Source organism: Caballeronia sp. LZ043, from assembly GCF_031451075.1.
Taxonomy (GTDB): Bacteria; Pseudomonadota; Gammaproteobacteria; order Burkholderiales; family Burkholderiaceae; genus Caballeronia.
Genome location: NZ_JARUXT010000001.1, coordinates 1,528,576 through 1,585,253 on the forward strand (window position 1 = coordinate 1,528,576; position 56,678 = coordinate 1,585,253).

At 65.4% G+C, this 56,678-nt stretch carries 49 protein-coding genes and 3 pseudogenes (2 of these 52 only partly in view); 19 read left to right on the forward strand and 33 right to left on the reverse strand.

The genetic code is table 11. From position 1 onward, the window contains the following. The 3 genes and pseudogenes from QCE64_RS06910 to QCE64_RS06920 all read right to left on the reverse strand — a co-directional run. A protein-coding gene (locus QCE64_RS06910) for a GAF domain-containing protein (RefSeq protein WP_309916185.1) crosses the window boundary here: on the reverse strand, positions 1 to 312 show its 5' portion. The gene continues 207 nt to the left of window position 1, outside the view; the window shows 312 of its 519 coding nt (coding positions 1-312); it begins with the start codon at positions 310 to 312; its stop codon lies off the left edge, out of view. Positions 313 to 339: 27 nt separating this feature from the next. Further along, the gene (locus QCE64_RS06915; RefSeq protein WP_309930064.1) at positions 340 to 1,737 is read right to left on the reverse strand and encodes an MFS transporter; all 1,398 of its coding nucleotides are present in this window, start codon (positions 1,735 to 1,737) and stop codon (positions 340 to 342) included. Between the two features lie 22 nt (positions 1,738 to 1,759). Beyond that, positions 1,760 to 3,544, reverse strand: a pseudogene (locus QCE64_RS06920) (gamma-glutamyltransferase family protein). A 163-nt stretch (positions 3,545 to 3,707) separates the two neighbouring features. Between QCE64_RS06920 and QCE64_RS06925 the strand changes: the two are divergent. Then, positions 3,708 to 4,355: an FCD domain-containing protein gene (locus QCE64_RS06925; RefSeq protein WP_309808334.1), complete on the forward strand. Its 648-nt coding sequence runs from the start codon at positions 3,708 to 3,710 to the stop codon at positions 4,353 to 4,355. A 172-nt stretch (positions 4,356 to 4,527) separates the two neighbouring features. Here the strand turns inward: QCE64_RS06925 and QCE64_RS06930 are convergent. The 8 genes and pseudogenes from QCE64_RS06930 to QCE64_RS06965 form a co-directional block, all read right to left on the reverse strand. After that, positions 4,528 to 4,770: pseudogene (locus QCE64_RS06930) on the reverse strand (ATP-binding protein); the annotation flags it as partial. 2 nt (positions 4,771 to 4,772) lie between these two features. Beyond that, positions 4,773 to 5,036, reverse strand: a pseudogene (locus QCE64_RS06935) (response regulator); the annotation flags it as partial. A gap of 91 nt (positions 5,037 to 5,127) precedes the next feature. Next, entirely contained in the window at positions 5,128 to 6,336 is a 1,209-nt protein-coding gene (zigA, locus tag QCE64_RS06940; RefSeq protein WP_309916194.1) for a zinc metallochaperone GTPase ZigA, read from the reverse strand. 34 nt (positions 6,337 to 6,370) lie between these two features. Continuing rightward, positions 6,371 to 8,458: a TonB-dependent receptor gene (locus QCE64_RS06945; RefSeq protein WP_310003187.1), complete on the reverse strand. Its 2,088-nt coding sequence runs from the start codon at positions 8,456 to 8,458 to the stop codon at positions 6,371 to 6,373. Between the two features lie 219 nt (positions 8,459 to 8,677). After that, a complete protein-coding gene (locus QCE64_RS06950) occupies positions 8,678 to 9,694 on the reverse strand; it encodes an amidohydrolase family protein (RefSeq protein WP_309916199.1) in 1,017 nt (338 codons plus the stop codon). 14 nt (positions 9,695 to 9,708) lie between these two features. Further along, positions 9,709 to 11,016 carry an MFS transporter gene (locus QCE64_RS06955; RefSeq protein ID WP_310003189.1) on the reverse strand — a complete coding sequence of 436 codons (1,308 nt, stop codon included), beginning with the start codon at positions 11,014 to 11,016 and terminating at the stop codon, positions 9,709 to 9,711. Between the two features lie 62 nt (positions 11,017 to 11,078). Next, positions 11,079 to 12,308, reverse strand: a complete 1,230-nt coding sequence (locus tag QCE64_RS06960) for a CaiB/BaiF CoA-transferase family protein (protein WP_310003191.1) — start codon at positions 12,306 to 12,308, stop codon at positions 11,079 to 11,081. Beyond that, positions 12,305 to 13,288, reverse strand: a complete 984-nt coding sequence (locus QCE64_RS06965) for a hydroxymethylglutaryl-CoA lyase (RefSeq protein ID WP_310003193.1) — start codon at positions 13,286 to 13,288, stop codon at positions 12,305 to 12,307. The genes QCE64_RS06960 and QCE64_RS06965 overlap by 4 nt, the downstream gene beginning before the upstream one ends. Before the next feature lie 168 nt (positions 13,289 to 13,456). Here QCE64_RS06965 and QCE64_RS06970 point away from each other — a divergent pair, with 168 nt between their 5' ends. From QCE64_RS06970 to QCE64_RS06985, 4 genes are all read left to right on the forward strand, one after another. Beyond that, positions 13,457 to 14,254: an IclR family transcriptional regulator gene (locus QCE64_RS06970; RefSeq protein ID WP_309916211.1), complete on the forward strand. Its 798-nt coding sequence runs from the start codon at positions 13,457 to 13,459 to the stop codon at positions 14,252 to 14,254. 161 nt (positions 14,255 to 14,415) lie between these two features. After that, positions 14,416 to 15,855 (forward strand): MFS transporter, encoded by a 1,440-nt coding sequence (locus tag QCE64_RS06975; protein ID WP_309930078.1) that lies wholly within the window; start codon positions 14,416 to 14,418, stop codon positions 15,853 to 15,855. Positions 15,856 to 16,017: 162 nt separating this feature from the next. After that, positions 16,018 to 16,215 carry a hypothetical protein gene (locus QCE64_RS06980; protein ID WP_310003194.1) on the forward strand — a complete coding sequence of 66 codons (198 nt, stop codon included), beginning with the start codon at positions 16,018 to 16,020 and terminating at the stop codon, positions 16,213 to 16,215. A 129-nt stretch (positions 16,216 to 16,344) separates the two neighbouring features. Beyond that, positions 16,345 to 17,829: an esterase-like activity of phytase family protein gene (locus tag QCE64_RS06985; protein WP_310003196.1), complete on the forward strand. Its 1,485-nt coding sequence runs from the start codon at positions 16,345 to 16,347 to the stop codon at positions 17,827 to 17,829. Positions 17,830 to 17,880: 51 nt separating this feature from the next. Here the strand turns inward: QCE64_RS06985 and QCE64_RS06990 are convergent, their stop codons facing one another. The 3 genes from QCE64_RS06990 to QCE64_RS07000 all read right to left on the reverse strand — a co-directional run bounded on the left by QCE64_RS06990 (position 17,881) and on the right by QCE64_RS07000 (position 20,754). Then, positions 17,881 to 18,543, reverse strand: a complete 663-nt coding sequence (locus tag QCE64_RS06990; RefSeq protein WP_309916223.1) for a response regulator transcription factor — start codon at positions 18,541 to 18,543, stop codon at positions 17,881 to 17,883. Between the two features lie 166 nt (positions 18,544 to 18,709). Beyond that, positions 18,710 to 20,095 (reverse strand): ATP-binding protein, encoded by a 1,386-nt coding sequence (locus tag QCE64_RS06995; protein WP_310003198.1) that lies wholly within the window; start codon positions 20,093 to 20,095, stop codon positions 18,710 to 18,712. Next, positions 20,092 to 20,754: a response regulator gene (locus tag QCE64_RS07000; RefSeq protein ID WP_309916229.1), complete on the reverse strand. Its 663-nt coding sequence runs from the start codon at positions 20,752 to 20,754 to the stop codon at positions 20,092 to 20,094. The genes QCE64_RS06995 and QCE64_RS07000 overlap by 4 nt, the downstream gene beginning before the upstream one ends. Before the next feature lie 240 nt (positions 20,755 to 20,994). Here QCE64_RS07000 and QCE64_RS07005 point away from each other — a divergent pair, with 240 nt between their 5' ends. Beyond that, positions 20,995 to 21,654 carry a hypothetical protein gene (locus QCE64_RS07005; protein ID WP_309916231.1) on the forward strand — a complete coding sequence of 220 codons (660 nt, stop codon included), beginning with the start codon at positions 20,995 to 20,997 and terminating at the stop codon, positions 21,652 to 21,654. Between the two features lie 30 nt (positions 21,655 to 21,684). On the opposite strand, the gene QCE64_RS07010 is transcribed toward QCE64_RS07005, so the two are convergent. Both QCE64_RS07010 and QCE64_RS07015 read right to left on the reverse strand, forming a co-directional pair. Then, positions 21,685 to 23,910, reverse strand: coding sequence for a TonB-dependent siderophore receptor (locus QCE64_RS07010; protein ID WP_309916234.1), 2,226 nt, complete (start codon positions 23,908 to 23,910; stop codon positions 21,685 to 21,687). 397 nt (positions 23,911 to 24,307) lie between these two features. Beyond that, entirely contained in the window at positions 24,308 to 24,670 is a 363-nt protein-coding gene (locus QCE64_RS07015) for a hypothetical protein (RefSeq protein ID WP_309916237.1), read from the reverse strand. 284 nt (positions 24,671 to 24,954) lie between these two features. On the opposite strand from QCE64_RS07015, the gene QCE64_RS07020 reads away from it, so the two are divergent. Both QCE64_RS07020 and QCE64_RS07025 read left to right on the forward strand, forming a co-directional pair. After that, positions 24,955 to 25,710, forward strand: coding sequence for a hypothetical protein (locus QCE64_RS07020; protein ID WP_310003200.1), 756 nt, complete (start codon positions 24,955 to 24,957; stop codon positions 25,708 to 25,710). A 320-nt stretch (positions 25,711 to 26,030) separates the two neighbouring features. Next, positions 26,031 to 28,418: a phosphocholine-specific phospholipase C gene (locus tag QCE64_RS07025; RefSeq protein WP_310003202.1), complete on the forward strand. Its 2,388-nt coding sequence runs from the start codon at positions 26,031 to 26,033 to the stop codon at positions 28,416 to 28,418. 44 nt (positions 28,419 to 28,462) lie between these two features. Here the strand turns inward: QCE64_RS07025 and QCE64_RS07030 are convergent, their stop codons facing one another. The 3 genes from QCE64_RS07030 to QCE64_RS07040 are packed head-to-tail and all read right to left on the reverse strand — an operon-like array spanning position 28,463 to position 31,979. Continuing rightward, positions 28,463 to 28,636, reverse strand: coding sequence for a hypothetical protein (locus tag QCE64_RS07030; protein WP_309930085.1), 174 nt, complete (start codon positions 28,634 to 28,636; stop codon positions 28,463 to 28,465). Next, positions 28,629 to 29,837, reverse strand: a complete 1,209-nt coding sequence (locus QCE64_RS07035) for a PepSY-associated TM helix domain-containing protein (protein WP_310003204.1) — start codon at positions 29,835 to 29,837, stop codon at positions 28,629 to 28,631. Before QCE64_RS07035 ends, QCE64_RS07030 begins: the two co-directional genes overlap by 8 nt. 30 nt (positions 29,838 to 29,867) lie before the next feature. Next, on the reverse strand, positions 29,868 to 31,979 hold the full coding sequence (locus tag QCE64_RS07040) for a TonB-dependent siderophore receptor (protein WP_310003206.1): 2,112 nt from the start codon (positions 31,977 to 31,979) through the stop codon (positions 29,868 to 29,870). A 329-nt stretch (positions 31,980 to 32,308) separates the two neighbouring features. Between QCE64_RS07040 and bfr the strand changes: the two genes are divergently transcribed. After that, a complete protein-coding gene (bfr, locus tag QCE64_RS07045) occupies positions 32,309 to 32,785 on the forward strand; it encodes a bacterioferritin (protein WP_309930091.1) in 477 nt (158 codons plus the stop codon). Between the two features lie 19 nt (positions 32,786 to 32,804). Here the strand turns inward: bfr and QCE64_RS07050 are convergent, their stop codons facing one another. From QCE64_RS07050 to QCE64_RS07060, 3 genes are all read right to left on the reverse strand, one after another. Further along, positions 32,805 to 33,275: a ribonuclease gene (locus tag QCE64_RS07050; protein ID WP_310003208.1), complete on the reverse strand. Its 471-nt coding sequence runs from the start codon at positions 33,273 to 33,275 to the stop codon at positions 32,805 to 32,807. A gap of 146 nt (positions 33,276 to 33,421) precedes the next feature. Then, complete coding sequence (locus tag QCE64_RS07055) at positions 33,422 to 34,252, reverse strand: sulfite exporter TauE/SafE family protein (RefSeq protein ID WP_309930093.1); 831 nt, start codon at positions 34,250 to 34,252, stop codon at positions 33,422 to 33,424. A gap of 305 nt (positions 34,253 to 34,557) precedes the next feature. Then, positions 34,558 to 34,758 carry a hypothetical protein gene (locus tag QCE64_RS07060; RefSeq protein ID WP_309916264.1) on the reverse strand — a complete coding sequence of 67 codons (201 nt, stop codon included), beginning with the start codon at positions 34,756 to 34,758 and terminating at the stop codon, positions 34,558 to 34,560. Between the two features lie 70 nt (positions 34,759 to 34,828). On the opposite strand from QCE64_RS07060, the gene QCE64_RS07065 reads away from it, so the two are divergent. Both QCE64_RS07065 and QCE64_RS07070 read left to right on the forward strand, forming a co-directional pair. After that, the gene (locus tag QCE64_RS07065; protein ID WP_310003210.1) at positions 34,829 to 36,655 is read left to right on the forward strand and encodes an alkaline phosphatase family protein; all 1,827 of its coding nucleotides are present in this window, start codon (positions 34,829 to 34,831) and stop codon (positions 36,653 to 36,655) included. Between the two features lie 145 nt (positions 36,656 to 36,800). After that, positions 36,801 to 38,225 (forward strand): cytochrome c peroxidase, encoded by a 1,425-nt coding sequence (locus QCE64_RS07070; protein WP_309916268.1) that lies wholly within the window; start codon positions 36,801 to 36,803, stop codon positions 38,223 to 38,225. 127 nt (positions 38,226 to 38,352) lie between these two features. Here the strand turns inward: QCE64_RS07070 and QCE64_RS07075 are convergent, their stop codons facing one another. The 3 genes from QCE64_RS07075 to QCE64_RS07085 form a co-directional block, all read right to left on the reverse strand. Beyond that, positions 38,353 to 40,698, reverse strand: a complete 2,346-nt coding sequence (locus QCE64_RS07075) for a polysaccharide biosynthesis tyrosine autokinase (RefSeq protein ID WP_310003212.1) — start codon at positions 40,696 to 40,698, stop codon at positions 38,353 to 38,355. A gap of 234 nt (positions 40,699 to 40,932) precedes the next feature. Continuing rightward, positions 40,933 to 42,252 carry a cellulase family glycosylhydrolase gene (locus QCE64_RS07080; RefSeq protein WP_310003214.1) on the reverse strand — a complete coding sequence of 440 codons (1,320 nt, stop codon included), beginning with the start codon at positions 42,250 to 42,252 and terminating at the stop codon, positions 40,933 to 40,935. Further along, positions 42,249 to 43,607, reverse strand: coding sequence for a hypothetical protein (locus QCE64_RS07085; protein ID WP_309916277.1), 1,359 nt, complete (start codon positions 43,605 to 43,607; stop codon positions 42,249 to 42,251). The genes QCE64_RS07080 and QCE64_RS07085 overlap by 4 nt, the downstream gene beginning before the upstream one ends. 750 nt (positions 43,608 to 44,357) lie before the next feature. Here QCE64_RS07085 and QCE64_RS07090 point away from each other — a divergent pair. Beyond that, positions 44,358 to 45,131: a hypothetical protein gene (locus QCE64_RS07090; RefSeq protein WP_309916280.1), complete on the forward strand. Its 774-nt coding sequence runs from the start codon at positions 44,358 to 44,360 to the stop codon at positions 45,129 to 45,131. A gap of 21 nt (positions 45,132 to 45,152) precedes the next feature. On the opposite strand, the gene QCE64_RS07095 is transcribed toward QCE64_RS07090, so the two are convergent. After that, positions 45,153 to 45,659 carry a CBS domain-containing protein gene (locus QCE64_RS07095; RefSeq protein ID WP_309916283.1) on the reverse strand — a complete coding sequence of 169 codons (507 nt, stop codon included), beginning with the start codon at positions 45,657 to 45,659 and terminating at the stop codon, positions 45,153 to 45,155. A 54-nt stretch (positions 45,660 to 45,713) separates the two neighbouring features. After that, a complete protein-coding gene (locus QCE64_RS07100; protein ID WP_309916285.1) occupies positions 45,714 to 46,040 on the reverse strand; it encodes a zf-TFIIB domain-containing protein in 327 nt (108 codons plus the stop codon). A gap of 253 nt (positions 46,041 to 46,293) precedes the next feature. Here QCE64_RS07100 and QCE64_RS07105 point away from each other — a divergent pair, with 253 nt between their 5' ends. Then, positions 46,294 to 46,995, forward strand: a complete 702-nt coding sequence (locus tag QCE64_RS07105; RefSeq protein ID WP_309916287.1) for a carbonic anhydrase — start codon at positions 46,294 to 46,296, stop codon at positions 46,993 to 46,995. Positions 46,996 to 47,038: 43 nt separating this feature from the next. Here QCE64_RS07105 and QCE64_RS07110 read toward each other — a convergent pair whose 3' ends face one another. Beyond that, positions 47,039 to 47,587, reverse strand: coding sequence for a DUF4142 domain-containing protein (locus QCE64_RS07110; RefSeq protein ID WP_310003216.1), 549 nt, complete (start codon positions 47,585 to 47,587; stop codon positions 47,039 to 47,041). 155 nt (positions 47,588 to 47,742) lie between these two features. Between QCE64_RS07110 and QCE64_RS07115 the strand changes: the two genes are divergently transcribed. Both QCE64_RS07115 and QCE64_RS07120 read left to right on the forward strand, forming a co-directional pair. Then, complete coding sequence (locus QCE64_RS07115; protein WP_309916291.1) at positions 47,743 to 47,964, forward strand: zinc ribbon domain-containing protein; 222 nt, start codon at positions 47,743 to 47,745, stop codon at positions 47,962 to 47,964. Between the two features lie 198 nt (positions 47,965 to 48,162). Next, the gene (locus QCE64_RS07120) at positions 48,163 to 48,438 is read left to right on the forward strand and encodes a DUF1488 domain-containing protein (RefSeq protein WP_309916294.1); all 276 of its coding nucleotides are present in this window, start codon (positions 48,163 to 48,165) and stop codon (positions 48,436 to 48,438) included. Between the two features lie 111 nt (positions 48,439 to 48,549). Here the strand turns inward: QCE64_RS07120 and QCE64_RS07125 are convergent, their stop codons facing one another. After that, on the reverse strand, positions 48,550 to 49,005 hold the full coding sequence (locus tag QCE64_RS07125; RefSeq protein ID WP_310003217.1) for a response regulator: 456 nt from the start codon (positions 49,003 to 49,005) through the stop codon (positions 48,550 to 48,552). A gap of 113 nt (positions 49,006 to 49,118) precedes the next feature. Further along, positions 49,119 to 49,574, reverse strand: a complete 456-nt coding sequence (locus tag QCE64_RS07130) for a glycine zipper domain-containing protein (RefSeq protein ID WP_309916300.1) — start codon at positions 49,572 to 49,574, stop codon at positions 49,119 to 49,121. A gap of 321 nt (positions 49,575 to 49,895) precedes the next feature. On the opposite strand from QCE64_RS07130, the gene QCE64_RS07135 reads away from it, so the two are divergent. After that, entirely contained in the window at positions 49,896 to 50,846 is a 951-nt protein-coding gene (locus tag QCE64_RS07135) for a DMT family transporter (protein WP_309916302.1), read from the forward strand. Between the two features lie 13 nt (positions 50,847 to 50,859). Here QCE64_RS07135 and QCE64_RS07140 read toward each other — a convergent pair whose 3' ends face one another. The 3 genes from QCE64_RS07140 to QCE64_RS07150 form a co-directional block, all read right to left on the reverse strand. Continuing rightward, positions 50,860 to 51,393, reverse strand: coding sequence for a cupin (locus QCE64_RS07140; RefSeq protein WP_309916305.1), 534 nt, complete (start codon positions 51,391 to 51,393; stop codon positions 50,860 to 50,862). Positions 51,394 to 51,484: 91 nt separating this feature from the next. Further along, entirely contained in the window at positions 51,485 to 51,739 is a 255-nt protein-coding gene (locus tag QCE64_RS07145) for a hypothetical protein (protein ID WP_309916307.1), read from the reverse strand. A gap of 27 nt (positions 51,740 to 51,766) precedes the next feature. Beyond that, the gene (locus QCE64_RS07150; protein ID WP_309916309.1) at positions 51,767 to 52,114 is read right to left on the reverse strand and encodes a hypothetical protein; all 348 of its coding nucleotides are present in this window, start codon (positions 52,112 to 52,114) and stop codon (positions 51,767 to 51,769) included. 206 nt (positions 52,115 to 52,320) lie between these two features. Between QCE64_RS07150 and QCE64_RS07155 the strand changes: the two genes are divergently transcribed. From QCE64_RS07155 to QCE64_RS07165, 3 genes are all read left to right on the forward strand, one after another. Beyond that, positions 52,321 to 53,238, forward strand: coding sequence for a LysR family transcriptional regulator (locus QCE64_RS07155; protein WP_309808375.1), 918 nt, complete (start codon positions 52,321 to 52,323; stop codon positions 53,236 to 53,238). A gap of 189 nt (positions 53,239 to 53,427) precedes the next feature. After that, positions 53,428 to 55,758, forward strand: a complete 2,331-nt coding sequence (locus QCE64_RS07160) for a filamentous hemagglutinin N-terminal domain-containing protein (RefSeq protein ID WP_310003219.1) — start codon at positions 53,428 to 53,430, stop codon at positions 55,756 to 55,758. Next, positions 55,731 to 56,678, forward strand: the 5' portion of a protein-coding gene (locus QCE64_RS07165) for a ShlB/FhaC/HecB family hemolysin secretion/activation protein (RefSeq protein WP_310003220.1). Its footprint extends 819 nt past the window's final position; 948 of the gene's 1,767 nt are visible here — the first part of the coding sequence; its start codon is at positions 55,731 to 55,733; its stop codon lies off the right edge, out of view. Before QCE64_RS07160 ends, QCE64_RS07165 begins: the two co-directional genes overlap by 28 nt.

A 56,678-nucleotide genomic window follows, 5' to 3' on the forward strand; every position in this document is an offset into this window, starting at 1 on the left:
ATGATCGTCGAAGGCGTTGCGGATATCCTGCGCGGTTTCGCCGCGAAAAGGTCTCAATTCATGGAGCACCCGCGTCGCCCACGCGGTGCCCTGCTTCTTCTTGCGGCCGCCGGCCGGATAGACGTCGGGCATGTTGGTATGCAGGCGTTGCACTTCGTGACGGCTTGCGTCGTAAGCCATGATCGTGAGCAGACGGAAGCCGATGGTCTCGGCCGCGACTGCCTCGACGGTTCTGAACAACGTGAGCGGTTGAGCGGGCTCGCGCATGGCGAGCGCGAGGCGTTGCAGATCATGTGACTGAACAGGGCGCATGAAAGTGAGGTCTTTTGAAGGAACTTGCTAGCTGCGCGCGAGACTTTCGCGTGCCTCGTTGTCGACGTCGCCGTTGACTTCAATGTCTTCGAGCGAGCGGTTGCGCGTTTCGATGCCCAGAAAGAAGACCACGCACGCGCCCGCGAGCAGCACGGCCGTGGTCATCGCGAATACGCCGAAGAAGCCGAATGCGGGATACACGATGCCGACCAGAATCGGCGCGCTGACCGATCCGATGCGCCCGAAGGACGACGACGAACCCGTGCCGGTGGTCCGGACGGAAGTCGGGAAAATCTCGGGCGTGTAGGCGTAGACGCCCGCGAACGCGCCGTTCATGAAGAACGACAGGGCGATGCCTGCCGCGATGATCTGCGGCCCGGTATGCGACAGCGACAGCATGATGGCCGCGATGCCGCCAAGCGTCATGTAGGACGCGACCACGCCCTTGCGGCCGATCTTCTCGTTGAGCCACGCCGCCGAGAAATAACCCGGTATCTGAGCGCCATAGATGGCGATGGAGAAGCCGAAGCTCTTCGTCATCGTCAGTCCTTCCTTGACCAGCAGGCTGGGAATCCACGAGAAGAACGAGTAGTACGCGAAGGCCACCGCGAACCACATGAGCCAGCTGACGGCGGTGGTGCCCGCAAGCCGCTTCGACCACAGCGACTTCACATTGAACCACGCGCTGCCGCTGCTCTTCGCGGCGGACGGGATGGCGCTGACCGACGAGAGCGGTGCAAGCGCGATGCCGCGTCGCGCATACCAGGCTTCGATTTCATCGACGACGCTATCGGCTTCGGCGGTGCGTCCCTGGCTTTCCATCCAGCGCGCCGATTCAGGCAGCGTGCGGCGCCACCACAGCAGCATCACCACGGGCAGCGCGGTGATGACGGCGAGATAACGCCAGCCGTCCGGAAAGTTACGCACGACGGTATAGCCGAGAATCGACGAACTCAGATAGCCGAACGACATGAAGCCGACCAGTGCGCCGCAGAACATGCCGCGATAGCGGCGCGGCACGAACTCCGCGAGAAACGGCGCGATCACCACCGTCTCCGCGCCCGAGCCGAAGCCCGCGACGATGCGCAGCGCGAAGAACGTATGCCAGTCCTGCGCGGTGGCGCTCGCGAGCGACGCCACGCAATAGATGGCGAGCGCGCTCATCATGATGCGGCGGCGGCCGATCACGTCCGCGAGCACGCCCGACAAAAACGCACCGAAGAAGTAGCCGATATAGGTACTGCTCGCGACCAGTCCGGTCTGCGCACTGGTCAGGTTCCACAGCTTGCTGACGACCGGAAGCAGGAACGCGAGCGACGACGAATCGAGGCCGTCGAACAGATAACCCATGCCGCCGATGATCAGGAGCTTGCGGTGAAAGCCGGATAAAGGCAGCCGTTCGAGGCGGGCGGCGACAGCGGACATGATGTGAGTTTCCCGTTGATGGTCAGCGCCCGATGGCGTAAGCCTGCATCTGACGCGGCGTGGCTGCGCCGCGCATGAGCCCGTTGCGGATGCCGACCGCGCACACGCGTCCGAGCGACCATGGTTCGGCCACCGTGAGATCGTGGCCGCGCGCCCGCAGCCCGTCGAGCGTCGCTTGCGGGAAACTGGCTTCGGCAGACATCTTCCCCAACTGGATCTCGCGCGGATAAAACGAGCCGGGAAAGTGCGCGGTCTGGAACGACGGCGCATCGACGGCGGCTTGAAGGTTCATCGCGAAGTGCGCGTGTCGCAGGAACAGTTGCAACGACCATTGATCCTGCTGATCGCCGCCCGGCGTGCCGAGCGCGGCGTAAGGCTTGCCGCCGCGCGTGACGAGCGTGGGCGAGAGCGTCGTGCGTGGCCTGCGCCCCGGCCCGAGGGATGAGGGCAAGCCCTCTTCCATCCAGAACATCTAGCCGCGCGTGGTGATGTTGAAGCCCAGCCCCGGCACCGCCGGCGATGCCTGCAGCCAGCCGCCCGATGGCGTGGCCGACACCATGTTGCCCCAGCGGTCCACGACATCCAGATGCACCGTGTCGCCGCGCAGCTCGGGCAACGGCGCGAAGGTCGGTTCGCCCTGACCGAAGCCGCCCGGCTGCTGACGGCCCGCGTGGGCGAGAATCTTCGCGGCACGCACCTCGCTGTCGAGCAAAGGGCCGGGACGGAATTCGAACGATGCGCGCTGCGGATCGATCTGGCGGCGGCGTGCATCGTTGTAGGCGTCGCTCAGCAGCGTGTCGATGGGGACGTCCGCGAAGTTCGGGTCGCCGTAGAACACGTCGCGATCGGCGAAGGCAAGCTTCGCGCATTCGATCACCGTATGCACGAAGTCCGGGCCGAGCGGATCCATGCCCGCGAGATCGAAGCCCTTCAGCAGCGCGAGCTGTTGCAGGAACATCGGGCCTTGTCCCCATGGCCCGGTCTTGTGCACCGTGAAGCCGGCATAGTCGTACGAGACCGCGTCTTCGTAGGTCGCTTCCCAGCGCGCGAGATCGGATGCATCGAGCAGGCCGCGATTGCGCTGGCCCGAGGTATCGAGCACATCGGTCGAACGGAAATACTGGTCGATCGTATCCGCGACGAAGCCACGATAGAACGCTGTCCGCGCCCGCTCGCACTGTTCGGCGCGGTCACGCTGCGTGCCGGCTTCGCGCAGGATGCGCTTGTAGGTGTCGGCGATGGCCGGGTTCGCGAACAGATGATTCGGCCTGGGCGCTTCACCGTCGCGCAGCCATTGTTCGGCGGACGTATGCCATTCGCTCTTGAAGAAGTCCTGGATCGCGAGGATCGACGACGCCATGCGCGGCAGTACCGGATAACCGTTCTCCGCGTAGCCGATCGCATAGCTCAGTACGTCTTCGAGCGGCAACTGGCCGTAGTCACGCAGCATGGTCATCCAGCCGCCGAACGCCCCCGGTACGACCGCCGGCAACAGGCCGGTGCCGGGCATCACGGTAAGACCCAGTTCTCTCATGCGCCCGATGGTCATGGCGGCGGGCGTCACGCCCTGACCGCACAGCACGCGCACGCGGTCCTCTTTCGCGCTGTAGAAGATGGCCGGCAACTCGCCGCCCGGTCCGTTCAGGTGAGGCTCGACGATCTGCAGCACGAAGCCGGCGGCAGCGGCGGCGTCGAAGGCATTCCCGCCTTTTTCCAGCACCGCCATCGCGGAGGCGCTCGCGAGCCAGTGCGTCGATGCGGCCATGCCGAAGGTGCCGATGAGTTCAGGTCGTGTCGTGAAGGCCATTTGCAGGTTCCGTCCTGTGAACCAATCATTATTGGTTCGCTTTTACGAGGATTTTCTGTGACTGCATTTAGCGTACTTCACCATTAAAGACTTCGCAAATGGCGCCCTGTACGAAGTACGTGATACGCTTGAACCAATAATCAATGGTTCATCTGGATCGATCATGGAAAAGCCCGCACTCGACATGCTGCTCGACTACATTGCGCAAAGCGGCCTGAAGGATGGCGACGTGTTGCCGCCGGAGCGCAAGCTCGCTGAAGCGCTTGCGCTCAGCCGGCGCGATCTGCGTGCTGCGCTGGCATCGTTGGAAGCGGCTGGGCGGGTGTGGCGCGGGGTCGGGCGAGGCACGTATCTCGGCGCGCGCCCCTTGAGATTTACGGCGTCGCTACGCAGCTTGCGGGCGGGCGCAAGTCCCGCGGATATCGCCGAGATGAGGCTTGTGCTCGAGCCCGCTTTCGTCGAGCTGGCTGCGCGCAAGGCGAGTCCAGAGGATCTTGCGGAGCTGGAGAAGTGCGCGCGCCGCAATGCGATGGCGAATGATGACGAGGAGTGGCAGCAATGGGATCATCGATTCCATTTGCTGATCGCGCAGGCCACGCGCAACCCTTCGATCATCGCGCTGATGGATGTGGTGAACAGCATGCGCATGAAGCCGAACCTGCGTGAAAAGACCGCGGATCAGGAAACGCGCAGGCACTTCGCTTTGCAGCATCAAGCGATCGTCAGCGCGATGATGGAACGCGACGGCGTGACCGCAGGGTCACGCATGCGGGAACACTTGCTGAATGTGCAGTGGAGAATGCCGCTGTGACGGATGGCTGCCTGCGCCGCCCATGACATCAGGCGGGCATTCGCCGACACCCCGTCTTCGGGCGGGTAGCGGAATGAGCTTTTTCATCGCCCTCTCTTCAATCCGTGCGGAAGGGCGTGCGGGATTGCACGCTGCCCTCCGACGCCGCGCCGTCATGGCTGCAACGTCGAATTCATTGTGCGATTCGGGTGTTGATGCGAGTCTGACGACCCGATTGCGGAATTGATATCAAGCCGGTCTGCGGAATGGACAGGATGAAGCGTGTGCTGCGCGCATTTCTCTCGGCGTGGACGCGGCCGCCGTGCAGCTCCATGATGCTGCGCATGATGGCGAGGCCGAGGCCCGCCGAACCCGGCGTCGCATCGGACGCCATCCGCGAAGGATCGACACGATAGAAGCGGTCGAAGATGCGTTCGCGAGTTCGAAGCCGCGCACGCGATCATCCACGTCGTCACGCGCGGTGAGAAAGAGCACGGGCGCGGACTTCGATTCGCGCAGGTTCTTGATGACGGTCCAGCCGTCCATGGTCGGCAGCATGACGTCGAGCACGATGACGTCGTAGTTTTCCTCCGTGGCGAGAATGAGGCCTTCCGCGCCGTCGTTCACGGCATCGACCGAATAGCCCGCTTCCTCGAGGCCTTTCCGGATGTACGCCCCCGCCTTCTGCTCGTCTTCGACGATCAATAGCCCGCACCCGCGGAAAAAAAGCCCGGCAAGCGCCGGGCTTCAAGAACAGTCCCGGGAGTGAGACTGTCCGCGTGGAACAGCGGTATCACAAGGATTCAGACGCACCGCCCCAGGCCGGAAACGGATCCGCAAACCGAAGCCAGGCCGCCGGTCCTCGAGCCATTTCCGCATCCGTCAGCAAGCAGGCATCGAGCCGCTGCCGCAACCCGGCCTCGTCCATCTCAATGCCGATCAGGACCATCTCCTGCCGCGCATCGCCGACTTCCGGATGCCACGCCTTCTCGATCGACTGAAGGGTATCCGGATCAGCCGGCCAGTGCTCCTTGGGTACCGCAGCCCACCACAATCCCGCCGCACCGTGACGGCACACCGCGCCCGCCTGCGACCAAGACCCGGCATACGTCGGCCGGCTGGCGAGCCAGAAAAAGCCCTTCGAACGCACGACGCCCGGCCATTCGCCATTGACGAGGTCCCAGAACCGCTGCGGATGCATCGGCCGGCGTGCGCGCCATGCAAAGCTGCGGATCCCGTATTCCTCCGTTTCCGGCGTGTGTTCGCCGCGCATCTCCCTGAGCCATCCAGGCGCATCGGCGGCTTCCTCGAAATCGAACAGCTTCGTATCCAGCACGCGGTCGAGCGGCACGGAGCCGAACGCCGACACTTCGATTCGCGCACGCGGATTCAGCCCGCGCAGAATCGCTTTCAGGCGTTCACAACTTTCGTCGTCGATCAGATCGATCTTGTTGAGCACGATGACATCGCAGAACTCCACTTGCTCGATCAGCAGATCGACCACCGTGCGGTGATCGTCCTCGCCCAGCGATTCGCCACGCGCATGCAGGCTCTCCTGCGAACTGTAGTCGCGCAGGAAGTTGAAGCCGTCGATCACGGTGACCATCGTATCGAGACGCGCGACGTGGGACAGGCTCTGGCCGCTTTCATCGGCGAAGGTGAAGGTCTCCGCGACCGGCAGCGGCTCGGAGATACCCGTCGATTCGATCACGAGCTGATCGAAGCGCCCTTCCTTCGCGAGCCGGTTCACCTCCAGCAGCAGGTCCTCGCGCAACGTGCAGCAGATGCAGCCGTTGCTCATCTCGACCAGCTTTTCATCGGTGCGCGACAGCTGCGCGCCGCCGTTGCGAACCAGCGCGGCATCGATGTTCACCTCGCTCATGTCGTTGACGATGACCGCGACGCGCCGCCCTTCCCTGTTGTTCAGGATGTGGTTGAGCAGCGTCGTCTTGCCCGCGCCCAGGAAGCCCGAAAGAACGGTGACCGGAAGTCTTGAGTCCATGCTTGCTCCTTTGATGAATGGCGCGCGGCGCGCATCAGAACGTCGTGCGCACGCCGACCATGACGCTGCGGCCGCCCTCCGGCGCGATATCGCGCACGACCGAACTGGCGTAACGGATGTCCTGGTTCGTCAGGTTGTCGCCGCGCACATAGGCAAGCCAGTGCGTGCTGCCGACGTGGAACTTGTAGGTGAGGATCACGCCCAGCTTCGTGTAGCTGGCCGTCGGCAGATCGTCTTCCGGCACACGATGCTGCGCCCACGCATGCTGCATCTCGGCGCGCGCGCCGAAGGGTCCATAGCCATAGTCCAGCGCGACGGTCGCGCGCAGCGGCGAGATGCGCGGCAACGGCGAACCGGTGTCCATGTTGCGGGCGTGCGTGTAGTCGCCGACCAGCGAGAAATCGACCGTGTGCGCGCCATGTTCGAAGACGCGCCACTTGCTGTCCCATTCGATGCCGTAGAACTCCGCGCGAACGCCGCGATACACCGCTTCGTTAAGGGCGTCATCGGTGCCGGGCGCGACGACCTGATCGTCGTCATCGACGAGACGGCCCGTGTTGTACTCGGTGAGGTAGTTCCGGAAGCGGCTGTAGAAGACGCCGATGCTGCCCTTGTTCGGACCGCTCGCGAAACGCAGCGACAGGTCCGCCGACACCGCCTTCTCCTTCTGCGCCTCCGGATTGCCGATCAGATACTGTCCTGTTGCATCATGCGGGCCGTTGGCGAAGAGTTCGTAGAGCGCGGGCGCGCGTTCCGTGTAGGCGACATCGCCCGCGACGGACCATACGGGCGTCAGCTTGTAGAGCGCGCCGAGCGAGGCGCTCACGGTGTTGAAATCGCGCGTGGTCGCGCTCGCGAACTTGTCGTTGCCGGCCGCGGTCGGATCCTGGCTCACATGTTCGTAGCGCGCGCCGGCGCTCAGCGTGAGGCGGTCGGTGACCTTCCATTCCTCGAGGCCGAACAGCGCGACGTTAGTGGTCTGCGTGGTCGGCACGAGCGCTTCGTCGCCGAGCGCGGAGAAGGTGTTCTGGCTGACCTGCACGCCGATCGATCCTTCCAGCGGCCCGATCTTCTTGTGGCGCGCTTCGAGGCGCGCCTCGTAGCCGTGGTTGCGGAACGTCGTGCCGGTCTCGCCGTTGTCGATTTCCTTGTGCTCGTAGTCGGTGTAGCCGAAGTCGAACTTCAGTTGCGAGAACGGTCCCTGAAGGTTGCGCACTTCCGACGCGAACGCGACGTGATCCTGATGCATGCGCAGCCGCACATCGTCCTCGGCGACGGAGCCATAGTTCGCTTCGTAGCCGTTGTAGGACAGGCCCGCGTAGCCATCGGCCCAGGTGTACGACGTGCCCACCGCGCCGCCATGCCAGCGGCCATCGCTGTTCGGGATGCTGCCATAGGCCTCGTCGGCGTCGGGGCCGTCGAGCGCGCGCTGGCGGTCCGAATGCGCGAAGCCCGGAATGCGCTCCTTGCTGGTTTCGCGGTCGAAGGCATCGACGTGGAAATTGAATTGTCCATTGCCGCCTTCGACCATCGCTTCGCCTGCACGGGCGTTGTTGGCGCCGCCGTAACTGGCGTCGACTGCGCCGTCCACGCCCTTGATCGGCTCGCGCGGAATGCGGTTGTCGATCGTATTCACCACTCCGCCGATCGCATTGCCGCCGTACAGCAGCGCCGCCGGCCCGCGCACGATCTCGACCCGCTCGATGGTCAGCGGCTCCTGCGGCACCGCGTGATCGTAGGAGAGCGACGAGGCGTCCCACGCCGCCACGCCGTTCTGCAGAATGCGGATGCGGTCACCGTCCATGCCGCGGATGATCGGGCGGCCGACCATCGGTCCGTAGGTCGTTGTGGAGACGCCCGGCAGACCGTTGAGCGTCTCGCCCAGCGAGTTGGTCTGCCTGCGCGTCAGTTCATCGCCGTAGAGAGCGGTCGCGGGCGCGATGAGATCCGTATCGCCGAGCGGATTGGCGGTGACGAACACCGGCGCAAGCGCGCCGCCCGGCACCGACGTTGCCGTGGTCGCCGCATCCTGCTGGGCTTGCGCCGCGAGTGCGAAACAGGCGAGCGACAGCGGGGAAAAGCGCAATGCACGTTGCGACAGGCGTTTCAGGTCTTTTTTCACGGTGGTTTCTGGATTTGATTTCGTTTTGATGCCGTTCGCGCAGGTGACGCAACAATATATCGTTGCGCACAGCGGGCAAGATTTTGACGTCGAACGGGGGCACGCCGTGACGTCGCGGTCGCAATGATATATTGTTGCATTAAGGACGTAAAGTTATGTCTTCACGGCGGAACACGCCGTCGAGGCTCAAACGGCGCACTGCGTCGGACGTGCAGAAGGTCAATCGAGTCGATACACGCGGCTCACGGTGCCGCGAAACAGCGCTTCGCGTTCCGATGGGCTGGCCTGAGCGGTCAGGCGCTTGAACGCATTCCAGCCGTTGCTGAAGGGATACGAACCCTTGTCGACCGGAAAATTGCTTTCGAACATGCAGCGATCTGCGCCGAACGCGTCGATGCAGGTGTGCATCCACGGCGCCCAGGTTTCCGCCAATTCAACGGATGAAGGCGGCCGCGCGCCCTTCTCGAAATCGAAGCCGTTGATCCGCATGCCCAAGCCGCCCAGCTTCACGAACACATTGGGCAATTGCGCCAGTGCGCGCATGGAACGGGACCACCGGTCGAACACTTCCTTGCGCGGGTCCGCGTAACGGGCAATCCGCACGATGCCGCCGCAATGATTGACGATGAACGGCGTGCGAGGAAACGCCTTCGCCAGATCGAACAGTTCGGGCAGTTGGGTGAAAAAGAGCCAGGCGTCGCAGGACAGGCCGAGCGCTTCCAGTTGCGCCACGCCCGCCCGATACGCCGCATCGAGCAGCAAGCCTTGCGGCGCGGCCGATATGGGATTCACGAGCGTCGGGTCGGCATCCCAGGTGACCAGATGCCGCACGCCGCGCAGACGGCCCTCGCCTGCCTCCAATCCAGCTTCTAGCACGTCCCGCACCGCACTGCCGCGTCTTAGATCCGCATACCCGACGATCCCCTTCGCGATCTGCCGCTTGCCTTCCTGCAACGGCGCGGTGGCCTTGACCACGTAGTCGATCTCGCCGACCGGACGCATCGCCTCGGGACCGTCTTTTCGATACCGCGTCAGCGCCTGCATGTACACCGACGCCGTGAGGTTGTGCCCTGACCCGATGTCCTCGAGATAGTCATCGGGAAGATAGGTCCATCCGGCGCGCTCATAGAAATGATGGTGCGCGTCGATGATCGGCATGTCCGGTTCGAGCGCCGCCTCGGTGCCCGTGGCGAGCCACGAAGCGCGTACGGGAAGGTAGTTGCCTGTCGTGCTCATGATGCGCGCGTTCCTCACCGTTCCGACTTGAAGGCATAGAGCGAGAGCGTCAGCAGGGTCGTGACGAGCAGCACCGCCGACAAGCCGATCATGCCCGCCGTGAACGTGCCGAAGCTGTCCTTGAGATAGCCGACGAGATAGGGCCCGGCAAAGCCGCCGAGCGCGCCGATCGAATTGATCAGCGCCAGGCCGCCGGCCGCCGCCTGGCCGGAGAGAAAGCGGTTCGGCAGCGTATAGAAGATCGTGCGTCCCGCAATCGTTCCGATCAGCGCCAGCGTGATTCCGCTCATGGCAGGCAGCAACTGATGAAAGTGCGTCGATATGCCGAGCGTCACGGCGCCGATCAAAAGACCCGCCGCCAGATTCGCGACGGGCGCGCCGCGCCGGTCGACCCGCCTCGCCCACCAGAGCAGCGCGATGGTCGCAAAGAAGTACGGCACGGCCGACAGCAGCCCCGTCTCCGTCATGCTCATGCCGTGGGCCTTGAGCATCTGCGGCAGCCAGATGCCGATGCCGTACGAACCCATCGTGAAGCCGAACGAAATCAGCGCGAGGATGTACGTGCGCGCGTCCTTCAGCGCCGCACCGAAGTCCTTCTTTTTGGTACTGGCCGCCCCTTCGCGATCGAACGCGTTCTGCAGGGCCTGGCGTTCCTGTGGCGACAGCCACTTCGCATCGGCGGGACGATCCACGAGCATCCGGAGCACGAGAAAGCCGAGCACGCAGGCGGGCAGACCTTCCGCGATGAACATCCACTTCCAGCCCGCCAGCCCGAGGACGCCGTCCATCGAGAGCAGCCAGGTCGACAGCGGCGCGCCGACGAGCGACGAAAGCGGCGTGGACACCGTGAACCAGGCGAGCACGCGCGTGCGGTAGCTGGCCGGAAACCACACGGCCAGGAAGAAGATCACGCCGGGAAAGAAGCCCGCCTCGCCGATGCCGAGCAGCAGCCGGATCGCGTAGAAACTGGCGGGACCGGTGGCGAGCGCGCTAGCGGCCGCGAAGAAGCCCCACGTGATCATGATGCGCGCAAGCCAGCGCCGCGCGCCGAAGCGATACAGCGCAAGATTGCTCGGCACTTCGCAGACGCAATAGCCCGCGAACATGATGCCCGCGCCCCAGCCGAACTGCGTGGCCGTCAGGCCGAGATCATGATTCATCGTCAGCGCGGCAAAGCCCACGCTGGTGCGGTCCAGATAGTTGAAGAAGTAGGCGAGCGCGAGCAGCGGGATGAAGCGCCACGCAGCTTTCTTCACTGCCTGTTGTTCGAGCGTGGCATCGACGGGACGGTCGGCGACCACGTTGGAGGAAAGGGATGGCATGGGTCGTCTCCTGTCGGCTGCGCTGTTCGTGCAGCGCAATGAGGTGTCGTGCTTCGGCCCGTTCAGGGCGATTCCTGGCACTTGACGACGCCCGCTTCGGTCAACTGCCTGAGCGCCTCGGACGTATAGCCGAGCTGCATGAGCAGTGCGCGCGTGTCCTGCCCCAGCGACGGCGGCGCTGCACGCAAGCTCAGCCGTTCACCATCGAGCGTCAGGGGCAGCAGCGCGGTCCGGGTGGACACGGCCTGGCCGGCGCCGCTGGCATCGGCGGGCAGGGTCACGTCGGCGAGTCCGCCGGTCGCGAGCAGATGCGGATCGTCGAACAGGTCCTGCGGCTTCGTGATCGGCGCATAGGGCAAGCCGCAGCGCTCGAACACCGCGCTGATCTCCGCCGCCGTGAACGCTTCCATATGCTCGCGAAGTTGCGGCAACAGCCAGTCGCGCGCCTGCACGCGCTGATTGTTGGTCGCGATGCGCTCGTCCGACTTGAGCGCCGACAGCCCGAACGCGTCGCAGAAGATCGCCCATTGCGTATCGGACACGACCGCCAGGAAAATCTGTTCGCCATCCTTGACGGAGAACACGTCGTAGACGGCCCAGGCGGAAATGCGGCTGGGCATCGGCGAGGCCGCGTGACCCGTCACCGCGTACTGCATCATGTGCTGCGCGACCAGGAACACGTTGTTCTCGAACAGTGCGCTCTGCACTTCCTGTCCGCGTCCCGTGCGTTCGCGCTGCGCCAGCGCCGCCATCGCGCCGATCGCCCCGAACATGCCGCCCATGATGTCGTTGACGCTCGTGCCCGCGCGCAGCGGACGCCCTTCCGGCCCTGTCATGTATGCGAGGCCGCCCATCATCTGCACGACTTCGTCGAGCGCGGTGCGGTGATCGTACGGTCCCGGCAGGAAGCCCTTGTGCGACACATAGACGAGCCGCGGATTGAGCTTGCCCAGCGCCGCATATCCGAGGCCCAGCTGGTCCATCGTGCCGCTCTTGAAGTTCTCGCTGAAGACGTCCGCGCTGCCGACCAGCTTGTGCATGATCTCGATGCCGCGCGCGTCCTTCACATCGACAGCGATGCTCTTCTTGTTGCGATTGAAGGTGCCGAAGAAGCCCGCGCCCGAGCCGCGCAGCGCGCGCGTGCTGTCGCCCGAGATCGGTTCGACCTTGATGACTTCCGCGCCGAGATCCGCGAGCACCATGCCGCAGGTCGGCCCCATCACCATGTGCGTCATTTCGACGACGCGCACGCCGCTGTACGGCAGGGTTTGATTCGCTTGCACGTCGCTCATTGCGCGGCTCCCAGCAGACAGCCTTCCGGTTGCGGCGCGCTCGGCGCGCGTCCGTCCGCATAGGCGAAGCCCTTCGGCAGTCCGGCATCCTGGACGTGTCCATACAGCGCTTCTTCGGGCAACGCTTCGGCGAGGATTGCGCGCGCGGCGATCAGCTTGTCGATGTCCACGCCGGTGTTGTAGCCCATGGCCTCCAGCAGGAACGCGAGGTCTTCGGTGACGATGTTGCCGGTCGCGCCCGGCGCATACGGACAGCCGCCGAGACCGGCCTGGCTCGAATCGATCGTGGTCACGCCGGCATCGAGCGCGGCGACCACGTTGGCGAGTCCCTGGCCGCGCGTGTTGTGGAAGTGCGCGCCGCCCGCCTTCGCGCCCAGTTCGGACTGCAGCCGGCGGAACAGGCGGCGCACCTGGACCGGATTCGCGTAGCCGCTGGTATCGGAGAGACCGATCTCGTCCACGCCGCACTCGGCCATCGCGACGCACATGCGCATGGTCTGGTCGTCCGTGACCGTGCCGGCAAGCGTGCAGCCGAACGCCACCGAAACACCCGCCTCGATCTCCACGCCCGGATACTGCGCGTCGCGCAATGCGACGATCTGGCGAACCTCTTCGATCATCTGCGCCGGCGTCTTGCGGATGTTCGCCATCGAGTGTTCCTCGGTCACCGAGACCGGCAGCGTCAGCTTGTGAACGCCCGCTTCGAAGGCGCCCTGCGCGCCGCGCAGGTTCGGGACGAGTACGGCCACATGCAGCCCCGGCAGCGACAGCGCATGCGCGACCACTTCGCGTATGTCGGCCATCTGCGGGAGCAGCCTGGCGGGAACGAACGAACCCACTTCGATCTCCTGCAAACCGGCGGCTGCCAGCGCGGAGATCCAGCGCAGCTTGGCTGCCGTTGGCATGACGCTCTTGATGCTTTGCAGGCCGTCGCGCGGACCCACTTCGCTGATCAGGATTCTGGGCGTAGAAGGTTCCAAGATTCACTCCTAAGTTCTATCTGATAGATCATGGTTCTGTTGGAAAGAACTATAGAAGTGATTCTGAACGCGTTGCAGATGGGTAAACCCGATTAAATCGAGATAAACAGAATTTGAGTTCTGCTCTACAGAACTGTAAAGTGGCGGAATAGCCAGGGAGGAACAGAAATGACGACAGCCGCGCCCGACAAGGGAGCGCCATCGGAAGACGCGCCGGAGACATCCAGCGGTGTCGCGGTCCTTGATCGCGCGTTTGCGATCCTCAATGCCTACGGGCCGACCGACGAACGCCTTACCCTCACGGAGCTCTCGCGCCGCACTGGCTTGTACAAGAGCACGGTTCTGCGCCTGCTCGGCGCACTCGAACATGGCGGCTTCATACGCAAGCTGAGCGACGGGCAGTATGCGATCGGACATCAGCCGCTGCGGCTCGCCACGCTTTACCAGCGATCGTTCCAGGTAGGGCCGGTGGTCGAGCCCATCCTTCAGCAACTGAGCCGGGATCTCGGCGAGACCGCCTCGCTGTATGTCCGCCAGGGCGACAAGCGCCTGGTCCTCTATCGCGTCGAGCCGACGCGAAGCGTACGCGTCGCGATCCGGGTGGGCGAGGAATTCGCCATCGACAAAGGCGCCTCCGGCAAGGTGCTGCTGGCATTCACCGAAGCGTCGGACCCGCGCTGGAATCACGTGCGCGATCAATTGTTCGCGGTGTCATACGGCGAGCGCGATCCGGAGACCACGTCGGCATCGGTGCCGGTATTCGATGCAACCGGCCTGATCGCCGGCGCGCTGACGGTATCCGGACCGAAGGGCCGATTCGGCGACGCCGCCACCATCGACACCGCGCTCAAGGCGCTGCTGCTCAGCGCCAAGCAGGCGACGACCGCGCTGGGCGGCATGTCCGCGCGCTACGACGCGAGCATCGCCGGCTTCGACCGCGACGACACGACCCATCGCGGCGGCTAGCGGGATCCCCACGACGAGCCGTCGCCGTCCCACTCCCTACGCAAGCTTGCTGGTGTTATCCCTAGTCGCTCGTTCCGGAGGCGCGCGACTACCATACGCATGCTGTTGTGCAGAACACGGTTCTGCACAACAGAACTATCACTGAAGTTGGAAAGGAGAACATGCAGATGGCCAGCCTGCCCGTCGATGGGGTCAACCCGCCGCACAATCCAACGGAGGCCGGCGGATCGCTGCGCATCAACGCGCGTATCGACCGCCTGCCCGCGACACGCTCGGTATGGGCGCTGGTCTTCATGCTGTCAATCGGCGGCTGGTTCGAGTTCTACGACCTGTTCTTCACCGCGTACGTCGGGCCGGGCCTGGTCAAGAGCGGCCTCTACTCGACGACCACGGCCTCGTTCTTCGGTTTCTCCGGACTCGGCGCCTTCGTTGCGGCCTCGTTCGCGGGCCTGTTCATCGGCACCTTCTGTTTCACGCGCCTCGCCGATCGCTTCGGACGCAAGACCACCTTCACCGTATCGCTGCTCTGGTATTCGATCGCCACGTTCGCGATGGCCTGGCAGGACAGCGCGGCCGCCATCAACCTGTGGCGGCTGATCGCGGGCATCGGCGTGGGCGTGGAACTGGTGACGATCGATACCTACGTCAGCGAACTCGTGCCGAAACATCTGCGCGGTCGTGCGTTCGCCTTCGTGCATCTCGTGCAGTACACGGCGGTGCCTGCCGTCGCGCTGTTCTCGTGGTGGCTCGTGCCGCGCGCGCCCTTTGGCATCGACGGATGGCGCTGGGTCGTGATCATTGGCGCACTGGGCGCGCTGATCGTATGGGCGATTCGCCGCCGCGTGCCGGAAAGCCCGCGCTGGCTCGCGCAGCAGGGCCGTCTCGACGAAGCCGACAGCGTGTTGAGCACGCTTGAAGCCAGAGTCGCCCAGCAATACGGCCAGGCACTGCCCGCGCCCGATGACAGCAGCGAACCGGCCGCCGCCGCCGGCAAGGCTCGGTTCGGCGAGATCTGGCAACGCCCGTACCGCCGCCGCGCCATTACCTTGCTGGTATTCAACCTGTTCCAGGCGATCGGTTTCTACGGCTTCGCGTCATGGGTGCCCACGCTGCTGGTGTCCAAGGGCGTGACCATCACCCACAGCCTGATGTACTCGTTCGTCATCGCGGCGTCGAATCCGTTCGGGCCGCTGCTTGCGATGGCCTTCGCGGATCGCATCGAACGCAAGACGCTGATCGTGCTCTCGGCGCTCGGCATTGCGGTCTTCGGCAGTTTGTTCGCGACGCAGTCGTCGCCTGCCATGCTGATGCTGCTCGGCGTGCTCATCACGCTGTCGGGCACCCTGCTCTCGGTCGGCTATCACGCCTACCAGACCGAGTTGTTTCCGACGCGCATCCGCGCCACGGCTGTCGGCTTCGTCTACTCGATGTCGCGCCTCTCCGCGATGTTCTCGGGCTTCATGATCGCCTTCGCGCTGCGGCATGTGGGCGTGGAAGGCGTGTTCGGCCTGATCGGCGGCTCGATGGTGATGGTGATGGGCGCGATCGGCTTCTTCGGTCCGCGCACGAACAATCGCACGCTCGACGAAATCTCCCACTGAGACACTGACACACCGACAGCAAGCGCACGCCGGACCGACGGGGACTGGAACTTGCTACTCTGCCCGTTTCGCCGCGATCCGCATCACGCTGACCGCGACCCATCTGGCATGAGCCACGCCCGGGCAATCCACTTGCATCCGGGCGACCGGAGGACATCGACTGTGCGCTGGCTGCGGACCCTTCTTCTTTTCGCGGGCATTCTGCTGCCCGCTTACGCGCTGAGCACCGGCGCGTCCGGACGCTTCGGATTCGCGCCCTACGGCGTGGCGGGCGCCTTGCTCTGCGCGCTGGCCTGGCTTGCGAACCGGGCGGCCATCAAGGCTGCGAGCAAGCATCCTCATGAGTTGTTCGATGAATGATGCTTGTCTGAAGAAAGCCGCGCATCCTGCTTCCGACGCCTGACAGCATGCCCCGGTCACGAAGCTGCCACTGCACGTCGCTACCCTGTGCCTTTTCATAAGAACGACACCAGAAAAGGAGTGCATGGGATGGTCAACAACAAGACGTGCGTGGCACTGGCAGTGACGTTGGCGCTGGCCGCATGCGGCGGCGACGATTCATCGGCGGACGACAGCCCGGCCGCCCAGGCTAAACAGGCGACACAGCTCTACACCCAGAACATCGCGCCCTATACGAACTGGGGCAACGTGCCGATCGTCGGCACCGGCTACGGCTCCGCACTGACGCCCGCGCCCAATCAGCCGGGCTACTTCTACGGCATGACCGATCGCGGTCCCAACGTCACCGCACCCGACGGCAGCAACAAGATAGAGCCTGACGCAGCGTTCCAGCCGGCCATCGCGCTGTTCCAGCTGGCGGGCGGCAAGGCGAGCGTGGCGAAGGTCATCGGCCTGTCGCTGGCCGACGGCACGCCGATGAACGGCCGGGTGAATCCGGAAGCGAGCACCGCCGAGACCATCTACGACATGAACGGCAACGTGCTGCCGACGAGCAACGCCGGCCTCGATCCGGAAGGGCTCGTCGCGATGGCCGACGGCACCTTCTGGGTATCGGACGAATATGGGCCGTACATCGTCCACTTCGATGCCAGCGGCAAGGAACTCCTCCGCCTCAATCCCTATTCCAAGGCAAGCACCGGCAACGATCTGGCGCTGCCCGGCGAGCTCAGGAAGCGCAAGCCCAACAAGGGCATGGAAGGACTGACGCTCAGCGCCGACGGCAAGTATCTCGTCGGCATCATGCAGTCGCCGCTGGACAAGAACGGCGTGGCGGCGGTTGCCTCGGGCAAGGCCGCGATCACGCGGGTCGTGAAGGTGTCGCTCGCGGATCCGGTCAACGATGTGCACGAATACCTGTATGCCCTGCATACGAATGGCACGGGCAACCCCGAAGGCCAGGCCGTCAGCGAGATCACGGCGCTGCCGGACGGCACCTTCATCGTGGACGAACGCGACGGCAATTTCGAAGGCACCGTCGACGGCACGGCAAGCGGCAAGGCGCGCGCCGACAAGAACCTGTGGAAGCTCGATCTGAGCCGGGCCACGGACGTCGGTCCGAAATCGCCGCTGATCGGCACCACGATCGCGGGCGGTGCGGTGAGCTACGATCCGGCCAGCGGGCTCGAAGTGGGCGGCAAGACCATCGAGGACCTGGCCGGCACCGCCGATGCCCCGGCCGCCGTGCAGGCGCTGGGCGCGGCGGGGATCACGGTCGGCACGGAGTCGCTGTTCCTCAACTATGCGGCGCTCTTCACCACCATCGATCCGAAGGGCATGTACTTCGGTCACGACAAGGTCGAGGGTATCGCGGTCGATCCTGCCGATCCGACCAAGATCTATATCTCGAACGATTCGGACTTCGGCATCACCGACGAACCCGCGACGGTACCGATGGCCACGGCCGCGAATCCGTTCCCGCCGAGCGAGAAGTTCCTGCCCGACGGAAAGACGCAGGATTTCGGCGAGATCGTCATGATCGATCTGACGAAGGTGCCGGCGAAGTACAAGCAGTAAGCCGCGAGGGTAATAGAAGAAGAAGGCGCCGTGCGAGTTGCGGCGCCTGCATCACGCTGGCCGCGACACCATCCAGCCCACGCCGCGCACGTTCCTGATGACCTCGGCGCCCAGCTTCTTGCGGACCGTGTGAATCAGGAACTCGACGGCATTGCTCTCGACTTCGTCGGTCCAGCCGTAGATATGGTCTTCCAGATCGGCGCGTGACAGCACGGCGCCGGGCTGCATCAGCAGCGCCTGCAGCAACGCGAATTCGCGGCCGGACAGGCGCGTCGCCGCCGCGTCCGAGCGGGCTTCACGAGTAGCCGGGTTCAAGGTCAGCACGCCGTTCGTCAACAGCGCCGCAGAGTGCGCGCCGAGGCGACGCATGAGTGCGTGCAGGCGTGCGTCGAGTTCCAGCATGTCGAACGGCTTGCTGACACAGTCATCCGCGCCTTCGTTCAGCGCGCGTATCCGCCCGGCGACCGCGCCCCGCGCCGTCAACGCGATCACGGGCACATGGCCGCCCGCGCGTCTCACCTTGCGCAGCACGGCCAGCCCGCCCGGGCCAGATCGTTCCGCATCGAGCAGAACGGCGTCGTAGACGTGCGTCGAAAGGGACAGCAAAGCCGTCTTGTCGTCATGAACCAGATCCACGACATAGCCGTAATCCTTCAGCGCGTGGTGCACGGGCTCGGCGCCACTGTGCCCGTCTTCGACCAGCAGGACTCTCATGTGCCGCTCCCGTGCGGCCCTGGCGAATGCAGGCCGCGGGCAGAGCGGGAAGGTGCGCGCTTCATCTGAACACTCGTCGACCGGACAAGGCCACGAGCCTAGTGCGCGCATGCTTATGAAATGCTTAGCAGGCAGATGCGCCGAGGGATGGCGACGGAAGCAGCGGTCACTCGGCCGCGTGCGCGGCAGGTCTGGGCTTGAGGTCGAGCGGCGCATCGGCGAGTTCGCGCAGCCCCTGCACCGATACGGACAGCCCCGTCACGTCGCTGCGATTCGCGACGACCAGCGTTGCATGATGACGCCGCGCCACGCGTGACGCGATGGCGAGCCCAAGCCCGCTGCCATGCCCTGCCGTCCCTGAAATCCGGTAGAAGCGGTCGCACACGCGCGCGATCTCGTCGGCCGGGATGCCGCTGCCGGTATCGAGCACGGTCAGCGCGAGCCCCCGGGGTTCGCGCCGCAGGATCACGTCGACACGCCCGCCCGCCGGCGTATGGCGCACCGCGTTGTCCAGCAGATTGTTCAGCAGGACGCCCAGCGCGTGGACATCGCCGTGGATCATGAACTCGTCCCGCTCGCCGCGCGCCTGATCGACTTCGAGCCCGAGATCCAGCGACTTCGCCTCCGCCAGCAGCGAATAGTCGCCCACGCGTTCCTCGCACAGGTTGCGCAGGCTCATCGGCGCCATGGCGGCTTCGCGGGCCGCATCCTCGCGCGCCATGCTGAGCAGTTGCTGGGCGAGATGGATGACACGATTCAGGCGCCCTTCGATCTTCTGCCGGGTCACGGGGTCGACCTGCATCGATCCGTCGCTCGTCGCGCCCTGGATCTGGAGCTTGAGCGCGGTCATCGGCGTGCGCAGTTCGTGGGCCGCGTCGGCGATGAACGCGCGCTGCGCTTCCGACGCCTCGTCCACGCGCCCGAGCAGATCGTTCAATGCCTGCACGAGCGGATGCAGTTCGACGGGCATCGGCTTGTCGAAGCGGATCGGGTCGAGCGACTCGGGCGAGCGTGCCGCCAGCGCCCGCGACACCGCACCGACCGGCGACAGCCCGCGCGCCACGACGAACAGCACGATGCCGATCAGCACCGGGATCAGCACGGCCAGCGGCATCAGCGTGCGTGACGCGAGCCGGGCCGCGAGTTCCTCGCGCACGCTCGAAGGCTGCGCCACCTGGATGAAGCGGTTGCGCTCGGCGTGGCCGAAGGCGCGCCAGCGAATGCCCTCGCGCTCCGCTGAACGAAAGCCGTCGCCCAGGAACGGCAGCTCGGGTTCGTTCGGCGAGTGATAGACGAGCCTGCCCGAGCCGTCCCAGATGTCGATCACGAGCCGGTCGTCCGCGATGCCGCGCAACTCCGGCGCGCGTCCGTGCGCACCGGGCGTGTCATCGACGTTGCTCGGCATCGACAGCGCGATCGTGCGCAATTCGTAGTCGAAGAGTTCGCCCGCCTCCAGCTGCGCCAGGCTGAAAATGCCATAGCCCGCGATGGCGCAGGCCGCGCCGAGACCGCAGATCAGCCAGCCGAGCAGCCAGCGCCGGATCGATGTCATCCGAGCCCCTTCAGACGATAGCCCACGCCGCGTACCGTCACGATCTCGTCCGCGCCGATCTTGCGCCGCAGGCTGTGCACATGGACCTCGATGGCATTGCTGCCGACTTCCTCGCCCCAGCCGTACAGCTTTTCTTCGAGTTCGCGGCGCTTGAAGACCCGCTTCGGCTCCTCGATCAGGGACTGAAGGAGCGCGAACTCGCGCGGCACCAGGTTGAGCGGCACGCCGCCTTTTGCGGCCTCGTGCGCGGCAGGATCGAGCGTCAGTTCGCCGTGCGAGAAAACCGGATGCTTCTGCCCGGTCCGCCGCCGCAACAGCGCGCGGATGCGTGCGGCGAGTTCGGCGAGATCGAAGGGCTTGAGCAGATAGTCGTCCGCGCCGGCGTCGAGGCCGCGGATTCGTTCGTCCACGGCCTCGCGCGCCGTGATAATCAGCACCGGCGCGTTGCCGCCCCGGCTCCGATACGTATTGAGGACATCGATGCCGTCGCGGCGCGGCAGCGACAGGTCGAGCAGCACGAGATCGTAGACGTCGTTGGCGAGCGACAACTCGGCTTCCCGGCCGTCCTGAGCCCAGTCCACCGTGTAGTTGTCGCGGCGCAGCGCGGCGGCCACGGACTCTCCGATCATTTCGTCGTCTTCCACCAGAAGCAAGCGCACGTTGCCCTCCCCAGCCAATTCGCCGTGCCGACCCTGGCACGACCCGGAAGCTTAGCTGCCCGATATCCGCGATGGTAAGGGGGTGAGTGCTCTTTCTTCGGCGCAGTGGCGCCTTAAGCGTCCCATAAGCACCGCGTCCGCACAATGCGCCATTTTGGGTCCGAGGGCCGACATGACGGGCGCGCATCGCTCGCAGCACCATTCAATGCTTGTGGCCGATGTCGCCACGGGAGCGCCGGCATGAAGACCGCGCGTGTCAAACCGCTCGACATCGGGGCCGACGGCATCGCGTGGCGGCACTACGATCTGACGCAGGCCGATACCCTGGCGCAAGCGCCACCCGCCCCTGGCGAGCTCTACGTGTGGCTCGTCTCCACCGACTTTCCTTTCGCGTCCGCGTTGAACATCGGCCAGTGGCTGACCATCGCGGAACGCAGACGCGCGCGCATGCATCCCCGCGCGTCGATCGGACGACGCTTCAGCATCGCGCGCGCGACGCTGCGCCTGTCGCTGTCACACATGCTTGCCTGTGCGCCCGAGGAAGTCGCGCTGACAGAAGGGCCGTTCGAGCGCGTCGCGGTCGCGGGCCATGACGTGCCGCTGGGTGTGGATGTGGCCTACGCGGGCATCTGGATCGCCATCGTGATCGCGGCGTGCGAAGTGGGCGTGGGCCTGACGGTCGCGCCCGTGGCGGACGACGCGTCGCGCGGCGGCAGGGCCTGGGCCGAGGCCGCCGGAATCGCACGCGCGCGGCTCGGGCAGGCGAGCGCTGCGATGTCCCACGATCACGCCCTCACCCTGCCCATGCCCGGCGGCTTCCGGGGCGTTGCCCTGACGCGTGAACCCATCACGCGGGTCAGCACGTTCGGGTTCAGCCGGACGGTCATGCTCGAGGGGTGATCGCGCGCGGCGATCCCCCTTCCCTCCCGCTTACTGATAGAAGTTGACCGTGACCACGGCCGAGCGGCCCGGCGCCCATGTCGCGTAGATCGGATAGGCGGTCGAGAAGTACTTGCGGTCGAAGATGTTGTTTACGTTCAACTGCACGTCCACCGCTTTCGACACGTGATACGTCGCGACCGCATCGATGCGCGCATACCCCGGCGTCCACTTGCGCACCGTCGGCGAGACCGACGCATAGGTCTTGCTCGCGATGGTCGCGCCCGCGCCGATCTTCAGCTTCGGCAGCACGTCATAGAACGACCACAGCGCGACGTTGTGCTTCGGGACCATGACCATCGGCAGGCCGGATGAGGCCGCGCTGGCCGCGCCGGCATCGACGGTGATCGCGTCGAGATACGAATAGCCGCCGAACACGCTCCACTTGCCCGTGATGTTCCCCGCCGTGCCCACTTCCACGCCGCGCACGCGCTGATGCCCGGCGTTGATCAGGCCGCCCAGGCCGTCGCTCACGCGTGCGTTGGTCTTGTCGGTCTGGAACAGCGCGAGGTTCATCGAGAGCCGGTCGAGCACGTCCCACTTCGCGCCCACTTCGATGTTGCGGCTGCGCTCCGGCGAAAGATCCTGGTTGGTCGCGGTGATCTGGTCGGTGCCGCCGCCGAGGCCCGAGTTCGCGCCCGGCGGGTTCGCCGACGTGCCGTACGACGTGTACAGGCTCACCGAGGGCAGTGGCTTGTAGACGAGGCCCAGCTGATAGCTGAACAGGTTCGAATCGTTCGTCAGGTCTTTCGCGCCCTGCTGCGTCGCCGTGACGTCGAAGCGGTCGAAGCGCACGCCCGCATTGAAGAGCCACTGGTCAGTGATCTTCACGCTGTCGAACAGGTACGCCGATGCCGTGTTGGTCTGCGTATGCGTCGCCGCGCCGGGGAAGCCCTTGTCGCCGTTCAGCAGGATGCTGCCGAGCCACGGGTTGTCGGGATTCCATGCGTTGATCGGCGTGCAGTTGAACGGCACGTTGCACGGCGTGTTCGAACGGATGTTGTTGCCCGCGCTGTCCGCCACGAGATAGCCCTCGTACAGGCTGCGCTCGTGACTGAATTCGACACCGCCCGTCATCGTGTGCTGCATGCCGAGCAGCGTCGCCTTGCCCGTCAGTTCGGTCTGGTTGGTGATGCTGTTGGTCGCGTACTTGCCGCTCTTAGCCTGCAGGCCGAGGATGTTCGAGGTCGCGTTCAGCAACTGCGGATTGGTGGCGACGTAATCGAGCGTCGAGCGGCCGAACATCGTCGTGTTGCGCAGCTTCAGGTCGTTGTTGAAGCGATGCTCGACGCGCACTTCGCCCGTATCGGTCTGGCCGTAGCGGTAGTCGCGATCGTTGAAGCCGTAGAACTGGCTGCGGTCGCTGTTGATCGGCGTGCCGCCGGTCGAACGGAACGGCACGCTGAAGTCCGGCATGTCGTACGAGTTCAGATGGTAGTAGCTGACCGTGACCGTCGTCGGACTGTTCAGGCCGAACGCCACCGAAGGCGCCACGCCCCAGCGCTTGCTGTACACGTTGTTGCGGCCCGCCTGATTGGCGTCGTAGCCCATTGCGTTAAAGCGGAATGCGTTGCCGTCGCCGAATGTGTGGTTGGCATCCAGCGTGAGACGCTTGTAGGCGTCCGTGCCGATGCCGAGTCCCGCGTTGATGAAGTCCTCGTTCTTCGGCATCTTCGTTTCGATGTCGATGGAACCGCCGACCGAGCCGCGTCCCGCATACACCGAATCCGGACCCTTGATGACCGTGATGTTCTCGATGTCGAAAGTCTCGCGGTTCTGCACGCCCGAGTCGCGGATGCCGTCGACAAAAATCGAATTGCGCGATTCGAAGCCGCGGATCACCGGCCGGTCCGCCGACGGATTCGCCGCCGCATCGCCGCCGAGGAAGGTGATGCCCGGCACGGTCTTGAGGGCGTCGGCGAAGGTCGTCGCGTTGGTCTCGCGGATCAGTTCCTGCGGAATGACGGTGATGGAACGCGGCGTGTCGAGCAGAGGCGCGGTGAACTTGTACGACGGCAGCGCCTTCGTCTGCATGTCGGACTGCACGGCACTGGCGTTCACCCTGACGGCGGGCAGCGTAGCGGAGGTCGATGACGCGGGTTCGGGGGCGTCCGGCGCGGCCTGCGCGAGGGCGTGGGAAGGCAACGCGAAACTGGCGCAATAAAGCGCACCGACGGACGCGAGCAAACGCGTCCGCGTCTTGAGCAGAGCGGGCATGGTGTCTGTGTGTGAAGGATTGAAGCCTCACATTGCGTGAGGCGCACTGACGCGAACGAAGCCGCGATACACCTGGTTAATGCGAATGTTTCGCATTAACTATCGGCGCGAAGTGTAATGTTTGTTAACCGAGGAGTAAACGGGTCTTTAAAAAGATTTCTCCGCCCGTTGTGCGGCAAGGCTGCCCACGCAACACTGAAAGCTGCGGCTAAGTGTTCGTAAGAATTTTCGTGGGATAATGGGAATGATTCTTATTAGGCTCAAACTTTGCATGGACCTCGTCTCGCCCCGGAATCGACGCGGCGCACGACGAAAAAAACCCGGCATGCGCCGGGTTGAAAAGACAGTCCGGTAAGGACTGCCCGCGTGGACGGGGAACCTGGGTGCTTCACAAGACTCAGGAATGAATGACGACGTTATCCGCCCGCTTTTCTGTTCCGCTCGCTTCCCTGTGGAGTTGCACGAGCCATCCTGAGCGGCACGCTTTGCTGACGCAAAAGCGGCTATTGACGCCATCGCGCTGCCAGACCACCTGCCCGCTGTCGCGCGCGTCTTCGAACGCCGTGCGCGCACGGTGCCTGACGAAGCGCCAGAGCATGCCCGACAGGCACAGGATGACGCTCCGGGTGGCGATGGCCGCCATCCATCCAGGATGTCCGACGCACGCCAGCACGATCAGCGCGCCGCTCTCGGTGACTACCACCGACATCGCGAAGAGGACGAGATTCGCTCGAATGGCGCCGGGCTGAGGCAGGCTCATCTGAAGCTTCCGGAATGACGCAACCTTGGTTGCATGAACGCGTGAACGCATGAACACCGAGTCACCGACAAGCTTGAGGTTGCCGTCCTTAAGGGAAGCTTAGCCATGCGCATTGAAGCGAAAAAACGCATGCATGAAACCGATCTGAAATGCGGCTTGAAGGAAGGTGTCAAGCGACGGGATTGACGAGACCGCACGCGACCCTAAGCCTTTCATAAGCGATCGCTCACTAAGCTCTCCGCTCCTCCATGAACGACACATCCCTGTCCCTGAGCGGAGCACTCATGCAAAAACACCCTGCGGTCACGGCCAAGGTCCCCGAGGTCACCTTCGGCTTCTGGCTCATCAAGATTGCCGCGACGACGCTCGGCGAAACCGCCGGCGATGCCGTCTCCATGTCCATGAAACTCGGCTACCTGCTGGGCACGTGCATCTTCGCCGCGGTGTTCATCGTCGCCCTCAGCGCGCAGATCAGGGCGCGCCGCTTTCATCCCGCGCTCTACTGGTTCACGATCGTCGCGACGACGACCGTCGGCACCACGCTCGCGGACTTCGCCGATCGCTCGCTCGGCATCGGTTACGCCGGCGGCAGTGCATTGCTGCTGACGCTGCTCATGCTCTCGCTCGCGGTCTGGTATCGCGCGACGGGATCGGTATCGATCGCGACCGTGTCATCGCCGCGCGCCGAGATGTTCTACTGGGTGACCATCATGTTCTCGCAGACGCTCGGCACCGCGCTCGGCGACTGGACCGCCGATGACGCCGGCCTCGGCTACACCGGCGCCGCGCTGATCTTCGGCGCATTGCTCGTGGTCATTGCCATTGCCTTCTACGCGACGCGCGTGTCGCGCACGTTCCTGTTCTGGAGCGCGTTCATCCTGACGCGGCCATTGGGTGCAGTCCTCGGCGACTTCCTCGACAAACCCGTGGCCCAGGGCGGACTCGAACTGAACCGTTATGGCGCGTCCCTCGCCCTGATGGGCTTCATGCTCGTCTGCGCGTTCACCTTCAAGCAGCGTCCCGCGCGCGCCATGCATTGAACGGGACGACGCCGAATCCCGTTATCGACACCATTCCGTCATCCTTGTCCCCTATATTCCTCAGTCACCCGGAGCTGACAGTCACCGTACTGACGGTTACGGGCATGCTTTACGTGCAACACGACGTCCTTGGGCTTCCACGAGCGGGGTCTCGGCAGGCAGTCTCCTTCCCGGGCGACATCGAGCATGGAGCGCGGCCGGCTCACGCTGCCTGGCCGTGACAAGCCATGCCGGTGCGCCGGGCGGACAGGCTGCGGTGAACGCTATCGAAGGTTTCGACGCTCATTGCCTCCAGCCAAACGAGAAGGAGCACTTCCCCCGTGAACTCCCGCCGCAAGTTTCTCCAGAGCACGGCCACGGCCGGCCTGTCAGCCGCCGCGCTCAGCGTGTTTCCCCCCAGCATTCGCCGCGCGCTCGCGATACCCGCGCATCACGAGAGCGGCACGATCAAGGACGTCAAGCACGTCGTGATACTGATGATGGAAAACCGCGCGTTCGATCATTACTTCGGCACCTATAAAGGCGTGCGCGGTTATGGCGATCGCTTCACGATCCCGCTGCCGAACGGCCGCAACGTATGGCAGCAGCTCGACGCGAGCGGCAACGTCGACCTGCCCTACCATCTCGACGAAACGCGCGGCAATGCCCAACGCGTCACCGGCACGCCGCACAGCTGGGTCGACACGCAAGCCGCGTGGGACGGCGGCCGGATGGCGGCCTGGCCGGTGTCGAAGAAGAACCAGACGATGGGCTATTTCGACACGGCCGAGATCCCCTTCCAGCGCGCGCTCGCCGAAGCCTTCACGATCTGCGACGACTACCACTGCGCGTTCCTCGGCGGCACGCATCCGAACCGGATGTTCCACTCCACCGGCACGAATGGCCCGGCCTACGGCAAGACCTTCGTGAACAACTTCACCGGCGACTACACCGTGGCGTCGTCGGCCTCGGCGTACTTCGACTGGAAGACCACCGCCGAGCGTCTCGAAGAAGCCGGCGTGAGCTGGAAGGTGTACCAGAACATCATCAACACCTACGGCTGCAACCCGCTGCTGGGCTTCAGGAAGTTCCGCCAGGCCAACGAGGCGCTGCCGGCGGCGCGCCAGGTCAACACGTCCCTCACCCAGGCTGCCGAGCCGGTCTACAACCCGGCCGATGCCGCGGCCCAGCCGCTCATCAAGGGCTATGCGAACACGCTGCCGACCACGGACGCCGATCCGAACACGAACGGCACCTTCGTCGAAGCCTTCGCCGACGACGTGAAGAACGGCCGTCTGCCGGAGGTGTCGTGGGTCGTGCCGACCGACGTCTACTCCGAGCACCCCGGCCCGTCGAGCCCGGTGCAGGGTGCGTGGTTCGTGCAGCAATTCCTCGACGCGCTGACCGCCGTGCCCGAGGTGTGGAGCAAGACCGTGCTGCTCGTCAACTTCGACGAGAACGATGGCTTCTTCGATCACGTCCCGCCCGCGGCGGTGCCGTCGCCGAATGGTGACGGCAGCTATGCCGGCAAGACCACGCTCTCGGGCAGCGAGCTGGGCGTCGAGTACTTCACGCATCCCTACGTCACGCGCGCCGACACCGGCGCCGCGCCCGACAGCCAGCCCGCCGCACCGGACGGCAAGCCGTATGGTCCGGGTCCGCGCGTGCCGCTGTGGGTCATCTCGCCGTGGAGCCGCGGCGGCTGGGTCAACTCACAGACCTTCGACCATACCTCGGTGCTGCGCTTCCTCGAGGCGCGCTTCGGCATCAAGGAAAGCAACATCTCGTCGTATCGACGGCTGATCAACGGCGACCTCACGACCGCCTTCAATTTCGCGACGCCGAACAGCGAGCCGCTGCCGACGCTCGCCGGCGAAAAGAGCAAGGCCGACGCCGATGCACTGCGCGCCACGCAACAGGCGCTCGGGCAGATCGTGCCGGACGCCGCTCGCGGCATGCCGGCGCAGGCGAACGGCTTTCGTCCGTCGCGCGCGCTGCCGTACGAGCTGCATGCGAGCGCGCACGTCGATGCATCCAGCGGCGGCGTCAAGCTGCTGTTCGCCAACACGGGCCGCCAGGGCGCCGTGTTCCACGTGTACGACAAGCTGCATCTGGACCGCCTGCCGAAGCGCTACGCCGTCGAACCCGGCAGGACGCTGGACGACCTCTGGACCCCGGCCTCCGGCGACCTCGGCAAGTACGATCTCTGGGTACTGGGTCCGAATGGCTGGCATCGCGAATTCAAGGGCGATCTGTCTGCGCTGAAGGGACATCGGAGCAGCAACCTGGAGATTCGCGTGGGTTATGGCACGCTGACCGGCAACCTGCATCTGCAACTGCGCAACGACGGCGCGGGACTGGCCCAGTTCACGGTGAAGTCCAACCGGGTGTATGGCGCGCTGCAGGCGTTTCCGGGCCTGCCGCTGCCGGGCTTCGGACGCGGCCCGTCGGGCTTCGACGGCTTCGCGGCCGACGGCTTCGGCGCCTGGCCCGCACCCGCGCCGTTCCCGCGCACCGACAGCCTCGGCCCCGGCCACACGTGGACGGTCAGCACGGGCGGCCTGCTGCCGGTGGCGCTGTTCTGGAATCTTGCGCAAACCGGCTTCTGGTATGACTTCGAGATCACCAGCAGCACGGACCGCAGCTTCTATCGACGTATCGCGGGGCGCATGGAGACCGGCCGTCATTCGGTCTCCGATCCGGCGATGGGCATGACCGACGCGTTCTGATGATGACGCGAGGCGCCGGGTTGCGGCCCGGAGCCTCGCTGACCTCATCGAGGCCGCCGCCTCAGCCCAACCGCCAGCACGACCGCCACCGGAACCGCCAGCGTCAGCCAGGCGAGCGCGTGCCATACGCCCGTGCCAAGCAGCGCCGACAACAGGCCGAACAGCGTCAGGGCTGCAAGCAGCAGCGGTATCGTCCAGATCTTGCGGGCGTCATTCATGTCGCACGTCCGGGATGGCAGGCGCAGATTCCCTGCAGGAAGGACGCTCGTGCACGGCGATCAGATGCTTCAGCCGCTGATCCCGCGTCTTGCGCCGCGCAATCCACAGATACAGGCCGCTGACGAGCACCGCGATGGTGAGCGCATCGAACAGCGTCCAGAGCATCTTCAAAGGCAGCCCGCCGTAGTCGCCGAAGTGCAGCGGCCGCGACACTTCGAGCGCGCGCAGATACCAGGGCATCGGCGGCATCGGCGTGAGCGCGCCGGAACGGGCATCGACGAGCACCGGCACGAACAGCTTCGACGTCAGGTGACGCGTGCCATGGCCCCACACCAGATAGTGATGCGGCGTGCCATACGGATTGCCCGGAAACATGACGCTCGTGAAAACCGTGTCCGGCGTCGCGCGACGCGCCGTGTCGAGCGCTTCCTGCACGGGCCGCAGTTCCGCTTGCATCGGCGGCCGCGCGCCGCGCCAGGGTGCGAGCGCCGCTTCGACATCGGTGCGCTGCCAGAGGGCAAAGAGCGGCGTGGTCAGTTCGTTCATCACGCCCGTCGCCCCGACGACGAGCATCCACGCGAACCCCGCAATGCCCAGCAGGTTATGCCAGTCCAGCCACTTGAGGCGCGCGTTGCGGTCGCGCCGTATCGTGCCGAATGCGAGCTTGCGCATGAACGGCGCATACAGCACGACGCCCGATACGAGCGCGATCACGAACAGCACGGCCATCGCTCCCAGAAAAAGCTCGCCGGGCAGTTCCATGAACAGGTCGCGATGCAGGGACAGCATCAGGCCCATGAAGCGCGTAGGCTGCTGGCCCTCCGGCTTCGACACCTCCAGCACCGCCGCCGTGCGTGCATCGAAGCAGATGAAGTGCGCGACGTCCCGGTCGCGCGTCAATGCGTCGAACGACGGGGCCATCCAGACGTAGACCTGCGGTTCGTCGTCGTCGATGAACACGTTGGTCACCACCTCCTTCGGGAACAGCCGCTCGCCGATGCCGACAAGCCGGTCCAGCGTGGCGCGAGGCGCGTCGGCGGGCAGCGCGGCATAGGTGTGCGGCTCGAGCCAGGCGTCGATCTCGTCGGAGAACACCAGCGGCAAGCCGGTCAGGCAGATCAGCAACAGAAACGCCGTGCAGACGAGACTCGTCCAGGTATGAACGAGATACCACGTGCGTACGCTGGATCGCCGGGTCATGACAGGGAAACCTGATGTGGGGCGCCCAGCCTACCACTGATACGTGGCTCGCCCGATGACACTGCGTCGCAAGCCATAAGCGCAATACGTGTCGCTCTGGCAATTCACGTAGATGCGGTCGAACAGGTTCTGCGCATTGACCGACAGGCGCCAGCGCTCGATGTCGTAATGGATCGCGGCGTCGAACAGCGTGGTCGAGGACAGCTTCAGCGTGTTGGCCTGGTCGCCGTATTGCGGCCCGATATAGCGCACGCCGCCGCCGAAGCCCAGGCCCTTGAGCGGGCCGCCCTGAAGCGTCTTGTCGAGCCACAGGCTGGCCATGTGATGCGGCACGTTGGCCGCGCGATTGCCCGCATAGCCTTCGTCGCTGTCGGTGATGACGCCGCTCATGTAGGTGTAGGCGGCGGTAAGACTCAGGCCGGCGCCCAGGTCCGCCACGCCCGACAACTCGATGCCCCGCACCCGCACGCCGCCAGTCTGGTCGACGAAGTTGCCGTCGGTATGCACGAAGTCCGGCTCGACCACGTTCTTCTGCTTGATGTTGTAGAGCGACAGCATCGCGAAGCTCTTCTGGTTCTTCGGCTGATACTTGACGCCCACTTCGACGCTCTGTCCGGTCGTCGGCTTGAGCGGCGAGCCGTCGTACGTGATGCCGAGTCCCGGCTGGAACGACGTCGCGTAGTTCACATAGGGCGCAAAGCCGCTGTCGAACAGATAGACGAGTCCCGCGCGATAGGTGAAGCGGTTGGCGTCGTTGTCGGCGGCGTTGACGCCGGCGATCCGGTCGAACTGCTTCGTGCTGGTCCAGTCCTGCCGCACGCCGAACGTGGCAACCAGCTTGCCGAAGCGGATCTGATCCTGCGCGTACACGCCCACCTGATTCAGCGTGTCCTTCTGGCTGAAGTCCGCCGTATCCGGCAACACGATACTGCCCGCGCCGCCATACACCGGCGCATAGAGATTGAGCGGCGGCACCTCGGAGGCATCGCGCTCGGCCCAGCGGTCGACCGAATGCGTATAGTCCACGCCGACCAGCACCGTGTGCTCGACCGGTCCGGTGCCGAAGCGGAACTGCGCGTTGTTGTCGATCGTGAAGATGTCGCCGCTGGCTTTCGCGGCATACGCATAGCGGTCGATGGTCGCGAGATCGTCTTCCAGCCCGGCGTCGCCGACGGTCTTCTGGTCGAGATGCGCGTGCAGATAGCGCAGGTTCTGGCGGACCTTGAGGATATCGCTGAAGCGATGTTCCAGCTCATAGCCGATCGCGGCTTCGGTGCGCTTGAACTGGCTGAATTCCGGCTCGCCGTCGAAGGTGCCGGTGCCGATACGGCCATACGGACTCGGATACAGCGTGCCGATCGCCGGCAAGTCCGCGTTCGGATTGCCCGTGTCGCGATAGCTGAAATGCGAGAGCACGGTGAAGGTCGTGTCCGCATTCGGCTTCCAGGTCAGCGCGGGCGCGACGAACACATGCTTGTCCTGCACGAACGCCGTCTGCGTGCTTGCGCTGCTGGCGTCCGCGGTGAATCGGTACAGGAGCGTACCGTCCCGGTTCACCGGGCCGCTCACGTCGATCTGTCCGCCCACGAGCCCGCGGCTGCCCACTTCGATCGAGGCCTCGTGGAACGGCTCGGCAGTCGGACGCTTGGTGACGAGGTTGACCATGCCGCCGGGCACGGTCTGCCCGTACAGCACCGATGCGGGACCGCGCAGTATATCGATGCGCTCGAGGCCGTAGGGATCCCAGGACGGCGAAAGCACGGTGAAGAAGGTCTGCGTGGAGAGGCCGTCGACGAACGGCATGGTGTTCTGGAAGCCGCGCACGGTGTAGTAGTTGACCGTGGTGTCGAGACCGCCGAACTGCTCGCCGATGACGCCCGCCGTGTAACGCAACGCCTGCCCGATGTTCTGCACGCCTTGCGCCTGCATCTGGTCGGCCGTGATGACCGAGATGGACTGCGGCGCTTCGATGATCGGCGTGTCGGTCTTGGTGGCTGTGGCGGACTGTCTGGCCACATAGCCTTCGACATGGCTCGTCGCGGTTTCATGATCGCGCTCGCCCGTCACGATCACGGGTTTCAACTGCGGCTCGCTGGTCGTGACAGCCGACGGATCCTGCGCGTGCGCCGCGCCGGCGAACATCAGCCATGCTGCACACGCTATCTGTCGCTGCTTTTTCCCGTGCCCGCTACCCGTTGCCTGCCGTCCCCGACGCCCTTGCATGTCTGGCCTGTCCTTTTAGATTGACTTCGTGATGAACCCGGCTACGCCCGTAGAGATGAAATCCGTTGCCCCCGCGGTAGCTCCCCATCAATTCGGGCTGGACTATAACAATTTTTCGGAGTTATCGCGAATGATTCTTATTTGTGTGAATGACCTCGCATTCGGCGCTGGACAGGAACGAATGCGCAGGCGAAGCGATGAAGCGAATGCGTATATGCTTTCCACACGAGTCACCGGCGAGCAAAATCATGCAAAGCGATCCGAAAGTTATCGAGCTTCTGAATGCGGAACTGAAGAACGAACTGACTGCGGTGCATCAGTACCTGCACCATGGGCGCCTGTACAAACACTGGGGACTGGTGGAACTCGGCGCGCACGAATACGCGGAGTCGATGGACGAGCTGACGCATGCGGACCGCTTGATCGAACGGATCCTCATGCTCGACGGCGAGCCGAATCTGCAGGATCTGCATCCGCTCAACATCGGCAGGACGACGCTCGACGCCTTGAAAAACGATCTCGCGCTCGAACGGGCGGCGCAGTCGCAATGCAAGAGCGGAATCGTCTATTGCGAGTCAGTGCGGGATTTTGTGTCGAGGCAACTGCTGGTCGAGTTGCTGGATGCAACCGAAGAGCACATCGACTGGCTGGAAATACAGATCGGGCTGATCGACAAGCTCGGCATCGCGAACTATCAGCAATCGGCCGTGAGCAAGCCGGCCTGACGCAAGCCGGCTCCCTCCCCTAGTCTCCGATGCGCTTGAAACTCGCGTAGTAATCGTCGGTGTAATAGCAGTCGCGAATCTGCTTGCGCGCTCCGCCGCATACGATCCGGCGCAAGCCCCGGTCCGCCGCGCCCGGCGTACGGACGGTATAGGCGTGGTAGTAACCGCGCGCATGCTGCGGCAGCAATGACGCGCTGTTGCGGAACAGGACACCGTCCTCGCCGAACGGAAAAGGCCCGCCCGACTGGACCAGGCGCAAGGTCTCGGCGGCTTCGCCGGGCAATTGCGCCTTCGGGATGGTGGCCGGCGCGCCATGCTGCTGCGCGCCCGAGGCGGCGGAGACGCCGCTCGCGACCGGTCCGAGCTGGACCGGCGCCTGACTCGCGGATGCGCCCGCGTTCTGCGTCGCGTCCTGCGATCCGCCCTTGCCGCATCCGGCAAGCGCCGCGCTCAGGGCGACGGCGAATGAGAAAGCCCATGCTCGCTTCACGAAACGGTTGCCTCCGGGTTGAACCGCGTTCGACGTTCAGGACCGGATCGAGAGTAGCGCTTATGACGGGGTGAAGCAACGCAAAGGCGCACATCGCCGGGACAAAGTCCGGCCTGACCATTCCATACGAACTTTGCCTTCGGGCGTCATGAGCCGGCTCGGCCGGTCAGGATCGACGCATACAGGTTGATGGCGGGAATGAGTTCGTCGCTGAGCCAGTGCGCCGGGATGGCCAGATGCAGCAGCTCGCCGATGATCACCGTCACCAGCAAGCCGACGATCCAGCGCCGCGCATGCTCGGACACCGCGATGCGCGCGCCGATCAGGCCGCCCGCCAGGCTGCCGAGCCCCATGATTCCGCCGACGCGCCAGTCGATGTTGCCGTGCTGCATGAAGACGAGCATGGCGGCGGTGGTCGTGAAGAGCGTCGCGAAGTTCTTGACGATGTTGGCTTCGACGAGCGTCAGTCCCGCCGCGAGCACCAGCACGAGGAGCATGTAGGTTCCCGAGTCGAGCACGATGAAGCCGGTCCAGATGCCCACGACGAAGAGCAGCGCCACGGTTCTCGCGTCGAAACGGAACTCGCTGTCTCCGGCGGCGTTCAGCAGTCTCTTGAGCCTGGTGAAGATCAGGATCAGCGCGACGATCACCGCGCCCACGATGACCTTGCGCAGGTCATGTCCCGGAAGATGCTCGCTCGCCAGCGCGCCGACGGCCGCGCCGAGCGCGAGCGGCGCGGCGACCTTGAGCGCGCGGCGCCACGGGATGACGCCTTTGCGCGCGATTCCGACCGTCGCCGCGAGCGCGCCGACGAGCACCGGAATGCGGTTGGTGGCATTCGCCGTGGCGGCGTGAAGACCGATCGACATCAGGATGGGCAAAGACACGGCGGACCCCGATGACGCCACGGTATTCAAAAAACCGCACAACAATCCGGCGACGAGCACCATGGCGATGATTTCGACGCTGAGAGTCATGCTGATTCCTTTCAGATTGATCACGGAGATAAATGCGATTCACGACGAAGTGACACGTCGGGTTTCGCGCCGGGCAGAGGCAGCGAGGCTTTCGTAAGTAATATGAATGTTGAATTGCAAGGCGCGGTCGGGCGGCTGATTGATTCTTCTGCTTGTCGGGATGCTGATTGAAAGTTTGTCTTCCAATGCCCTGCCGATTCGATCTCGCCCATGCCGCCGGGCACAGACGCCACGATAGGCCTCGAGACTAAGCCGAGAATTACGCTTGCCACGCCTTCGTCCAGGGATTGATGCGCTTTGGCGCCTTAGCCCAAGCGACGCATTGCACGCCGCTCTTCTTTTATCCGCATTCTTTCAGATGTGATCAGGCGAAGCGAATAAAAGAAACCAGGAAGTAATAAAACCGTATGTAAATACCAGTAAGGAATTCGTCCCGGCTTCGCCATATTGAAATGTTTCAATTCCGGTGCTCCAAGTCCCGGCTTGAAGCGCGCTTGCAAATCCATTCAAAAATAAACCAGCCACTCCAGCCTGTCGGTCCTGGAGCGCTGTGCGGCAATCTGGAGCCCCCAACGAATGTCCTATAAGACCATCCTTCCCTGTGCGATCTCGGTCGCGGCGCTGCTGGCCATGGCGGCCTGCGGCAGTTCGCACGATTCGGGCGGATCCACCACGCCCGCCGTCTCCGCACAAGATGCGCTGAAAACCGCCACCCCGATCAAGCATCTGGTCGTGATCTTCGGCGAGAACGTCTCGTTCGATCACTACTTCGCCACCTACCCGAACGCGAAGAACGTGGCTGGCGAGCCCAGCTTCACCGCCGCCGCCGGCACGCAGACGGACATCGCCACGCTGGCCGCCGCGGGACTCACCGGCGCCGCCAATCCGAACGCGCAACCGGGCTCGCCGAACATCGTCGCCGCCACGGTCAACGGCCAGACGACCACGCCACCGAGCGTCGGCAACGTCGCGCTGACGACCATCACCGCGCAGCCGTTCCGCCTCGACCGCTCGCAGGCCAACACCAAGAGCCAGAACCACAGCTACGGTCCCGAGCAGCTCGCCGACGACAACCTGAAGATGGACGCGTTCCCGCTCTTCACGTCGGCCAGCTCGATCATCACGGGCAGCACGGGGCAGTTCGGTTCGTCGGCGCAGGTGCTGGGCTATTTCGACGGCAATACCGTCACGGCGTACTGGAATCTCGCGCAGAACTACGCGATGAACGACAACGCATGGACCGACACCTTCGGCCCGTCGACGCCGGGCGCGATCGAAGTGGTCTCGGGCCAGAACCAGGGCGTGACCGTCACGCCGAACCCGAAGAACCCGTCGGCGACGACCGGCAACGCGATTCCGGACGGCCAGGGCGGCTTCACGATGATCGGCGACCTCGACCCGACCACCGACGTCTGCACGACCGCCGCGCTCGGCGCCACCTCCGGCCCGACCGGCATGATGGGCGGCAAGAACATCGGCGACCTGCTGAACGGCGCGGGCATCACCTGGGGCGGCTTCATGGGCGGCTTCAACCTGCAGACCGTCAACGCCAACGGCACGACGGGCTGCGCGCGTTCGACGTGGTCCGACGTGCTCGGCACCGCGCCCGCCGACTACGTGCAGCATCACGCGTGGTTCCAGTACTACGCCTCGACGGCCAATCCGACGCACCAGCGCCCGACGACGACCGCGATGATCGGCTACACCGAGCCGACGCTCGACAACACCGCGACGCCGGTGCATCACCAGTACGACGTCGATGACTTCTTCACGGCCGTGAAGGCAGGCAATTTCCCGTCGGTGAGCTTCCTGAAGGCGCCCGCCATCAGCGACGGCCATCCGGGCAATTCCGATCCGCTCGACGAACAGGCTTTCGTCGTGAAGGTGACGAACTTCCTGCAGCAGCAGCCGGACTGGAAGGACACGCTCGTCGTGGTGGCCTATGACGACTCGGATGGCTGGTACGACCACGTGGTGCCGACGGTCAAGTTCTCCTCGTTCGACAAGTCCCTCGTCACCAAGGTCGGCACGGCCACCTTCACGGGCGCGGACCAGTTGTCGGGCCAGGGCGAGTGCACCGGCACGGGCGCGACGCAGCCGCTCGGCATCAACGGCGGCCAGGTCAACGGCCGTTGCGGTCCGGGCACGCGCACGCCGTTCCTGATGATCTCGCCGTGGGCCAAGGTCAACTATGTGGACCACACGCCGATCACGCAGGCTTCGGTCGTGCGCTTCATCGAGGACAACTGGCTCGGCGGCGCGCGTCTCGGCGCCGGTTCGTTCGATGCGACGGCCGGCGACATCCGCGGCATGCTCGACCTGAACGGCACGGGCAATGCCTCGACCGTGTTCCTCGATCCGAGCCTCGGCACGAAGCTCGCCGCCGCGCCCGCCGGGAGCTGAAACACGGCCGTGCGCCCTGCCCTCCGCCTTGCGTCATCTCACACGTGAAGGCGGGGCGCGCAACCGCTTTCGCCACGGCTCGAGACGGCGCCCCGACGCGCCGGCTCGATGATTTTTTTTCAAGCCTCTCTTCATCTCCATCGTCATGAGCTCTCCAAACCCTGCCCTGCCGCCCTCGCTCTCCGCCGGCGCCGCGCCGCGCCTGCTGCCGCGCGTGCTCGGCTGGTCCGCCGCGATCGCCGCGGCGGCCTGCGCCGCCTTCGCCGCCTATGCGCTCGTCTATCCGGAGCGGGTGCCGTTGTCCGTCGGCACGCTGGTCGAGGATCTCACCGGCGCGAATCCGCAGCCCGTGGCGCTGCACGTTCCGCCGACCCAGCCGCTGAGCGCGGTGGCCCTGCTCGGCAAGCAGATCTTCAATGACGCGTCGCTGTCGGCATCGGGCAAGCAGTCCTGCGCGTCCTGTCACAACCCGGATCACGCGTATGGCCCGCCCAACAATCTCTCGGTGCAGTTGGGCGGCGAGCACATGACGCAGGCCGGTTACCGGCCGCCGCCGTCGCTGGCTTATCTGTATCGCCAGGCGCCGTTCTCGATCGGCCCCGACCAGAACGACATGGACGCCGCGCCCGTCTCGCTCGACCAGCTGGCCACCGCGGCGGCCGGCACGCAACGCGCGGCAAAGACGGCCGGCGTCGCGCCCGCCGCGCCCGCGCTGGTGCCGCAGGGCGGCCTGTTCTGGGACGGCCGCGCGAGCACGCTGCAGGACCAGGCCCTCGGGCCAATGCTGAACCCCGTCGAGATGGCGAACCACAGTCCCGACGAAGTCGCACGCAAGCTGATGAACGCGCCGTACCTCGACCAGTTCAAGCAGCTGTTCGGCGAGCGCATCGTGAACCAGCCCGACCTGCTCGTCGATGAAGCCATGTTCGCGGTGGGTCGCTATCAGTTCGAGGATCCGTCGTTCCATCGCTTCACGAGCAAATACGACTACTGGCTGCAAGGCAAGACGCGGCTCACGCAGGCGGAGCTGCATGGCCTGCGCCTGTTCAACGATCCGGACAAGGCCAACTGCGCCGGCTGCCATCTGAGCAAGCCGACCGCCGATCATCTGCCGCCGCTGTTCACCGACACGCAATACGAAGCGCTCGGCGTACCGCGCAACCGCGACCTGCCGATCAACCGCGACCCGAAGTTCTACGACATGGGCGTGTGCGGGCCCTTCCGCTCCGACGCCGCCACGCTGACGCAGTACTGCGGCATGTTTCTCACGCCGACGCTGCGCAATGTCGGGACGCGCCATGCGTTCTTTCACAACGGCGTGTATCACGACCTGAAGCAGGTGATGAACTTCTACAACCTGCGCAGCGCGGACCCGGCGCAGATCTATCCGCTGGACGCAGCGGGCAAGCCGCAGCAATACGACGATCTGCCGCCGCAGTATCAGGCGAACATCGACGTCACCGATGCGCCCTTCGACCGCAAGCCAGGCGACAAGCCCGCCATGACCGACGACGACATCCACGACATCATCGCGTTCATGAACACGCTGACGGACGGTTATACGCCCTGACTCAAGCCCCAGAGGCGCGCAGGAAAAAGGAAAAAGCCGGAGGCTGGCAACCCAGCACTCCGGCTCAGGAAACGGCGGCGGCTTTTCTTGTCAGCTTGTCAGTTGCACGCCCGCCCTGAACAACGTATTACCGCGTGGACGTCCGGATGCCGTATTCCTCACGTGCACCGTAGCGTCCCGGTGCGAAGCCGTTGAACACGTGGCCGCCCACCTTCGCGCCGACATTCTCCAGACGGCGCAGCGTCTCCTCCAGTTGCCTTGCCCCCGTACGATCCGCGCGCGAGACCAGCAGCACGAGGTCGCAGTTCTGCATCGCGATCGACAGTGCGTCGGCGACCGGCAGCACCGGCGGCGAATCGATCACGATGTAGTCGTAGATGTCGCGCAGCATCGTCATCATTTCCTGGAACGCCGGACGGGTCAGCAGCTCCGCCGGGTTTTCCGGGAATTCGGCGCCCGCGTCCATCAGCGAGAGTCCGCCGTCGCCGAGCGGCTTGATCGCGTCATCCACCTTCGCTGTGCCGGCCAGCACCTCGGCCAGGCCCGGATGCTCGCGGTCATCGCTCAGATGACGCAGGCGGCCCTGGCGCATGTCGGCGTCGATCAGCAGCACCGAAGCGCGCGTCTCGGCCAGCAGGTAAGCGAAGTTCGACGACACGAAGCTCTTGCCCACGCCCTGCGTCGGACCCGTGAACAGGATCACGCGGCCGCCGTTGTCGCGAGCGCCCGGTGCTTCAAGCACATAGCCCGGATTCATCACCGCCGTCGTGTGGCCCGTGTGACCGACTGCGTGGCTCAGCGCCATCGGGTTCATCGGGTTGAGCGGGTTCATCGGATGCAGGCCATGGAAGCCCGGATGATTCGCGAGGGGCACGCCGGAGAGCATCGCCCGCACGCTGCTGCGCAGCGAACGCAGGGCTTCGACGCTCGGGTCGGTCGGGTTCGTCATCGCGAGCAGGCGGGCCGGCGCCGCGTTATGCGTGAGCGCACGGACATCCTGACGCAGCTGCGCAGTCGAACGGGCGATCACGGCGAGACGCGGCACTTGCGAGAAGTGATCGATCTCTTCCGGGCTGCGCAGTTCACGGCGATGCAGCGCGATCGCGTAGATCGACACCGTGCTCAGGAACAGGCCGCCGAAGATCGAGCCGAGCAGCACGATCCACGCGCGCGGCCACGACTGCTTCTCGGGCGCAATGGCCCAGTCCACCACGGCCATGCCCGGCGGCGTGCTGGCGGCGGCCACTTCGAGCTGCTGCGCGTTGGTGAGCACGCTGGTGTAGAGCTGCGTCGTCACGGCGACATCGCGCGACAGTTCGACATATTGCCGCTGGATGCTCGGCAGGGCTGTCGCGGTCTTGGTCGCTTCGCCGATCTCGCGCTTCACCTGGTTCAGCTGCGTGAGGGCGCTCTGATACGGCTCGGAATCCGGACGATAGCGATGCTGCGCGGCGTCGAGCGCGAGCTGCAGCGTCGTCTGGCGTTCCTCGAGGGCGCTCATGCGCGTGATCAGCGCGACGTTCTGCTGCTGCATGTCGACCGTGCCGGTCTGCGTGCGGAACGTGTTGAGACGGCTTTCCGCGCGTTCGAGATCGGCCTTCAGCGCAGGCAGGCGCTGCTTCAGGAAGTCGAGGCTGGTCTGCGCCTGCGCGGCGCGGCGCTCGACGTCGCGTTCCTGATAGTTCTTGACGATCGCGTTGACCATCGCCTGCGCCTCGAACGGCGATTCGGCCTGATAGGTCAGGTGGATCAGCGCCGGATCGCGCAGTGCCGAGTCACGCGGCGGAATCGCGGTGCGCAGGCGTTGCAGCACGTTGTCGAAGGTGGTCTGCTGCGAATACTTCGTGATCTGGAATTCGACGCCGGGACGGGCACGCAGCGTGTCGATGCGCACTTCGCCGGGCGCGGTGCCTTCGGGCGTCGTCACCTGGAACGGCACGGTCTCGCCGACCTTGCCTTCAGCCAGGCGTGCGTCGTCCTTGTCATAGAGCGTCCAGCGGCCGCCCTCGCCCGCGATGATGTGAAACTTCATCTGCAGCGCGGCCTTCGGCACGTTGAACACACCCGGCGTCAGGCGCTCGCCGCCCCACGCGTACTGGTCGAGGCCGAACGGCGCCGGCACGAGCTCGCGGTCAGTTGCGTGACGCATCGCGAACCAGCGGCCGATCAGCGGGAAATGGCTCTCGGTCTGCACGACCGTCTCGGCGCCCGTCTGCGCGATCGCCGCGCTCACGACCGAGCGCGAGGTCAGCACGTCGCTTTCGTCGTTGGCGGAACCCTCAGCCGCGATCGAGCCGGACACGTCCGACAGCGAGCTGATCGCCACGCCGGCCTTGCTCTGCACGCGCAACAGCGCTTCCGCACGATACTGCGGCGTCGCCAGCAGGATGTACAGCACACCCGCCGCGCAGCAGGTGCCGGTGACCGCGCCGAGCAAGGTCTTGTGACGTACGACGCTGCGCCAGAGATCCACGATTCCGTCACCACGGTGCGGAACTGGCGTCATGGTGGGGCGCATGTTGTATGAAAGCATGTTATATCCCTAACAAAGAAGTAAAGACCAAGGACGTCAGTTACGACTGGCCATCGTCGGTAAATCCATTACGGCATCCAAATCGATTCAACTGGGCAGGGGTGCGTTTTCCCCGTCCGCACCCCGCCCTCCCCGCACACCACCGCAAACCCAAACTCAATCTCGTTGCCTGCGTCACGATCCCGCCGTGACGAACACCGGACCCTGCGCTTCAGTCACCGCCAGCACGCCGCGACTCGTGATCGGCTTGCCGTACATGTCCGTGATAACCGCGTTGGCCGGCAGGCGCGAGACATCGACGTTCATCACGTTGCCTGCGCCGTAGCACCACACCACATACTTCGTCGCGCCGCCCGTCTCGAACTTGAGCACCGCGATCTTCTCGGCGTCATCCATGAAGTAGCGCGCGCTCTTCACGCCCGCGGTGAAGCCGAACAGATGCTTCACCGCGTGATACGCCGGCAGCTTCGCGTTGTCCGCGTCGAGCAGGCCGAAGTTGTGTTCCATCTCATTCGGATCGCGACCGTCGTTGCGCATGTCGTAATACGAGGTCAGGCCGACTTGCGCCATCCAGTTCATCAGGAACAGCCGCACCGCATACTTCGCCTGGCGGGCCCGCGCTTCCGGCGAATGCCCGTTGCCGATGTCCTTCACATAGTCGTACGCATAGGTCGGGTATGACCATTCGGTGGCCCACACTTGCGGACGCTTCTGATACGTCGAGAGGTCTTCGCGCAACGCGGCGTAGTCGTCGAGCACCGTCTCCGGATACTGCTGCCGGTAGGGATGCACGCTCACCGCGTCCGGGCCGGTCTTCGACTTCGACGCGCTCATGTCGCCCACCGCGCGGATAAAGTCGCGGTCCACCTGCTGCACGCCGCCGGTCGCGATCGTCACGTCCGGATTCGCCTGATGCGCGGCGCTCACCGCCGTCTCGAGCAGCGCGCGATACGCGCGCGGCGATGGCGGCGCGAGCCAGTAATCCTTGTGGTCCTGCTCGTTCCACACTTCGAAGCGCACCGGCGCGTTGCGGTAGCGGTACACCGACTGGACCACATACGTGCGGAACGCGGCGAGCTGCGGCGCGGTGGTGGGCGGCTGGTCCGGGCTGAACATGTAGTGCTTGTAGCCGAGGATGAAGAGCGCGCCCAGGCCGCGTGCCTGGAGGTTCGACACCAGGCCGTCGAACTCGCCGAAGTGCCAGCCGTCGCGCGCCTGCACCGCTTCCCAGAAGAGATCGGTGCGCACGAACGAGAAGCCGACGTCCTTCACGGCATCGAGCAGACGCGGATCGCTGATCTGGTGGATCGCCACGCCGGTGTTCGCCCGCGACGCGCCGAAGCGCGGCGCCGCGACATAGTGCTCTTCGGCGGAGCCGGCCGCGCCGTCGAGCGTGACCGTCGGCGCGGGCGATGCCGCCAGCAAGGCGCCGCAGCACGCAAGGAGGCCGGCCAGCGTCACGCGCCGGGCCAGGCGAGGACCGAGGCTTCTCACGTCAGATGCCTCCCGTAGCCCGTCACCGGCGCATTCAGGCGCGGGTCGAGATGCTGGTGCTCGTCGATCACCACGCCGGAAGCGGGCGTCTGTCCCGGCATCGTGATGCGGCTCAGCGGGTTCATCGGGCTCATCGGACTCAGGCGGCTGTACGTCTCGGGCACGCTCACGTGCAGATAGCGGATCGTCACGCCGAGGAACAGCAGACAGCCGATCGACTCGCAGATGTCCGTGCTGGCGCAGGCGAACAGCAGGTACAGCAGCATCACCCAGGAGGTGCGCACGGCGTTGTCGTCGGCGCGCATCATCAGGCGCACGAGGGCCCAGACGAGCACCACCGTGCCGATCAGGCCGAAGCTCGCGACTGCATACAGCACGGTGTTGTCCGCGTAGGCGACCTGGAAGCCGAAGGCGCTTTCATAGTAGGTCGATGCCGAACCGAAACCGCCGGGCCCGAGACCCAGCCAGATGCGATTGTCCTTGAGCAGTCCTTCGATCAGCCGCGGCCACGTGTTCCACATGCGGTCCTGGAACGAGGCCAGCGTCACGTAGCTGGAACCCGCGAGGTTGATCGCGGCAGTGGCGAGGAAGGTCACGATCGGGAAGCCGACCGCCACGCCGATCGCCCACAGGCAGGCGCGCTTGATGGTCGGGGTCGCGAAGAAGCAGTGTGCGCAGACCACCAGCACCATCGCCACCGGCGCGGTCTTGTTGGTGGTGGCGTACACGGCGGCGCCCGCGCAGCCGAGCAGCGCCAGTTGCAGCAGCCTGGAACGCGTGCGCGTCAGGAGCCAGGTGGTCAGGAGGCCGACCATGAGACCGGTGGAGGCGCTGTCGCGGCCGAAGCCGGTCAGCCGCGAGGCGACGCCGACATACGAGTTCATCGCCACGGCGACATTGTGCCCGCCCACCGAAACGCTCTGCCCGACCCACGGCATCGGCGCGAAGCTGTTCAGCAGCAGGCCGGTGAAGCAGGCCGCGGCCAGCAGGAAGAAAGCCACTCGCGCCGCGCCGCCGTTGAGCAACTGCAGCGCCCCCGGCGAGGCCGTGAGCGCGAACAGCATCGGCATCACGGTCCACACCCAGAAGCCGACCGCTTCGGGCGCCACGCCATGCGCCAGCGACACGAAGGATTGCGCGAGCAGATACAGCGCGATGAGCGCGTGATTGGCCTTCGGCCGCTTGATGATGATGAGGAGCACCCAGGCGAGCATCAGCAGCTTGGGCAGATAGGTTGCGGGCGCCAGGTGGATCATCGAGGTCGCATAGCGGATCACGCCCGAAAGCACGTCGCTCGACACCGCGATGATGAAGGTCGCCACCCAGAGTTTGTCTTCGAGCGTTGCCCTGTTCATTGATACCCCGTCATATGTCCGTGTTCGGATCGTCGTTTGCCGCAGGCACCGGTGATAACGCGTTCTGATTCTGTTCAAGCGTCGCGGTGTGCGTATCGAGCCTGGCCGGGCCCGTTTTGTTGAGATCGAAAATTACCCGGATGCTTATTCGTCATCCGTGCGCGGACGCACGTAGCGCCGGGCGGCCCCTGCTCGCCAACGTTTGCTGTGTCGGCTGGCGCTCATAACGCGGGGCGCGGAGAACGTTTGCCCGGACGATCCTCGCGTGCCAAAGGCATCGATTGGTCGTACCGCTCGGGGTAAGTCCGACGTGCGAGGCGCCGCAGAGCGCGTGCGCCGTCGTACATTCGCGCTGCAACCGGGCCGTTAGGATTGCCGCACAAAGTCCGGAAATGTACTCACTGGTTAGTCTCGGGGGGACGGAAAACGGACAGCGCTACGGATCGGCAAGGATCCGGGCACGACACAACAAGACAAGCAAGAACAAGAAACCGCCATGAGCGAGACCAGCCGGCGACACCTTTCCGCGCAGCCGTTACGCGCGCCGCTGCATGGACAGACCACCATGCAGCGCGCCGCCCATGCGCCGGCGCGCGCCGTCATGTCATGTCGCGGCGAACGGCCGCAACGGTCCGCGCCGGACGGGCGGACTCACGCGTCGACAGGCGGGCCGTCCGGCTTGCAGGCGACGCCGACGCATCCACGTCCACCATGCATCGCAGTCAACCAGTCGTCATCTTCGGGGAAGCCATGAAAAAACAGGACCACGCGGCACTGCTGCGGGCATGCCGGGGAGAGCTCGCCGTGTTCGAATCGGTCGTGCCCAAGCCCTTGCTTGCCGAAATCAAGGGGAAGCTCGACGCCGCCCATGCGGCGACGCCGGATCACAAGCAGTTCTTCAATAGCGCCAAGGACATCCTGCACACGCTGCGCGAGATTCCGAAGTTCAAGGAACTGGAAAGCGAATCGGTGCGGCTTGCGTCCGACTGGGTCGACAACACCTTGCAGGCGAAGGCCGCGATGGGTCCGTGGTTCGGCCTGCGCGTGGGCAGCGTCGCGCAGGAGGCGAACAGCCATTGCCGTCACTATGATTCGCACGTGCTGACGTTCGTGATCCTGCTGCAATCCGCGGACGACGACGAGCGCGCCGGCGATCTCATCGCCTATTCGAAGCCGCGCCGCCTGCCGGGACGCCTGGGCAACCTCTTCACCAAGAGCCTGCAGTGGGGCGAGCGTCATCTGCCGCTGTCGATCCGCACCGCACGCACGCAACGGCATCTGAAGCAAGGCATCTGCACGCGCGTCAAGGGCAAGCCCGGCAGCGTATTCATCTTCAACGGCTTTCTGATGCAGCACTGCAATCTCGACGTCCTGAACGGCGAGCGCCGCAGTCTCATCGTCCATTATCTGGATCCGGGCCTCTCGATGGGACTCTCGGCGCTCAACCGCTTCCGCCGCGACTTCGCGCCGCCGGCAGAACCGGCGCGGCCGGTCGAGCCGATCGCCGGCATGGATGCAACCTGATCTGTAAGCCAGTCGCGCGGATCAGGAAAAGCGCGTCTCGAGAGTCTGCGGGATCGTGCTGCGGCGCGTGAGCGCGCAGGCCGGGGTATGGTCGTGCGGGCCGCGCACATAGCGCTCGAGCTGGTCGATGGCGAACTGCTGCTCGTCGATCAGCTGGCGCACCATGTCGCCGATCGACACCATGCCCACGAGCCTGCCCGCCTCGATCACCGGCAGATGCCGGATCCGCTGCTGCGTCATGAGCGCCATGCAGTCTTCGGTGCTCGTGCCGAGGCGCACGGACAGCACGGGCGCGGTCATGATCTGGCAGACCGTGGTCGTGCGCGACGCCCGGTCCATCAGGATCACCTTGCGCGCGTAGTCGCGCTCGGTGACGACGCCGCAGACCGCATCGCCCACCAGGACCACCAGGGCGCCGACCTGCGCCTTCGACATCAACAAGACTGCTTCATGGACGCTTGCTTCGGCATCGATCGTGTGAACCGTTGCGTCGCGTTTGCTTTCGAGGACCTGCTTGACCGTTGCCATTGACGTTCTCCGTGGTGGTGCGGGGTAATCTTGCGGGGATGGACTGCGGCGTTTTCAGTCAAAGTCGAACAGTTCGCCGAGAAAGGACTTCTTGCGCCGCGGATGCTCGCGCCCATTGCGGGGATCGACATAGCGATGATCGTCATGACGGTAGCCGTCGCCGCGTATCGGGCGACGCTCGCGCCCGTGGTCCTGCTCGCGGCGCCATTCCTCACGTTCGGTCTTCGCCTCGGCAAGCGACGCCTGCTCGGCGCGCCGAATCAGCTGGTCGAGTTCGCCACGGTCGAGCCACACGCCGCGACACTGCGGGCAATAGTCAATTTCGATGCCGTCACGGACAGTCATCAGGAGGTCACTTTCGGGACAGACGGGGCATTTCATTTCTCTTCCTTACTTTTTGCTTTCGATGCAAGCAATTTAGCGAAACGATAGCCGTCGAAAAATATGTGATTTCGGATCTTTTGCTTCGGATTAACCGAACTAAGCGAACATTTACGGGCGGAAGACGGGCTTTTTTGCGTTCGAATGCGTGCTGGCCGAATGGACGACTTGCGGCCGCTGCTGAAAGTCCGCAAGCTCTCGTCCAGAGGCGACGCGCGTGATGCGTCGCCCACGCACCGCTAAAGGTTTTCTCATGCCCGACACATCCGCGAAGAACGACGAACGCGAAGGCGCCGACACGCCCGATCTCCTCTATCTGCTGCAAGGCGTCGACGATTTCGGCCGTCACGTGTTTCCCGACAGCGAAGCGCTATTCAAGAGCCTCGCGCGCCGCCAGACGCCGCACACGCTGTTCATTACCTGCGCGGACTCGCGCGTGTCGCCGGAGATGATCACGCAGACGCGTCCCGGCGAGCTGTTCGTGTGCCGCAACATCGGCAATATCGTGCCGGCTTATGGCGAGATGCTGGGGGGCGTGTCGGCCGTGGTGGAATACGCGGTGCTCGCGCTCAACGTGCGGCAGATCGTGATCTGCGGCCATTCCGATTGCGGCGCGATGAAGGGTCTGGCTTCTGGCGCCACCATCGCCGAAGAGATGCCCACGGTGCACGCCTGGCTGCGCAACGCGGAAGCGGCCCGCAGCGTGGTGATGGCCCGCAAGCTCGAGGAAGAGCGCATCGTCCAGGCCATGGTGGAAGAGAACATCCGCCTGCAACTGACCCATCTGCGCACGCACCCGGCGGTGGCCGGACAGCTCGCGCTGGGCAAGATCCAGGTTCAGGGATGGGTGTACGACATCGGCCGCGGCAAGGTGTCGGTGTACGACGAAGCCGACAGCAAGTTCGAAACACTCGAGCAGGCGCGCCTGCGCATGCTGCGCAAGGCCGCGCGCTAGGACCGCGGCGCGGCGTCACGCATTCGAGGCGAGCTGTGGCGCGTTACGGCTGCACGCCCTTCTTGGCCGCCAGATCCTGCGCCATCTTCAGGTGCGACTGGATCGTCGGCAGGGCCTTCTGTGCGGCCTGCTTCAGCTTCGCGTTCTGGCCTTCCGCGGCTTCCTTCTGGAAGACCTGCACCGCTTCCTGATGCCCCTGGATGCCGATCTTCTGGATATAGGCGGTGTCGAACTCCTTGCCGTGCAGCGCCTTCAGCGAATCGAGCGCGGACGGGTCGGAATTGTTCATCGGCACGGTCACGCCGTGCGGCGCGGCCATCTTGAGCTGCATGGCCAGCTTCATGTGATCCACCATCATGTGATGCGCGAAACTCTTGACGTCCTTGTCCTGCGACTGCTTCGTCGCGAGCTTCGCCGCATCGATTTCCGTGGATCCCGCGGACGACGCGGCCTGCACAAAAGCCTTGTCCACCGGCGGCAGGTCGTTGGCGATCGTGGTGCTGGCCGCCTCCCTTTGCGCGATCGCGCCGAGCGGCACCGCCGCGATCACCGAAGCGGCCAGCGCTGCACGCAGCGTTGTAGTGTGTTTCATGGAGTCTCCTTGGGCGGAACGTTCGCCTCCTTGCCAGCAATGGCGGTGCCCACGCCATGTCGCATCAGCACGGTCACGCGGCGGACCGACGATGAACGCTTTGCGCCAGCTTGCTAAACTGGACTGGTAAGCCACCCTTCCCGAATGGAACACCCATGCCTGTCTATGATTACGAATGCGCATCCTGCGGCGCATTCGAAGCCGTCCGCCGCATCGCCGAGCGCGACGATCCCGCCGTCTGTCCCGCATGCGGCGTGATCGCCGCGCGCGTGACCGTCGGTGCGCCGAGCGTCGGGGGTTCGGGCGCGCAGGCTTCCGGCGCGGAGGATGCCGGCAGTTACGGCATGCGCCATCGCGGCGGTTGCGCGTGTTGCTAGAAGTCCCGGCGTCGGGCGCGCATGCGGGCACGGCCATTGCAACGGGTCGTTGAAATGCCGGGCCGCGAGGCCGGGCGTATGATGCCCTCAGACGGTGTGCGTCGCGTGCCGTCGGGAGCATCGTCGTAGCGGAGCGCCTGCGTCGCCTGCGACGAGCGCGTTCTGCGTATTCCCAACGAATGTCAGGAGGTGATGAGGATGACGATTGAGTTCAGCGGACGACGTCATGTCGTGGCGGCAGCGCGTGTCGCATTCGAGGCCAAGGTGGACGATCGCGAAGTCTGGTGCAGTGTCTCCCTCGATGCGCTCAACGATCACTTCGGCAACAGCGGCACGTCTTCGCATGACCTTCTTTCCGCCTTCGAAGGAGGACGCGTACAGATCGAGGACGCCGCCCGGCGTGCGCTCGAGCGTAATCACGGTCAATCGGTCGAACTGGAAACCAACGACTTCAAGACGTCCAAGAGCATGTGACGGAGTCGTTTCCAGAGGTTTTCAAGCGGCGCATTCCGCACTCGCCGGAATGCGCCCGCGGCCCGCGTCAGCGGGTTCCGGCTCCTTCCCCCGTGCTTGCCCGGTGCTTGCTCAATGCGCGTAGAAACACTTCAACACGTCGTACATCCACCAGACCGGACACGGCGTCCGGCAGAAGCCGTCATAGCCTGCGCCAAACAGACTGTCACGCGGATCGCGCAACGCGTCCGCCGCCAGCGCGATCATCAACGGAAGCTCCGCGGCATTGCCTGTCTCGGCCAGCGCCGCACGCATCATCCGTGCGACGGCGTGGTCATGTTGCTCGCCAACCTGCGTATCGACGAACAGCACCTGCGGACGCCACTTCCGGGCGAGGACGAGCGCGTTCTGCGTCTGGCCGGCCTGCACGGCTTCGTAGCCGCGCATGGCCAGCAGCAACGCGAACGAGTCGCCGACATTCGATTCCGAATGCACGATCAGCACACGCCGCGGGCCAGCCAGCGCTGAGGTTCCCTGGTTCCAGATCTCGCACCGCTCGGTGCAGATGTCGTACGAACGTTCTTCCATGGTGGCGTGCGCGCGATGAATTGCATCGCGCGTATCCACAATTCAGCAAGCTTGAGGCCCGCTTTGGTCACGCAAATGCGATCCGGCGCGGCCTTTTCGGCCATTCACGCGATTCAGCGCGCCGCCAGCAAGCCGATGATCAGACCGCCCGCCGCCGCCAGCGCAATCGACTTCCACGGATTGTCGTGTACGTAATCGTCAGTGCCCTCGCTCACCTGCCGGTAGTGCTTCGCCACCCGCTGCTGTGCGTCGGCCAGGGCGTCGCGCGCACGGCGGGCCGCCGGCGGCGACGGATGGAAGCGGCTGCCCTGCCGCTCCGCCGCGGTGGCGGCCGGTTGCGCGAGCACGGCCGGGCTGTCGCCGCCTTCGAGCACGCTGCCGTGCACGTGATACGGCGCGTGATGACTGGGCTTGTGCGCTTCGCCCGGCGTCAGCGGCATAACGCTGGCTCCCTTTTCCTGCGCCGCGCCCGGCGCGAGCGCGGCATCCATTGCGGTGGTCACCGAGCGGCGTATCAGCGGCGGTTCGCCGGGCTGCAGCGGGGATGGGCTGCCGTTTGCATTGTCCATGGTTCTCTCCTGAGAGGGCGGCGCCCACAGCGCCGCAAGAAGCGTACTTCCTGACCTATGCGGCAAGGTTCGCACCGTTTCCTGATGACGGCAATCGGCTGATGCGCCTGCCCGGCAGCGCGCCTCGCCCTTGCCAATTTTTCTCACATATCGGTGAGAATTGCTCGTTTGCCGCCCCGCCCGCGCGCGCCTACGATGCGGGCGTGAAACCCGGCGCGGCACGCCCTCCCTTGCATGTTTCGTTTCACGCCGCGCCGAAACGTCAGCCGCGCCGCCGTGGCTACGATGGCTTCACATCGACTCTTATAACAACGCCCAGCCATGAATCCCGCCAATCTTGCTCAACTGTTTGTGCTTGCCGCGCTGTGGGGCGGCTCGTTCCTGTTCATCCGCGTTGGCGTCACCGATTTCGGCGTGGCGCCGCTGATGGCGCTGCGCGTCGGCATCGGTGCGGCGTTCCTGCTGTTGATGCTGGTGCTGCGCGGCACGCTGCGTCCGGCGCTCGCGACCATGCGCCAGCGCGCGTGGCCGCTGCTCGTGGTCGGCATCCTCAATTCAGCGCTGCCGTTCTGCCTGTTCGCGTATGCCGAGCTGACCCTGTCGGCGGGCGTGACCTCGGTCATCAACGCGACCACGCCGCTGTGGGGCGCGCTGGTCGCGTTCCTGTGGCTCGGCGACCGGCTGACGCGCATGCGCATTGCGGGCCTGGCGCTCGGCTTCGCGGGCGTGCTCGCGCTGGTGTGGGACCAGATGTTCGCGCACGACGCCAGTGTCGCCACCGTGTCACCGCTCGCCACCGCCCTCGCCGCACTGGCCGCGCTCGCCGCGACGCTGTGCTACGGCATCGCCGCGAGTTACACCAAGCGGCATCTGATGGGCGTCGATTCGCTGACGGTCGCCGCCGGGACGATGAGCGCCGCCACCCTCGTCCTGCTGCCGTTCGCGCTGATCTCGTGGCCCGCCGGCGCGGTATCGATTCACTCCTGGGGCGCGGTGCTCGCACTGGGCGTCGCGTGTACCGGCATCGCGTACATGATGTTCTTCCATTTGATCGCCGTCGCCGGACCGGCCCGCGCCATCACGGTCACCTTCGTCATTCCGATTTTCGGGATCCTGTGGGGCGCGTGGTTTCTCGCTGAACACGTGTCTGCCGGCATGGTGGCGGCCTGCGCGGTCGTGCTCGTCGGGACGGCGCTCGCGACCGGCGTCGTCACGCGGGTGCCGTTCATCGGCGGCCGGCGCGTCGAAACTTCGAAGCAGAGCAAGGCCTGAGCGCCGTTGCCGCTCAGTGCCAGTGATGCCGCAGCGGCCCGTCTTCACCCGCGACCGGATCGCTCGACGGAAACGGCAGCGCTTCCATGGCGGCGCGCTCCCGTTCGTCGAGGGCTTCGCGCCGGATGTCCCACTGCTGCCCCGGCGGATAAGCGCCGACGACCTGAAAGCGGCGCCCCGACGTGAGCAGGCAATGGCCCGTGCCGGCGGGCAACACCAGCACATCGCCCGCACTGACCGCGATCACGCGGCCATGCGGACCGCCGAGGATCAACTCGGCATCGCCGGACGCGATACCCAGCGCCTCGTGCGCGGTGGAGTGGTAGTGGTGATAGTCGAAGACGCTGTCGCGCCATTGCGGCGGCCAGCCGTTTTGCGCGAACAAGGCTTCGAAACGGCCGGCGCCGTCCGGCGCGAGCGGCTCGATTGCGCCGCGCCAGAGCATGACCGGCAGACGCCGGTTGTTCGGCACCCAGCCGTTCTCGGGCAACATGAAATGCTCGCAATGCGCGTGTTGCGCCAGCAAGCGTGCGGTGTGCTCGGTCATGATGCGCAGTCTCCGGAACGATGAAGACCGGCGCAGCAACGGGCGTTCCTATTGATGAAAAGCGCTCGGAACGCCCGGCGAAACCGCGGCATCAGTGTCCGTGCCAGTGACCTCCGCCTCCGCCGAAACCAATCCCCAGCGACACCGAAGGCGCCGCGTAATAACCAGGACCGTAGGCGTATCCATACGCCGGCGCATAACCGTAGCCGTAGGCTGGTGCGGGCGCATATCCATAAGGCGGCGCATAGACACAGCCGCCGAGGGCGGCCGCCAGCAGCAGCGCGGCGCTTACAGCCAGCGTACGCGCGCGGCGCGCCGGGCTTCGAGCTCGTGACGAGTTATCCATGATGTGCACTCCCCGGAAAAGTCGCCCTTACCAGTGACGGTAGCCATAGCCGCCGTGATGCGCGTACCAGTCGCGCCGCGCCCAGTAGCGGTTGCCGTCCCAATAGCGGTCGCCATGCCAGCCGATGTAGATGGCCGGTCCAGGCGCCATGACCACCGGCGCCGGCTGATACATGACGGGCGCGGGCGGCGCGGCATAGACGGGAGGCGGCGGCGCGACGTACACCGGCGGCGGCGGCGCCACATAGACCGGCGCGGGCGCCGCATAGACCGGGACCCCGAGATTGATGCCGACGCTCACCCGCGCCATCGCCGCTTCGCATGCCAGTCCCGCCGACAGTGCGATGCCCACTCCAATCAAGCCCTTGACGTTCATTTTCATCCTCTTCCTGGCTGCGGCCGCAGACCGGCCATGTATCCAGAGTAGCGAGGCGCCTGGCCCGTCGGGTTACAAGGCCTGTAACAGATGTGAATACTGAAACGAATGTGCGGAAACGCGCCGCGGGTTTCCGGGCTGGTCGGGTTGCGCGCCGGACCGCCGCCATGGGATAGTTCCGGCTTCGTCAAAAAACCGGCAGCACGATGGACCTATTGCGGAGCATGAGAATCTTCGCGCGCGTGGCGGAAGCGGCCAGCTTCACTGCTGCGGCGCAGCAAATGGATATCACCACGGCGCAGGCGTCGCGCGCGGTGACCGAACTCGAAACTCATCTGCGCACACGCCTGCTGAACCGCACGACGCGCCGCGTCGCGCTCACCGACGCCGGCAATCGATATCTCGCCCGCTGCAAGGAAGTGCTGGAGCTGGTGGACCTGTCCGAAGCCGAAGCCAGCGACGCCCAGGTCCTGCCGAGCGGCGTGCTGCGCATGCATGCACCGATTACCTTCGGCCAGCATTACGTCGTGCCTGCACTCACCAACTATCTCGAGGCGCATCCGCAGGTGCGGGTCGAACTGACGCTGTCGCAGCACGTGCCGGACATGCTCGACGAAGGCTTCGACGTGTTCCTCCAGGTCACCACCTCGACGCTGCCGGATTCCGCCTTCGTCTCCACGAAAATCTGCTCGATGCCGAGCGTGCTGTGCGCATCTCCTGGTTATCTGAAGAAAGCGGGCGCGCCGCGCAATCCGGAAGACTTGCCGAAGCACGCATGCCTGCAAATGGTGACGACCGTGTTCCCGCTCGACCGCTGGCTGTTCGATGGACCACGCGGCCGGGTCGAAGTGGATCTGGAGCCGGGCCGGCTGCGCGTAAACTCCGCCGATGCACTGGCCGTCGCGCTCTCGAACGGCTTGGGCATCGCGCCGCTGCCGATGCTGGCTGCCCTGCCGTGGCTGGAGAGCGGTGCGCTGGTGCGCGTGCTGCCCGAATGGGAGCTCCAGTCGATGACGATCTATGCGATGTACGCATCGCGCCAGTATCTGGACGCGAAGATCCGGACCTGGATCGCGTTCCTGAAGGAATTCGTGCAGGGCACGCTCGCGAGCGAACACGCCTGAATTTCCCGCGCCTGAAGCGCCATCAAGTTAAGTGCGTTGCGTGCGTTAAGTGCGCAAGCGCACACAGCTCGCTCCGGCGCAGGTTCACTAAACGCGTAGTTGCAAGCATGATTCGGAACACTAAACTGCTTGATGATGCGGTCGCGGCGCCCCGGCGCAATGCACTGCAACAGAGAGGAGTCGGCCGACATGTTCAGCACGCTGCTCGCGGGCACCGCATCCCCCACCTTGCGGTTCTGTATTGCCACGTTGCTGGGCGCGGCATGCACGCCCGTCGATGCCGGGCCGAGCGGCGGACGCATCGTCGCGGGCTCGGGGACGATCGGCAGCAGCGGTTCGGCCACCGTCATCCAGCAGGACAGCAGCCGGCTGGGCATCGACTGGAATGCGTTCAGCACCCGCCCCGGCGAATCCGTCACCTTCAATCAGCCCGGCGCGAACGCGATCGCGCTGAACCGCGTCGTCGGGCCACGCCCTTCGCTGCTGTTCGGCAAGCTGAACGCCAACGGGCAAGTGTTCATCGTCAATCCGAATGGCGTGATCTTCGGGCCAGGCGCGCAGGTGAACGTCGGCGGCCTGCTCGCCTCGACGCTCGGCCTGTCCACCCAGGAATTCATGAGCGGCCACTATGCCTTCGCAGCGAGCGATCAGCGGCATGGGTGGGCGCATTGGCATCATCGTCATGGCAATGACGGCGACGGCGCGCCCGTCGTCAATCTCGGCACGCTCACCAGCGCACCCGGCGGCTATGTCGCGCTGGTCGGCGCGCGCGTGATCAACGCCGGCACCATCACAACCCCGGAAGGCGTCACGGCGCTCGCGGCAGGCAGCCGCGTGGCCGTCACACTCGGCGATCACAGCCTGATCGGGCTGTCGGTCGATCAGGGGACGCTGCACGCGCTCGCCGCCAATCACGGACTCATCCAGGCCGATGGCGGCCAGGCCTGGCTCACCGCCCGCGCCGAGGACGCGCTGTTCGGCAGCGTCGTGAACAACAGCGGCGTCATCCAGGCGCGCAGCGTGGTGAATGAAAACGGCGTGATCCGGCTGGTCGCGGAAGGCGGCGTGGCGCGCGTCGGCGGCACGCTCGACGCCTCCGCTCCCAGCGGCGGCAACGGCGGCTCGATAGAGACGGCGGGCACCCAGGTCCGCGTGGCCGACGACGCGCACATCACGACGGCGGCCGCATCGGGCCAGACCGGCACATGGCGTATCGACAGCGGCTTGTCGGCGCGGGTTGGACCGGACGGCGGCTCCGCGTTCGCCCGTCGCTTCGAGACGATGCAAGGCAGCACGCTGGCACGGGCGCTCGCATCGAACAATGTCAGCATCAATGCGGGCGACAGCGTGCTGATCGACGGGCCGGTCGCCTGGAGTGGCTCGAACACGTTGTCACTCGCCGCGCCACGCGGGATTGCGCTGGCCGCGGCCATGACCGCACCGCAGGGCACGCTGGCGATGTCGACGGCCGGCGCCGCCACGCAGCGCGCCGCCATCGCGGTGGCCGGACTTGCGTTGCAAGGGGCCACGGGCGCCTACACGTTCACGAATGCATCGAACAACATCGGCACGCTTGCCGCCGATGCCAACGCGCTCTCCGTCACCAGCGCCACGCCGCTGACGGTCGGCAGCGTCGCCGGATTGACGGGCGTTGCAGCGAGCGGCGCGGTGACGCTGGCGGCGCCGTCGCTGACGCTCGCCGCTCCGGTATCGAGCCGCGCGCCGGGCACGGCGATCACGCTGGCGTCGGCGTCCTTCGACAATCGTGCCGGCGCCCAGGCGCTCTTGACGCCCAATGGCCGCTGGATCGTCTATTCCGATTCCCCGGATGCCGACCGCTTCGGCGGCCTGCAAAGCGGCAATCTCGCGCTCTGGGGCGACGCCTACGACGCCGGCGCCGGCCAGTCGGATACACGCGCCGCGTCGTCCGCGGGCAACCGCTTCGCGTTCGATGCGCTGCAGCAGGTCACGCTGACGGCGCTGAACCTCGACGTGCCATTCGACACGCCGCGCACGCTCGGCCCGAACGACGTGACGATCGCACTGCGCTACGACGGCACGAACTACGGCCACGCGTTCGCGGACAGCCCGACGGTGCACGAGCCGTTCGTCTTCACGGTGACGAGCACGGGCGCTTCGCCTGGTGCTGCGAGCGGCGAATACGCGATCACGGTCACCACGGCCGGCGGCCCGACGGGTTACCGGATCACCACGCAGGGCGGCACGCTGCGGATCGCGGCGGGACCGCCGCCGGAGCCGCCACCGTCCCCGCCGCCACCACAACCTCCACCAGCGACGCCCGATCAGCCGCCTGACGAACCCGCCATCGCGACGGCGGCGACGCTCCCCGGCATCCTCGATTCGGTGCGCACGGACGCCGCGAATCCCGCGCCGCTGTCGGACGCGACGCCGGGCCTCGAACCGCAGTCGGCGCCGCTGGTGCAGCAGCGGTCGGATTCGTCGAGCGACGGCAGCCGTCTGCCGGACGACGCATGGCCCGGTCACGTCTGCCGCATGTGAGGCCCGCGCGCATCCGGCGCCTCGAGCCCTCCACCCGCAGCCGCAGCCGCGCCGGGCGGCGGCGCTTCGCGGCGCTGCTGGCCGCGCTGGTCGCCGCCGGCTTCCGCGACATCCGCGATGCGCGCGCCCAGACGCTGCCGAACGCCGGCACGATCCTGCGGGAACAGCAGCAGCAGACGCCCGCCCCGCCGCCGCCGTCCGATCTGCGCCTGAACGTGACGCCCGCGCCCGCCGCGCCGCAGGAACCGGCGCCGGGCGGCATCCGCTTCGAGGTCAAGGGCTTCGAGTTCAGCGGCAATACGGTCTTTTCGTCGGCGCAATTGCTCGACGCGGTGCGTCCGCTGATCGGCCCGAACCGTTCGCTCGACGATCTCGACAACGCCGCCGACCGCATCAGCGCGTTCTACCGCCAGCACGGCTATCTGGTGGCGCGCGGCACCGTGCCGCCGCAGCAGATCGACCATGGCATCGTGCGCATCGCGGTGAGCGAGGGGCATTACGGGCGCATCGGCATCGACAACCGTTCGCGCACCCGGGACGCGGTGCTCGAACGCTTCCTCACGCCCTTGCACAGCGGCGACGTGATCGACGAGCACGCGCTCACCCGCGCGACGCTGCTCGCGCAGGACGCCGCCGGCGCCACCGGCGCGAACGCGACGATTGCACCGGGCCTCCTGCCGGGCACCTCCGACCTCACCTTGCAGATGCCGCCGGCGCCGGCGCTGTCGGGCAGCGTGCAGGCCGACAACTTCGGCCAGACGACGACCGGCACCGCGCGGCTCATCGGCGCGCTGCAGTGGAACAATCCGCTCGGCATCGGCGACCAGCTGGGCGCGCGGCTGCTCGGCTCGATCACCGGGCAGTTCTACGGCAATCTCGGCTATACGGTGCCGCTCGGCGGCAGCGGGCTCATCTGGGGC

What these genes read in the sequence shown, in the direction of transcription:
- QCE64_RS06915 (WP_309930064.1), bottom strand. Translation starts at nt 1,737, where the DNA reads ATGTCCGCTGTCGCCGCCCGCCTCGAACGGCTGCCTTTATCCGGCTTT.
- QCE64_RS06925 (WP_309808334.1), top strand. Translation starts at nt 3,708, where the DNA reads ATGGAAAAGCCCGCACTCGACATGCTGCTCGACTACATTGCGCAAAGC.
- zigA (WP_309916194.1), bottom strand. Translation starts at nt 6,336, where the DNA reads ATGGACTCAAGACTTCCGGTCACCGTTCTTTCGGGCTTCCTGGGCGCG.
- QCE64_RS06950 (WP_309916199.1), bottom strand. Translation starts at nt 9,694, where the DNA reads ATGAGCACGACAGGCAACTACCTTCCCGTACGCGCTTCGTGGCTCGCC.
- QCE64_RS06955 (WP_310003189.1), bottom strand. Translation starts at nt 11,016, where the DNA reads ATGCCATCCCTTTCCTCCAACGTGGTCGCCGACCGTCCCGTCGATGCC.
- QCE64_RS06960 (WP_310003191.1), bottom strand. Translation starts at nt 12,308, where the DNA reads ATGAGCGACGTGCAAGCGAATCAAACCCTGCCGTACAGCGGCGTGCGC.
- QCE64_RS06970 (WP_309916211.1), top strand. Translation starts at nt 13,457, where the DNA reads ATGACGACAGCCGCGCCCGACAAGGGAGCGCCATCGGAAGACGCGCCG.
- QCE64_RS06975 (WP_309930078.1), top strand. Translation starts at nt 14,416, where the DNA reads ATGCAGATGGCCAGCCTGCCCGTCGATGGGGTCAACCCGCCGCACAAT.
- QCE64_RS06985 (WP_310003196.1), top strand. Translation starts at nt 16,345, where the DNA reads ATGGTCAACAACAAGACGTGCGTGGCACTGGCAGTGACGTTGGCGCTG.
- QCE64_RS06990 (WP_309916223.1), bottom strand. Translation starts at nt 18,543, where the DNA reads ATGAGAGTCCTGCTGGTCGAAGACGGGCACAGTGGCGCCGAGCCCGTG.
- QCE64_RS06995 (WP_310003198.1), bottom strand. Translation starts at nt 20,095, where the DNA reads ATGACATCGATCCGGCGCTGGCTGCTCGGCTGGCTGATCTGCGGTCTC.
- QCE64_RS07005 (WP_309916231.1), top strand. Translation starts at nt 20,995, where the DNA reads ATGAAGACCGCGCGTGTCAAACCGCTCGACATCGGGGCCGACGGCATC.
- QCE64_RS07010 (WP_309916234.1), bottom strand. Translation starts at nt 23,910, where the DNA reads ATGCCCGCTCTGCTCAAGACGCGGACGCGTTTGCTCGCGTCCGTCGGT.
- QCE64_RS07015 (WP_309916237.1), bottom strand. Translation starts at nt 24,670, where the DNA reads ATGAGCCTGCCTCAGCCCGGCGCCATTCGAGCGAATCTCGTCCTCTTC.
- QCE64_RS07020 (WP_310003200.1), top strand. Translation starts at nt 24,955, where the DNA reads ATGCAAAAACACCCTGCGGTCACGGCCAAGGTCCCCGAGGTCACCTTC.
- QCE64_RS07030 (WP_309930085.1), bottom strand. Translation starts at nt 28,636, where the DNA reads ATGAATGACGCCCGCAAGATCTGGACGATACCGCTGCTGCTTGCAGCC.
- QCE64_RS07035 (WP_310003204.1), bottom strand. Translation starts at nt 29,837, where the DNA reads ATGACCCGGCGATCCAGCGTACGCACGTGGTATCTCGTTCATACCTGG.
- QCE64_RS07040 (WP_310003206.1), bottom strand. Translation starts at nt 31,979, where the DNA reads ATGTTCGCCGGCGCGGCGCACGCGCAGGATCCGTCGGCTGTCACGACC.
- bfr (WP_309930091.1), top strand. Translation starts at nt 32,309, where the DNA reads ATGCAAAGCGATCCGAAAGTTATCGAGCTTCTGAATGCGGAACTGAAG.
- QCE64_RS07055 (WP_309930093.1), bottom strand. Translation starts at nt 34,252, where the DNA reads ATGACTCTCAGCGTCGAAATCATCGCCATGGTGCTCGTCGCCGGATTG.
- QCE64_RS07060 (WP_309916264.1), bottom strand. Translation starts at nt 34,758, where the DNA reads ATGGATTTGCAAGCGCGCTTCAAGCCGGGACTTGGAGCACCGGAATTG.
- QCE64_RS07065 (WP_310003210.1), top strand. Translation starts at nt 34,829, where the DNA reads ATGTCCTATAAGACCATCCTTCCCTGTGCGATCTCGGTCGCGGCGCTG.
- QCE64_RS07070 (WP_309916268.1), top strand. Translation starts at nt 36,801, where the DNA reads ATGAGCTCTCCAAACCCTGCCCTGCCGCCCTCGCTCTCCGCCGGCGCC.
- QCE64_RS07085 (WP_309916277.1), bottom strand. Translation starts at nt 43,607, where the DNA reads ATGAACAGGGCAACGCTCGAAGACAAACTCTGGGTGGCGACCTTCATC.
- QCE64_RS07090 (WP_309916280.1), top strand. Translation starts at nt 44,358, where the DNA reads ATGAAAAAACAGGACCACGCGGCACTGCTGCGGGCATGCCGGGGAGAG.
- QCE64_RS07095 (WP_309916283.1), bottom strand. Translation starts at nt 45,659, where the DNA reads ATGGCAACGGTCAAGCAGGTCCTCGAAAGCAAACGCGACGCAACGGTT.
- QCE64_RS07100 (WP_309916285.1), bottom strand. Translation starts at nt 46,040, where the DNA reads ATGAAATGCCCCGTCTGTCCCGAAAGTGACCTCCTGATGACTGTCCGT.
- QCE64_RS07105 (WP_309916287.1), top strand. Translation starts at nt 46,294, where the DNA reads ATGCCCGACACATCCGCGAAGAACGACGAACGCGAAGGCGCCGACACG.
- QCE64_RS07110 (WP_310003216.1), bottom strand. Translation starts at nt 47,587, where the DNA reads ATGAAACACACTACAACGCTGCGTGCAGCGCTGGCCGCTTCGGTGATC.
- QCE64_RS07115 (WP_309916291.1), top strand. Translation starts at nt 47,743, where the DNA reads ATGCCTGTCTATGATTACGAATGCGCATCCTGCGGCGCATTCGAAGCC.
- QCE64_RS07120 (WP_309916294.1), top strand. Translation starts at nt 48,163, where the DNA reads ATGACGATTGAGTTCAGCGGACGACGTCATGTCGTGGCGGCAGCGCGT.
- QCE64_RS07125 (WP_310003217.1), bottom strand. Translation starts at nt 49,005, where the DNA reads ATGGAAGAACGTTCGTACGACATCTGCACCGAGCGGTGCGAGATCTGG.
- QCE64_RS07130 (WP_309916300.1), bottom strand. Translation starts at nt 49,574, where the DNA reads ATGGACAATGCAAACGGCAGCCCATCCCCGCTGCAGCCCGGCGAACCG.
- QCE64_RS07135 (WP_309916302.1), top strand. Translation starts at nt 49,896, where the DNA reads ATGAATCCCGCCAATCTTGCTCAACTGTTTGTGCTTGCCGCGCTGTGG.
- QCE64_RS07140 (WP_309916305.1), bottom strand. Translation starts at nt 51,393, where the DNA reads ATGACCGAGCACACCGCACGCTTGCTGGCGCAACACGCGCATTGCGAG.
- QCE64_RS07145 (WP_309916307.1), bottom strand. Translation starts at nt 51,739, where the DNA reads ATGGATAACTCGTCACGAGCTCGAAGCCCGGCGCGCCGCGCGCGTACG.
- QCE64_RS07150 (WP_309916309.1), bottom strand. Translation starts at nt 52,114, where the DNA reads ATGAACGTCAAGGGCTTGATTGGAGTGGGCATCGCACTGTCGGCGGGA.
- QCE64_RS07155 (WP_309808375.1), top strand. Translation starts at nt 52,321, where the DNA reads ATGGACCTATTGCGGAGCATGAGAATCTTCGCGCGCGTGGCGGAAGCG.
- QCE64_RS07160 (WP_310003219.1), top strand. Translation starts at nt 53,428, where the DNA reads ATGTTCAGCACGCTGCTCGCGGGCACCGCATCCCCCACCTTGCGGTTC.